Annotated in this window: 53 protein-coding genes and 5 pseudogenes (2 of these 58 cut by a window edge); 47 read left to right on the forward strand and 11 right to left on the reverse strand. The window is 34.8% G+C overall.

The features are described from left to right. The 3 genes and pseudogenes from J2S17_RS15020 to J2S17_RS15030 all read right to left on the reverse strand — a co-directional run. Positions 1-846, reverse strand: the 5' portion of a protein-coding gene (locus tag J2S17_RS15020; protein WP_307476322.1) for a GerAB/ArcD/ProY family transporter. It extends 210 nt beyond the left edge of the window; the window shows 846 of its 1,056 coding nt (coding positions 1-846); the start codon lies at positions 844-846; the stop codon falls past the left edge of the window. 20 nt (positions 847-866) lie between these two features. Then, a complete protein-coding gene (locus J2S17_RS15025) occupies positions 867-2,192 on the reverse strand; it encodes a spore germination protein (RefSeq protein ID WP_163187434.1) in 1,326 nt (441 codons plus the stop codon). 822 nt (positions 2,193-3,014) lie between these two features. Beyond that, positions 3,015-4,277 (reverse strand): annotated as a pseudogene (locus tag J2S17_RS15030) (IS110 family RNA-guided transposase). A 352-nt stretch (positions 4,278-4,629) separates the two neighbouring features. Here J2S17_RS15030 and J2S17_RS15035 point away from each other — a divergent pair. After that, positions 4,630-4,722: pseudogene (locus J2S17_RS15035) on the forward strand (recombinase family protein); the annotation flags it as partial. A 492-nt stretch (positions 4,723-5,214) separates the two neighbouring features. Here the strand turns inward: J2S17_RS15035 and J2S17_RS15040 are convergent. The 3 genes from J2S17_RS15040 to J2S17_RS15050 all read right to left on the reverse strand — a co-directional run bounded on the left by J2S17_RS15040 (position 5,215) and on the right by J2S17_RS15050 (position 8,433). Next, positions 5,215-6,135 carry a hypothetical protein gene (locus tag J2S17_RS15040; RefSeq protein ID WP_307476193.1) on the reverse strand — a complete coding sequence of 307 codons (921 nt, stop codon included), beginning with the start codon at positions 6,133-6,135 and terminating at the stop codon, positions 5,215-5,217. Between the two features lie 431 nt (positions 6,136-6,566). Beyond that, positions 6,567-8,012 (reverse strand): FtsZ/tubulin family protein, encoded by a 1,446-nt coding sequence (locus tag J2S17_RS15045; RefSeq protein WP_307476195.1) that lies wholly within the window; start codon positions 8,010-8,012, stop codon positions 6,567-6,569. Position 8,013: 1 nt separating this feature from the next. Further along, complete coding sequence (locus J2S17_RS15050) at positions 8,014-8,433, reverse strand: hypothetical protein (protein WP_307476196.1); 420 nt, start codon at positions 8,431-8,433, stop codon at positions 8,014-8,016. A gap of 1,068 nt (positions 8,434-9,501) precedes the next feature. On the opposite strand from J2S17_RS15050, the gene J2S17_RS15055 reads away from it, so the two are divergent. The 22 genes from J2S17_RS15055 to J2S17_RS15160 all read left to right on the forward strand — a co-directional run bounded on the left by J2S17_RS15055 (position 9,502) and on the right by J2S17_RS15160 (position 36,078). Then, positions 9,502-10,788, forward strand: coding sequence for a replication-relaxation family protein (locus tag J2S17_RS15055; RefSeq protein ID WP_307476198.1), 1,287 nt, complete (start codon positions 9,502-9,504; stop codon positions 10,786-10,788). After that, on the forward strand, positions 10,781-13,390 hold the full coding sequence (locus tag J2S17_RS15060; protein ID WP_307476200.1) for a type IV secretory system conjugative DNA transfer family protein: 2,610 nt from the start codon (positions 10,781-10,783) through the stop codon (positions 13,388-13,390). Before J2S17_RS15055 ends, J2S17_RS15060 begins: the two co-directional genes overlap by 8 nt. A gap of 182 nt (positions 13,391-13,572) precedes the next feature. Beyond that, the gene (locus J2S17_RS15065) at positions 13,573-14,463 is read left to right on the forward strand and encodes a 30S ribosomal protein S1 (protein ID WP_307476201.1); all 891 of its coding nucleotides are present in this window, start codon (positions 13,573-13,575) and stop codon (positions 14,461-14,463) included. Then, entirely contained in the window at positions 14,463-15,437 is a 975-nt protein-coding gene (locus J2S17_RS15070; protein WP_307476203.1) for a helix-turn-helix domain-containing protein, read from the forward strand. Before J2S17_RS15065 ends, J2S17_RS15070 begins: the two co-directional genes overlap by 1 nt. A gap of 289 nt (positions 15,438-15,726) precedes the next feature. Further along, positions 15,727-17,136, forward strand: a complete 1,410-nt coding sequence (locus tag J2S17_RS15075; RefSeq protein ID WP_307476206.1) for a hypothetical protein — start codon at positions 15,727-15,729, stop codon at positions 17,134-17,136. Positions 17,137-17,147: 11 nt separating this feature from the next. Beyond that, positions 17,148-18,086, forward strand: coding sequence for an SAF domain-containing protein (locus tag J2S17_RS15080; protein WP_307476208.1), 939 nt, complete (start codon positions 17,148-17,150; stop codon positions 18,084-18,086). A gap of 4 nt (positions 18,087-18,090) precedes the next feature. After that, entirely contained in the window at positions 18,091-18,780 is a 690-nt protein-coding gene (locus J2S17_RS15085) for a hypothetical protein (RefSeq protein WP_307476210.1), read from the forward strand. 2 nt (positions 18,781-18,782) lie between these two features. Continuing rightward, a complete protein-coding gene (locus J2S17_RS15090; protein ID WP_307476212.1) occupies positions 18,783-19,616 on the forward strand; it encodes a CpaE/TadZ family protein in 834 nt (277 codons plus the stop codon). A gap of 1 nt (position 19,617) precedes the next feature. After that, entirely contained in the window at positions 19,618-21,489 is a 1,872-nt protein-coding gene (locus J2S17_RS15095; RefSeq protein ID WP_307476214.1) for an ATPase, T2SS/T4P/T4SS family, read from the forward strand. Beyond that, positions 21,479-23,524, forward strand: a complete 2,046-nt coding sequence (locus tag J2S17_RS15100; RefSeq protein WP_307476216.1) for a hypothetical protein — start codon at positions 21,479-21,481, stop codon at positions 23,522-23,524. Before J2S17_RS15095 ends, J2S17_RS15100 begins: the two co-directional genes overlap by 11 nt. Before the next feature lie 24 nt (positions 23,525-23,548). Further along, positions 23,549-23,992, forward strand: coding sequence for a hypothetical protein (locus J2S17_RS15105; RefSeq protein ID WP_307476218.1), 444 nt, complete (start codon positions 23,549-23,551; stop codon positions 23,990-23,992). Positions 23,993-24,005: 13 nt separating this feature from the next. Further along, a complete protein-coding gene (locus tag J2S17_RS15110; protein WP_307476220.1) occupies positions 24,006-24,383 on the forward strand; it encodes a hypothetical protein in 378 nt (125 codons plus the stop codon). 17 nt (positions 24,384-24,400) lie between these two features. Then, the gene (locus J2S17_RS15115) at positions 24,401-24,955 is read left to right on the forward strand and encodes a hypothetical protein (RefSeq protein WP_307476221.1); all 555 of its coding nucleotides are present in this window, start codon (positions 24,401-24,403) and stop codon (positions 24,953-24,955) included. Continuing rightward, positions 24,942-25,934 (forward strand): hypothetical protein, encoded by a 993-nt coding sequence (locus tag J2S17_RS15120; protein ID WP_307476223.1) that lies wholly within the window; start codon positions 24,942-24,944, stop codon positions 25,932-25,934. Before J2S17_RS15115 ends, J2S17_RS15120 begins: the two co-directional genes overlap by 14 nt. 174 nt (positions 25,935-26,108) lie before the next feature. Continuing rightward, entirely contained in the window at positions 26,109-26,735 is a 627-nt protein-coding gene (locus J2S17_RS15125; protein WP_307476225.1) for a hypothetical protein, read from the forward strand. Between the two features lie 48 nt (positions 26,736-26,783). Then, positions 26,784-27,566, forward strand: a complete 783-nt coding sequence (locus J2S17_RS15130) for a hypothetical protein (RefSeq protein ID WP_307476227.1) — start codon at positions 26,784-26,786, stop codon at positions 27,564-27,566. Positions 27,567-27,589: 23 nt separating this feature from the next. Next, complete coding sequence (locus J2S17_RS15135; RefSeq protein ID WP_307476229.1) at positions 27,590-31,249, forward strand: DUF5704 domain-containing protein; 3,660 nt, start codon at positions 27,590-27,592, stop codon at positions 31,247-31,249. A 186-nt stretch (positions 31,250-31,435) separates the two neighbouring features. Further along, a complete protein-coding gene (locus J2S17_RS15140) occupies positions 31,436-31,801 on the forward strand; it encodes a hypothetical protein (RefSeq protein ID WP_307476231.1) in 366 nt (121 codons plus the stop codon). Positions 31,802-32,088: 287 nt separating this feature from the next. Next, positions 32,089-32,631, forward strand: coding sequence for a hypothetical protein (locus J2S17_RS15145; protein ID WP_307476233.1), 543 nt, complete (start codon positions 32,089-32,091; stop codon positions 32,629-32,631). Beyond that, positions 32,628-33,461, forward strand: a complete 834-nt coding sequence (locus J2S17_RS15150; RefSeq protein ID WP_307476235.1) for a hypothetical protein — start codon at positions 32,628-32,630, stop codon at positions 33,459-33,461. The genes J2S17_RS15145 and J2S17_RS15150 overlap by 4 nt, the downstream gene beginning before the upstream one ends. A 75-nt stretch (positions 33,462-33,536) precedes the next feature. Further along, the gene (locus J2S17_RS15155; RefSeq protein WP_307476236.1) at positions 33,537-34,094 is read left to right on the forward strand and encodes a hypothetical protein; all 558 of its coding nucleotides are present in this window, start codon (positions 33,537-33,539) and stop codon (positions 34,092-34,094) included. A gap of 148 nt (positions 34,095-34,242) precedes the next feature. Further along, on the forward strand, positions 34,243-36,078 hold the full coding sequence (locus J2S17_RS15160) for an LPD1 domain-containing protein (RefSeq protein ID WP_307476238.1): 1,836 nt from the start codon (positions 34,243-34,245) through the stop codon (positions 36,076-36,078). Between the two features lie 84 nt (positions 36,079-36,162). Here the strand turns inward: J2S17_RS15160 and J2S17_RS29090 are convergent. The 3 genes and pseudogenes from J2S17_RS29090 to J2S17_RS15170 all read right to left on the reverse strand — a co-directional run. Further along, positions 36,163-36,270: pseudogene (locus J2S17_RS29090) on the reverse strand (DUF8096 family protein); the annotation flags it as partial. A 99-nt stretch (positions 36,271-36,369) separates the two neighbouring features. Further along, positions 36,370-36,621, reverse strand: coding sequence for a hypothetical protein (locus J2S17_RS15165; RefSeq protein ID WP_307476240.1), 252 nt, complete (start codon positions 36,619-36,621; stop codon positions 36,370-36,372). A gap of 430 nt (positions 36,622-37,051) precedes the next feature. Continuing rightward, complete coding sequence (locus tag J2S17_RS15170; protein WP_307476242.1) at positions 37,052-37,186, reverse strand: hypothetical protein; 135 nt, start codon at positions 37,184-37,186, stop codon at positions 37,052-37,054. Between the two features lie 423 nt (positions 37,187-37,609). Here J2S17_RS15170 and J2S17_RS15175 point away from each other — a divergent pair, with 423 nt between their 5' ends. From J2S17_RS15175 to abrB, 24 genes and pseudogenes are all read left to right on the forward strand, one after another. Then, entirely contained in the window at positions 37,610-37,948 is a 339-nt protein-coding gene (locus J2S17_RS15175) for a DUF6018 family natural product bioysynthesis protein (RefSeq protein WP_307476244.1), read from the forward strand. Between the two features lie 18 nt (positions 37,949-37,966). Further along, positions 37,967-38,437, forward strand: coding sequence for a single-stranded DNA-binding protein (locus tag J2S17_RS15180; RefSeq protein ID WP_307476246.1), 471 nt, complete (start codon positions 37,967-37,969; stop codon positions 38,435-38,437). A 210-nt stretch (positions 38,438-38,647) separates the two neighbouring features. Continuing rightward, positions 38,648-39,046 (forward strand): DUF3846 domain-containing protein, encoded by a 399-nt coding sequence (locus J2S17_RS15185; protein WP_307476248.1) that lies wholly within the window; start codon positions 38,648-38,650, stop codon positions 39,044-39,046. Beyond that, the gene (locus tag J2S17_RS15190; protein WP_307476250.1) at positions 39,043-40,095 is read left to right on the forward strand and encodes a DUF6094 domain-containing protein; all 1,053 of its coding nucleotides are present in this window, start codon (positions 39,043-39,045) and stop codon (positions 40,093-40,095) included. Before J2S17_RS15185 ends, J2S17_RS15190 begins: the two co-directional genes overlap by 4 nt. A gap of 269 nt (positions 40,096-40,364) precedes the next feature. Further along, positions 40,365-40,769, forward strand: a complete 405-nt coding sequence (locus tag J2S17_RS15195; protein ID WP_307476252.1) for a hypothetical protein — start codon at positions 40,365-40,367, stop codon at positions 40,767-40,769. Between the two features lie 157 nt (positions 40,770-40,926). Then, positions 40,927-41,199: a hypothetical protein gene (locus J2S17_RS15200; protein ID WP_307476253.1), complete on the forward strand. Its 273-nt coding sequence runs from the start codon at positions 40,927-40,929 to the stop codon at positions 41,197-41,199. 363 nt (positions 41,200-41,562) lie between these two features. Then, positions 41,563-42,039 carry a hypothetical protein gene (locus J2S17_RS15205; RefSeq protein ID WP_307476255.1) on the forward strand — a complete coding sequence of 159 codons (477 nt, stop codon included), beginning with the start codon at positions 41,563-41,565 and terminating at the stop codon, positions 42,037-42,039. Positions 42,040-42,267: 228 nt separating this feature from the next. After that, positions 42,268-45,594, forward strand: coding sequence for a helicase-related protein (locus J2S17_RS15210; protein ID WP_307476257.1), 3,327 nt, complete (start codon positions 42,268-42,270; stop codon positions 45,592-45,594). Between the two features lie 23 nt (positions 45,595-45,617). Further along, on the forward strand, positions 45,618-46,298 hold the full coding sequence (locus J2S17_RS15215) for a hypothetical protein (protein WP_307476259.1): 681 nt from the start codon (positions 45,618-45,620) through the stop codon (positions 46,296-46,298). A 165-nt stretch (positions 46,299-46,463) separates the two neighbouring features. Beyond that, positions 46,464-47,144 carry a hypothetical protein gene (locus J2S17_RS15220; RefSeq protein ID WP_307476261.1) on the forward strand — a complete coding sequence of 227 codons (681 nt, stop codon included), beginning with the start codon at positions 46,464-46,466 and terminating at the stop codon, positions 47,142-47,144. A gap of 59 nt (positions 47,145-47,203) precedes the next feature. Then, complete coding sequence (locus tag J2S17_RS15225; protein WP_307476263.1) at positions 47,204-47,731, forward strand: hypothetical protein; 528 nt, start codon at positions 47,204-47,206, stop codon at positions 47,729-47,731. 133 nt (positions 47,732-47,864) lie between these two features. After that, positions 47,865-48,503 (forward strand): helix-turn-helix domain-containing protein, encoded by a 639-nt coding sequence (locus J2S17_RS15230; protein ID WP_307476265.1) that lies wholly within the window; start codon positions 47,865-47,867, stop codon positions 48,501-48,503. Between the two features lie 73 nt (positions 48,504-48,576). Further along, the gene (locus tag J2S17_RS15235) at positions 48,577-48,894 is read left to right on the forward strand and encodes a DUF2325 domain-containing protein (RefSeq protein WP_307476267.1); all 318 of its coding nucleotides are present in this window, start codon (positions 48,577-48,579) and stop codon (positions 48,892-48,894) included. Positions 48,895-49,004: 110 nt separating this feature from the next. Further along, positions 49,005-49,151, forward strand: coding sequence for a hypothetical protein (locus J2S17_RS15240; RefSeq protein ID WP_307476269.1), 147 nt, complete (start codon positions 49,005-49,007; stop codon positions 49,149-49,151). 16 nt (positions 49,152-49,167) lie between these two features. Next, complete coding sequence (locus J2S17_RS15245; protein WP_307476271.1) at positions 49,168-49,608, forward strand: metallophosphoesterase family protein; 441 nt, start codon at positions 49,168-49,170, stop codon at positions 49,606-49,608. A 13-nt stretch (positions 49,609-49,621) separates the two neighbouring features. Continuing rightward, positions 49,622-49,762: a hypothetical protein gene (locus J2S17_RS15250; protein ID WP_307476273.1), complete on the forward strand. Its 141-nt coding sequence runs from the start codon at positions 49,622-49,624 to the stop codon at positions 49,760-49,762. A 4-nt stretch (positions 49,763-49,766) separates the two neighbouring features. After that, positions 49,767-50,603, forward strand: a complete 837-nt coding sequence (locus tag J2S17_RS15255; RefSeq protein WP_307476275.1) for a hypothetical protein — start codon at positions 49,767-49,769, stop codon at positions 50,601-50,603. 76 nt (positions 50,604-50,679) lie between these two features. After that, the gene (locus tag J2S17_RS15260) at positions 50,680-51,033 is read left to right on the forward strand and encodes a hypothetical protein (protein ID WP_307476278.1); all 354 of its coding nucleotides are present in this window, start codon (positions 50,680-50,682) and stop codon (positions 51,031-51,033) included. Positions 51,034-51,093: 60 nt separating this feature from the next. Then, complete coding sequence (locus tag J2S17_RS15265; RefSeq protein WP_307476280.1) at positions 51,094-51,729, forward strand: WxL domain-containing protein; 636 nt, start codon at positions 51,094-51,096, stop codon at positions 51,727-51,729. Between the two features lie 65 nt (positions 51,730-51,794). Continuing rightward, positions 51,795-52,871 carry a DUF916 domain-containing protein gene (locus J2S17_RS15270; protein WP_307476282.1) on the forward strand — a complete coding sequence of 359 codons (1,077 nt, stop codon included), beginning with the start codon at positions 51,795-51,797 and terminating at the stop codon, positions 52,869-52,871. 21 nt (positions 52,872-52,892) lie between these two features. Beyond that, positions 52,893-55,289, forward strand: a complete 2,397-nt coding sequence (locus J2S17_RS15275) for a LamG-like jellyroll fold domain-containing protein (protein ID WP_307476284.1) — start codon at positions 52,893-52,895, stop codon at positions 55,287-55,289. Between the two features lie 200 nt (positions 55,290-55,489). Continuing rightward, the gene (locus tag J2S17_RS15280; RefSeq protein WP_307476286.1) at positions 55,490-55,729 is read left to right on the forward strand and encodes an NlpC/P60 family protein; all 240 of its coding nucleotides are present in this window, start codon (positions 55,490-55,492) and stop codon (positions 55,727-55,729) included. A gap of 74 nt (positions 55,730-55,803) precedes the next feature. Next, positions 55,804-56,268 (forward strand): annotated as a pseudogene (locus J2S17_RS29095) (YddI family membrane protein). Next, positions 56,265-56,378, forward strand: a pseudogene (abrB, locus tag J2S17_RS15295) (transition state genes transcriptional regulator AbrB); the annotation flags it as partial. The pseudogenes J2S17_RS29095 and abrB, both read left to right, overlap by 4 nt. Positions 56,379-56,806: 428 nt before the next feature. Here the strand turns inward: abrB and arfA are convergent. Then, positions 56,807-56,947, reverse strand: coding sequence for an alternative ribosome rescue factor ArfA (arfA, locus tag J2S17_RS15300; protein ID WP_307476291.1), 141 nt, complete (start codon positions 56,945-56,947; stop codon positions 56,807-56,809). A 292-nt stretch (positions 56,948-57,239) separates the two neighbouring features. Then, positions 57,240-57,671, reverse strand: the 3' portion of a protein-coding gene (locus J2S17_RS15305) for a hypothetical protein (protein ID WP_307476293.1). It continues 285 nt past the right edge of the window; the window shows 432 of its 717 coding nt (coding positions 286-717); its start codon lies beyond the right edge, outside the window; the stop codon is at positions 57,240-57,242.

The raw sequence follows: 57,671 nt of genomic DNA on the forward strand, positions 1-57,671 counted from the left end.
ATAGTTGATTATTCGAATTGCTTTCCACATTAAGAGAGAGAGATACAAAATAATAAAAGCAATAAGGCTTAAAAGAAAAAACATTGTAACTCGATCAAACATTAACCAATCAATATTTATAGAATCCACAATAAGTACAAAAGGAAGAAATGCTTTTGATGCAGTCGCTTGTCCCAAAGTAAGAATTGGAATGTATACTGAAAAGAGAAAGAAAGGAATAAGAAATATCGCAGACAAAATAACATATTTTCTTTCATAAGAGAAAAATGGTTGTACAAATCCAAGAAAGAGAAACCCACCGGCGAATGCAAAATAACTCTCGAAGTAAGCAGGCTTACTAATGAATCCTAAGTCTGTGTCAAAAGGTATGGCATATCTCCAATCAACATTCTGAAATGACATGATTAAGACAAACAATAATATTGGAAAAAATAATATAAATAATAAAAATGCAGTTCGTAAAATGGCTTCGATACCTTTAGATGAAATGTATGCAGAAACAGACAACAATAATAGTATAATTGTCCATAATGGGGTATGGGATAAAAATACCAAGGTTACGATTTCTGCGTATGCTCTGACCGTTATAATAATGGCCATGATTAGATAAAGTAAAACGGGAGCAAAAAATAAAAAAGTTACCCTTTTTTTGCTTTTCGAAAATATACTTAAAATATCCTTTTTTGGAAAAAAGCTGAGACCTTTCATATAAGTCAACAAACATACAAAATGTACAATAATCCCTATTAGAATTGGGAACCAATGGCCTTGTTCTGTACTAGCAATAATATCAGCTGGAAACATAAAAAAAATTAGTCCCAGATGACAAAGCACATACATTATCATAACATGTAGACTTCTTACCACTATTGTTCCTTCCTTCCTATATTTAAATAGAGATAGGACTTGCCAAAGGTAGTTAAACTTGCCAAATAAGAACTAATAAAAACTAGACCTACTACTAATCCTAAAACTCCAAATAGTGAAGAAAGAATTACATTAATATATTTAAATGATCTGATTGAAAGCGAGCTTTGAGCCCCCACAAGGGTTGAGTTAGCAATTGTTGTTGCTGCAAGAATGATGATTAAGAGATTGCTGACTAATTTAGCTTCTACAACTGCTTGTCCTAATATAATTCCTCCAACCATTGTAATTGTGGGACCTACTGATTTTGGAAGCCTTATGCTTGCTTCTAATATCAGTTCTAGAACAACCAACATGATTATAACTTCAACAAGTGCTGGATAAGGAACCCCTTCTCGACTTTGAGCTACAGAAAGTGCAAGCTCTATCTGTAACGCTTCCGGATTTACAGCAACAAGAGCAACATACATTCCTGGACTTATTAGAGCAATTAATGCACCAATTACTCGGAGGCAACTGATAGTTATCATAATGGGAAATGGAAAATTACGATCACTCTCAACAATAAACATATCCCAAAGGAGATTAGGCAGTATTAAAGCAAAAGGTAATTGATCAACTAATATAACAACTCTTCCCTTTTTAAGAAATTGTGATGCATGAAAAGGAAGTTCTGTCGTATTAAATTTTGAAACTGTATCCCAAGATGAAAACCCCAGCATTTTTGACATGCTTTGTAAGTTACTGATATCCATACTCTTATTCTTTTCAATAAGACTATTTATATTTTCAACAAGTTCTTTATCCACTAGACCATTAATAAATAGTAAAGAAATTTTTGTCTTCTGATTTTTCCCTGTTGTGAAGGAATGAACAAGAAGTTTATTTGAAGTAAGTTGTTTACGAAGGAGTCCAATATTTGTGTCAATATCTTCTGTGAAGGAGTTTGAAGGTCCTTGAATTACACTTTCATTTGATGGAACTTCAATTGAACGATTTAACCCCTTAGGAACAGGTTCGTAAATAATAAACTTTTTTGTATGTTCTATATATATAATAAGTTTACCTTCAAGGACTGATGTAATAGCCTTTTTTGTATCGTCTTCAAAAAGTTCACCCATTAAAATAAATATAGATTCTGATGTTTTCCCTTGAGAAATTAAACCCTCTGACTGTTTTTGAAGAATTGTTTTTGTTTTTGTCATATCTACTAAAGTAGATAGTCCTAGTAACAAAACTTCCTTTTTTAAAAGGTAATCACGTTTTATAAAAAAGTCATCATTACCCCCTAACGCTTTTTTAATATCTAAAACTATTTGTTCCATAACATTTTTCCTTTCATTTCCTATATGTTTAATTTGCACTTAATTTTATATAATTATTCAGGGGGAAAATTGATACTGGAACAATTTATATAACTTCTAAATGTTTAAGAAAATAAAAGGAAGTGAATGAACGCAAATTGGGAATACGAACTATTGTCCTTAGAAGAAAAAATTAAGATACAGAAATCTGGAAAAGTTGAAGTGTAGAAGTTTAGGATGAAGAGGAATACAATATTATTGTTTATAAACAGTTTGAAATAATTTTTATAATAAAAGTACATACCAGCTAAGTTACGGAATTTTTGAATAGCCACACAAATATCCCCATTTCAGGTGGGAACGAGGAATTTGTGTGAACAATCTTGATGATTGGGATTTGTTTTTATTAATAGCGCTATTCAACTAAACTCCCTCTATAAAAGAAGGGAAAACGCCGGATTACTCTTGTTTTCTTAGATTTTCATAGTTATTTACCTGTCGGTAAATGTCCTTATAGCTGGAGGATTCTCACTTGAAAGGATATATTTGGACTCTGAGAGAAAAAAGAGCTATAACCCATCAACCACCTTCTTACAACCATTGGTGGATGAGTAAAAATATGATTGCACTGGTGGATCTCCACATTTCTCATGGAGGTCAACCCTCCCATATCTCACAGAGTCTTCGCTCCAAAATTCCTTCGTCCAACCTTTCCATGAGGTGGATGTCAGTCATGCTGCCCGACAGGGTCCTTGCCCGAATTTTAGTTGTTTTACTGACTAATCCGTGCTTCAAATGTTTAAAACAATTAACCTACTAAATAATTTCAATCAAGAAAAGAAATTAAGCTGCTACCTGTAATACGTCCATATGAGGAATGTCCGATAACATGCGTTCTTCACTAAATTCGCACTGCTTTTTACCGATGGTAAATAAAATACGTATGAGCTTATTACATATTGCAATTCAATTAGAGATTGCATCTTCTTCAAAGGATTATTTGGACGCTTTGTAAAATACTCATGTAATGCTTTAAAAGCGGTATTTTTAGCGACCAAAGGCATTGCAACTCGAAAGAGGAGAGCTCTTAATGTCTTCCTACCTCTCTTGGTAATTTAGGTTTGTCCTTTATGCTTACCAGATGTATTTTCCTTAAGACTAAGCCCAGCTAGTTTGATAATCTGCCTTGGGTGGGAATAGTAACTTAGGTCTCCTACCTCTGAAAAAAAGCCTGCAACCGTGTCTTTCCCTATTCCCTTAATAGCCAACATTTGTTCAACACCTGGAATTTGTTCAAGAAGTTTATCTATGTTAGATTCCAGTTCTTCGAACTTTTCTTTTATTAGTTCATATTTGTCTATTAACGTGCGAAGGTCTAACTTAGCCATATCAGAACCTTCCCTAATACCAATTGAAGCAACTGCAATCTTCTTTAGTTCTTTTATTTTACTGAGTCCCACTGCACGTTTAACAGCTTTTCGAAGATGTACTAGTATCTCCTGTTCGGAGAGAGCTACTAACTCATGTGGCAATAAATTTAGTTTTAATAATTGTATAGCAGATTTACCTTCCCAATCCTTAAAAGACGGTAAGAAACTCTGGAAAATAGCGGTCTATCCAATTATGGACTTGCCCTTGAACTGCTTGAAGATCAACAGATAGAAGATCACGTATTTTTCTAGCCACACGAAGTTCTGCATATCTCCCGTCTTTGACCAACTGTGCGATAACTCTTGCATCCTTTACATCATTTTTAGTTGGAGAATTATCATCTAACTCTTTACTTTTCTTTACATGCAAAGGATTTACAACTACAAACTTGATATTTTTCGCCTTAAGGAAGTGAGCTAAATTCAGCCAATAGTGACCTGTCGGCTCCATTCCTACGATCACTTTTTCCATATTGTTTTGATTCATTAACTTTTTTATCCACTCTAAGAAACAGTTAAAACTAGAATCTGTATTTTCAAAGTATAAAGGTGCTGAAAATTCTAAACCTCTAAAGTCTTGGGCTCTTGCCACATGCTTGTATTTAGCAATATCAACACCTATAATTAATGTTTGAGAAGTAATTTGAGCAATCTTTTCATTTTGGTTATAATTCATTTGAATAGCCTCCTGGTATATGTGTTTGTTGTCCTTTTTGCCGCCAAGCTTTGGACATTCATATCATACCAAGGGGCTTTTTTATGTTCAAACCTCATATTTCTTCATTACAGGAATGCTGCCCGTTAGTGTAAGTACACCTTTTCACAATCTCCTATATCCATTTCCTCTATATAAAAAAATACCAAAAACGACCGTTTATGGTACCGATAAATATTTTAAAAAAAACAACCTGTTTCTATTAATTTATAGAACCAAAACTCATTCCCAAAATCAAAGTAACATTTTTAATATCTAATACCGTTTTTGGTGCTAATATAGGGTTATAAACTACTTTTGCAGGTGATGAATGATGATATTTGGTTATGCACGTGTAAGTACGGAGGAACAAAACTTAGATATGCAAGTTGATGCCCTTACAAGATTTGGAGCAGAAAAAATTTACTTATAGGGGTCCTACCGCAGTACCCCTATAAGTAAATTTTCAATAGCCCTTTTACGCTATTTTTTTTGCGTTTATAAAAGTATATATTTACAAACTCTTTAAACATTTCTATTAGGGGTACAGACACATGCCCACCAAGTTAATATATTTTATGTCCCCCAAAATGAAAAAACTAAGATGTTTCTAAGAAAAGAAACTTAGAATTTTCATTTTGGGGGTATTCATTCTTCTTAGCTTGATGGCTATGTGGTGGTACCCCTCAATAGATTAAACCCTATTGATACAGGGATTGATAGCTTACCGTTGTAAATCCGCGTAATCCTGAAGATACCCCATACTGGGCGCACAAAAAAAAACACTCATTAATTGAGTGTTTTTAGAAAAACTTTACTGCAATATATACGATTGTATTTAATGCAGCAAGTATAATCAAACCCATACCTGTTTTAGTGACATGTCTATAAGTCAGCATATCAATTCTCCCCCAATATATTAATCAGATGAATAATCACTGTCTATCACATTCATATTCGTTGGACTGTCTAATTTGGATTGATAGTTGTTAACTTGAACTATTTTCTTATTGATGTCTTCAATCGATTCCAATAAAGATATCTTCTTATCTTGAAGCTCGCCCTTTTCATTTACCAATCTATCTAATCGACTCTCAAAAGCCCTAATCTTTGATTCTACCTCAGATACTTGAACTGGATCTGGTTCAGTTGAAGAACTACCTCCAAAAAGTTTGGAAAAAAAGGATTTGTTGGGTTGTGTGGGTTGGGTTAAAGACTGTGAAAGGTTCTTGTATATTCCCAGGTTCATTTCAATATCCTCAATTCTGCCAACTAGTCCTCCCATTTTTTGTTCCCATAAATGTAAATCCGATTCAGCTAGTTTTTTTTGAACTTCAAGCATGTTTTTAGTAGCAAAGGCCCTAATACGATGATCGATAATTTCTTTAGTTAGGGACTGTAAATCTTCATCACTTTTATTTTTCGTTTTCTTAGTTACTTTAGATTTTTGATTATTATCCGTATATTCAGGTCTTGTACCTATAATACTAGCAATATCTAATGGCATCATTCCATTGTCTGCTAGCAAAAGGATCATTTTAAACTGAAAAAGAGACTTATAAGTATAACGATAATAACCTCTTTCTCCTTTTCTAAAGATGTCTATGTAATCTGTAAAATCATTTCTATTTAAATAGTTCAATAATGTTTGTTCTTTTCCAGGAATATCTAAAAGTTCAGCCGCTTTTTTTGTAGCATATGTAGAATCAAATGAAACTTGTTGATATAGAGTGCAGCTAGCAAATAAGGAATCTAACAAACCTCTATTATTTACTTCCGTAAAAAGAGGATCATGTTGGAAAATCTCTTTAAAGCGCTCTATTTTAGCATTTTCATCCATGTTACTCACCTCTTTCAACCTTGTAATTACAAGGTCAATAACCTTTATCTATACTATACTGCAATTGGTAATAGTTGTACAAGCATAATGTTATTGGATGATTGACTTTGATTGACTTAAAACACGCAAAAATAAAATTGAGTGATTGAGTCTGATTAAGACAAACTAAAATTATTGTTACTAATCATTAATAGACCAATATATTTAAAATTATTGATTTTTATTGGAATTAATATAATTAATTATTATTAAATATTAATAGTAATTGGTTTGTTATTAATATTTATTCATCACTATTTTAGATTATTGGGCTATTCGATAGGTATTGGGTGATTGATTGTGATTGAGTGTAATCTTTTACTGACAGTTAGAATAATATACATAAAAAAGCTCATACCGTAATGGGGTACGAGCTTTCAATAGAAATAGTATTAAAACTTAATGTTACTTAAGTCAAGATCACTTAGATCAAATTCTTTATTTTTCTCTTTAATAGTATCGGTTTTCTCTTCTTCAATACCGAGTTCAGCTAAATCAATATCAAAAGCAATATCATCATCAATATCCTCAATCTCAATTTGTTCAATATTGGATTGTGAAAACTTTATTTCTTTTTGTTTTTGTTGGTATTCTTCAAATTCATTAACAAGACCCTTCGATAATCTTTCTGGAAGGCCACTAGTTTTATAAAGGGAATAAACACTTACTGAATGATCATTCTTTCCTTCTAAATAGCCTGAAAATATGGAACCGGTCATAGCAAATTCAGGGTTATCCACGATTTCAACTCTAGCATCATCAATGAAAGAACTGCCATATCCATCGTTTCTATCTAAAATAGCTAGTAAACCTAAATGGTGAACCTTTGCGTATTCAATATTTCCAGATTCATTTTTTTGGACTATTTCTATTGGGCTATGAAGGGAGCTGCCGTCAATAGAAGAAACTAGCATATCCTTAATCACATTTCCGTTCGATACTTCCTTCATTGGTTTACTATTTCGATTTAATACTAAGCAACCGTTACCCTCTAAGACTGCTCGTCTAAAGTCCTGTGAATCAAATGTAACTTCTGTACCGCCGCCAGTAGTAGCAGTATTCCATTCATGTAAGACAGAGCAAATTTCATTATTTGCAAAGTCTCTATAATTATCAATGTCGCCAATCCTATTTTGAGGCGTTTGCTTGAGTTTATCATAGAAAAATTGATTATCAGGGAAGGTTACAAATGATATACCTTTAGTACGGTCATTAGCCAGCTTCCAAATCCTTTGAGAAAAGTCATTTACTTGTCTCAAAACATCAGGGCCATCAGCTCTTAAAGGAAGGGTGGCAATTATTCCGATTTTTACACTTTTCTCTTCAGCTAATAGAACAGCTTGCTTATTATAATGATTCTTGTTCTTTATATATTCTTCTTTTGACACTTTTTCAATAATTTTCTTTAATATTTGTGTAATCAAAGGTTTATTGTAATGATCATAGAATTCCTCAATAGCTTTAACAATAGTAGAGGTACCAGTACCTCCACCTAAACCTGCACAAAATAGGACCAAATCATCTTCAATACGCACTTGTTTCGTAATAAAGTCTTTAAGCTTTTCTTTAGCATTCTCATTTTCTTCTAATATCTGCATAGCTTTCTGTGGATTTTTCCCTAATCCACCCAACTCTAATGATGCGGTATTATTTGCTTGAATATGTTTAAGTCCTTTTAAATCACCGTCATTGCTATTGAGCGCAAGACAGTTATATATTGATTTACCGTTCTCGTCTTTATATGATGCAAAATTATCCGCGATACGAGAGCCAGCTTGTCCAAAACCTACTACAGTCATATTGATTGCTGACTTATTTTTAATAAATGATTTTGTCATATTAATTCCTCTCCTTAAGCTGCATTCTGTTATAGACTTCTTTAATTACCTGGGCACCACGTACAGTAATGAAATAATACTTGTACGGAGTTTTTGCTTTGTAAGACAGAAGAGACATCGAGAACAGTCTGTCTACTATTCTAGAAGCTTGCTGTCTACTCATATTGGTAGGGTGTTTCTCGAAAGTAAAACCTTTACCTTTTTTAACTTTTACTCTTCTATCTACTTGGATATTCTCTACTAGGTCATTAATTGTGACTCCAGCACTTTCTCTGCTGCTCTTATATAAATTATGTATGTCTATAAAGTACTTCATTACAATGAGATTATCTGGATCATCTTGAATAATATCTGCAAATATACTGATTATATCAGGTGCTAGTAAGACATCAGCATAATCGTACTGAAACTCATCTGCCATATTACCATCCTTTCATAATTTTTCCTTAGTCGCTATTTATGTTAACTTAAATTAGTGACTATATCAATATTTAAGTGTTTTATTTTTATTAACACCATCGTAAACGCTGATGTATCAGTGTATTTATATAGTCACTATATTAAGTGTCTACAGAATATAATTATGATATTGTCACAGTCTAATAGTTGTTTATTTTGATATTTTTTTCACAACTTAGCAAAAATGGTTAATGAATAATTTGAAATCAATTACTTCTTATAAATTTAAACCTTATAGTGTCATCATTTAGTCACTACGAAAAACCCTATATATAATAAGGTATTTATAGCATATTTGTATCAACCGAAATATAACAGTGTCTATTTATAGTCACTATAAAAAAGAGAATACTATTGCTTCTATAACTTATGTGTATTGAGTTATCACATCACTCGAAAATCAATAATTCCCCATCAACGAATTGAAACTTTAAAGTTATTCATAATTATTGGCTATTATTTAGTTGATTTGATTCGAATCTATAAAACTTAATGTTCTATTGGTTGATTGAGTTTGATTGGAATAAAGGTGAATGTATTTTAATAAATGTTTTTATGATGGACAAATAGATTTTAATATATTGACAGAGATTTGATATTTATAAGTGAGTTCTGATTTAGATTGATTTGATATTTCTTTCACAAGAATACCAACGCTAGATTCATATATTTCAGAAGGTATAAACCATATGAACCTTAACTATATGTATCGGTTAATGTATTTAAACCCTTGATTTACAACGTATAATGCTTCCTTTACAACCGCCACTATAATGTAGTTTGGGAACTCCCATTCTTAGGTTTATCCAATAAATATTAATAGATCTGCAATACAGCAAATAACAATATACTATTGAGACCTATTATTATGTATTTCTAAATATTAATAGCTTATTAATATTCACTTTGCTATACTTGTTCTGAATTTAATTTGCTTGCAAACAGGTAAACCCTGTCCATTGGAGATGTACAGTTCTATTTAGAACTATATCTTTTGGACAGGGTTTTTTTTTGCAGAAAGGAAGGGGTTATGTCTCATAACAAAGACACAACAATCGTGAAACTTGGTAAACCCAAAAGAAGGGTGGAGTTATCAGTAACAGAGTTAACATTGTTTAAAGAATTGAGCAACCATAGAATTTTAAGTGCTCAAGATATTCATGAGTTCTACAATACTTTCAACAGTACAAAAAGATCAAAATCTAGTATTTCTAACCGCTTAAAAAGATTGGTTGAGACTGGCTTGTTAAATAAGGTGGTTGTCCCAGGTGACGTTAACAGCAAATTCCCCCAGTACTTCTATAAGCTCACCCTAAGAGGTATGAATGTATTAGTTGAGATTAACTATCTTACTGATGAGCAATTAGCAACTCTAAATCCAGCAATTACAAGAGCAAAGCCACCAAAGCTACATAATCATTCTGTTTCAAGAATTGTTAACCGCATAAGAATCCAAGGATATCAGCAGGGTTTTCATTTTCATCATTTCAGGGGAACAGAAGATCAACCACAACAACAAGATGACAAAGTGGTGGCAGATTGGGTCTTTAAGAGAACCAACAAGGTCATCTATCTTGAGGTTGATTCAGGATATCAAAGGCAGCCAATTATTGAGAATAAGATACTCAGATATTTAAAGGTTGCTAGAGGAATGACAGAATCATTTTCTGTAGTATTTTCAACCATTGATGGAACCATCTTGCCACACAGTAAAGAATATGATCGTTCAAAAAGGGTGGCATCACTAAAAGAAATGGTACCACCAGTGCAAGATTGGCCAGACAATTTCTCTGTATATATTGCTACAGCAGAAAGAACAACAGAATTAATGCTAAGGCTGCTGCAAGGTATCGATCCTGCACCCAGAGAATTTAGAGAAATCATTCTGAGTGAATGGTTTATTCAATGGGTTAACTTCGCAAATGATTATACAATTAAGGAATTAGATAAAGAATTCTTCTATCTAGACAGTAAAAGAATAAAGGAACTGGAAGTAGATAGTATCATACAGTTAGAACGCGGGGACCACTACAGAAACATTGGAGTCATTTTCGCAGAGGAGGGATCCGCTCATTCTTATCAGCGTATCCGCTTCAACCATACTAAAACAATTGGTGTAACAAGAAGAGGTCACCCGCTCCATGAGTTGATAATTGTATATCCTGATAAGGATGCTGCACAAAGAGATATACATGGTACTCATTGGCCGAATGCCTGGTTCACTCACATGGATGTTTGGAAAGATAGTAAAAGTGCCAATCCAAACTTCCATAGGAATCTTTCTGCTATAAGGAAGGAGGTAGAGAAGTTTGAATGAGAAGCCAGATTGGAAGATGAGATTGCCAAAAATTATGATTAGTATTTTGGTCTTGATAATGTTATATTTTACAGTTCGTAACTGGTTGAAGGTTGCATCACTCATTATGTCTCAGCATAAGAAAGATGAAATCTTTTATTTGTCCTCCATCATGGGAGAAACTTATAACATTCATTTGCTGACCATTGTAAGCTTAACAGCCATCTCAGTTATTACCTGGTTACTTAGTACAAGAGTAAAACTATTCTCTACTAAATACATGAAGCTTGGGACATTTATATTATCCATTTTCAACGTTGTTGGGAGTTTATTGTTGTATGGAATGAATACCGTCAAAAAGAATGTCATTCCATTTTTTGAAGCACGTTTAACTAATATCATAGAAACAAGTGGATTTTTTGAATCCATTGTATTTGAGCACACAGATGCTTTTTATATGATGGTCCTTTTAATTCCGCTAATATGTATGATGTTCATTATTTTATTTGTATTAACCAAATATATTCAATTTGAGAAAGAGCTAAAAGAGTCGTTCTTTGAATATGAATGGAGCGGCAAATGGCAACAGAAGTTTGCTCGCTTAGAACTTGAAGAAGTCTATCCAGATGTTGAGCTTGGTCCTAACTCAATAACAGGTGAGATGGTTATTTTACCCGGTAAAGACCGTACATTAAATACAGCAATGGTAGGTAGTATAGGAACAGGTAAGACAGCTGCCGTTGCTAAACCACTGCTTAACCAAGACTTGCACCATATGACTCGTTTTATCAATCATTATGCTGATATCTTTATGAAGAAGAATTATCAATCTGAGGAGGTTTCGGGAAGATACTTGAATGGTATCTCTGTTATCGAACCATCCAATGAATTATGTAAGGATATTCATAAGCTGGCTAAAGCACATGGTATCCCAGATGAAGCCATTACCTATATCGATCCGCTCAATCCAGACACTCCTTCACTTAACCCAATGAAGGGACCAGTAGATAAAGTAGCGGAAGTATTTGCGCAAGTAATCGCTGGGCTGAGTGATTCAAATGATGGAGGAAATTTCTTCTTCGAACAAGCACAGAGAAATCATTTCAAACATTATATTTACTTATTAAAATTGCATGATCCAGATTCAGATGTATCATTCGATATGCTGCTTGATATGTATAATAACCCTCAAGAAGTGAGAAAAATGCATCTTAAGTTGAAGGATACTATACCGAAAGATATTTCCCAAATTGATGATAGAGATATTTATAACCATTGGAAAATCGTTCAAGGAATTGATGAATGGTTCGATTTGAACTTGATACCACTTAGGAGTAGACAAGGTATTCCGGAGCGAGATGATAGGGGAGAAGTGATTTTTGAGGATGGATTAGCAAGTGATGTAAAAGGACTTCGCAACATCCTTAATGACATCGGTAACAACATATACATTCGGAGAGTCCTATTCGGAAAAAGTGACTTTGATTTCGATCGACATTTTGAATTGGGCGGCATTTTACTTGTGAATACTGCTAAAGGAGAGCTGGTTAATCTAGCACGCGTATTAGGTAAGATTGTACTCATGAACCTTCAAAACGCGACTTTCCGAAGAGAACCTAAAGTATCTCCCTATCACCATATTTTAGTGGATGAGGCCCCTGATTACCTTTATCATGCCTTTAGGGAATTTCCAGTGCAATCAAGGAAGTATAAAGTTATCCTTACAACTTTGAAACAAACTATCGCACAATTGGCAGACCAATTCGGGGAACACTATATGACAACTATCCTAGGGGGAATGAGGAACCGCTTGGTATACGGTGATGTTCCACCATATGATGCGAAATTCTTCTCTGAAATGTTTGGTGAGAAAAAAGTATATGAAGAAGGCCAAAATGAAATGTCTGTCTCTCCATTACAGGAAGATCCCATGTCTAGATCTGGCTCATCATTTGCTCGGAAGAAGGAGCAAACTATGTCAACAAGCGATATTATGTTCCAAGATGCATTCCAATGCGCCGTTAAAATAGTTGTTAACAATAAACCGATGCCAGTTGTTCAGATTAAAGCCAATTTTGTACCTGATGAAGAGTTTGAACAAGCGGTTGTCACAGTTGAAGAAGATAAGTTAAAGGTTTGGTTACAGGAAAGAGAATTCTATAACCAAAAGGAAAATGATGACAGCAAGGTTGAACAAATTAAAAGCATAGAAGCTACAGAAATCGAAAATAGACAGCTCTATGAATCTGAAAAGCAGAGTGCTATTGGCTTAGATAGTGCTAGCTTAGAAAAAGTATTATCTGTTAAGGGTGAACCTAGACCAAGGGATACAGTCAACTATAAAACTACTCCCACTCATGTGGATCAGCAAACGATGATTCCAGCTGCAGCTGTGATTGATCAATCACAATTTACTAATCAACCTAGTCCGACTAATGTAAAGGAGTCGGCCGAGAATGTAATCGTATTAGACAAAGTAAATGCTAGTTCAAAAGCACAGGCAGATCATGCAGAAGAGTATAAGCCAAGCGAGATTACTCAGGATATTGAGGACTTCGCAGACTCTCTATTGAAGGATAGCAACGACTCGCTGTTTGAAGACATTGATTATTCAGATAGGTAAAATTTTCTTGCATTCACAACATACTATTTGTACAATGTAATTACTTTAATGAAAAATTAAATATAACCATATAGGGCGCACCCCTCGCAAGCTAACTCTTGAGTTAGCTGTGAGGGGTGCTTTTTTTGGTTATCGGAGTGACAACTGTCCTCTAATTCAAATAATGAAAGGCGTGTAGAAAATTGGTTCAAAAGAAATCATGGGATGATTATGAGACATTAGAAGCGTTAGCTGAAAGTCATAGGAATCGTGAAGTTGTTGATGGAGTTATCCGTACCATTCAACATATGACAATGCCTGTAGTAAAGTCAGACGGAAGCAAAGAAGTCTTCGAAGGTGATGTACTTGTCATTCAATTACAAGGTGGTATCACAGGGTATTGTGCCGTAACTGAATTTAGGGAGAGAGAGTTTAAATCTCATACTCGATTCGTAGGGACGGTTCAAAAGTTCATCATTACTGAATTAAACCTTGACCATCAAATTGCTCTATTATCAGAGAAGCAGGCAGCCGCTCGGTTAAGAGATACTTTTTGGTCAGAACTTATCGAAATGTCTGAAGACGATAGCTTAAATGACGAAGTATTTGATGCTGTGGTATCTGGTTACAACCAGGAGAAAGGCATTATCTATGTTCGCTTGAATGGGCAAGATGCCTATATGTTTAGAAAAGATTGGTCCTGGTATGAAAGAGATGTTGTAGATGCACAAAACGGTGAGACCATTCAAGTTAAGGTGAAAAGATTTAATCCTGAAGATCAGGTATTACAGGTATCACGAAAATTGGCTCTAGCGGATCCCCATGAATACCTCTCTACTCTGAAAGTCGGTCAAATCATTGCCGGTAAAGTCAGTAACATACATGCGGTACATGGCATCTTTGTTATTGTCGAAGATAAAGTGGAATTGAAAGCTAGTAAAGTCAATCAGCTGGAAAAGCCAGACGTAGGAGATATTGTTACTTGTCGCGTCCGCTCTATTAATCTTGAGAAAAGACAAGGTAAAGTAATAATCATTGATTATCCACGAGGGAAGCGAAAAAGAAAAGACTTTGGTTCATTCCTTTTTGAATAATGTTTAATACTCAAGAAGTGCTCACCTCCGCTATACAGCTGTTCCCTAGAATGGATAAAACCATTTCATTTTGGGATCATCCTAATTTCAAAACGCACGTGGCGCTTCCCGACGATTACTTTGCCATTACACGGGTTGAACAAGGATTAGAGATGATACAACAAGGTCGGTTAAATGAAGAAAGTTTAACTGTACTTAAAGTTGTGGGTGATGCAATATGTGCAAATGAAAACCAATTACGCAGATACCTTGTTAGAAAAATGTCTTATTCCAAAGCAAGTGAGCATTTGAAGAAATTGCGGAAATATGGATTCGTTGAGCGACATAAATGCAGACTTGCTTTCATCGAAGAAGATGGGGAAGAGTTTATCAAGCCACCCGCTCCCTTTACACTAGGTATAGGTGGGTATAAGCTCCTAAACCATCTTTATCCCGGATCAAGATTCATAAAAAATGATTTTTGGCATGAGCAGCCGCTGGCTATCCAGCGTTATGTCGCTATGAATGAGCTTAGGGTAAATACTGTTGAAGCAAAGGTTTTAAGAGGATGGGAATGGAATCCATATATAGGAGGTAGCCCAAAATATCTAAAACCTTTTGGTGTAGCCCAAATAGAGAGTCCTAAGGGGGATATGCAGCTGGTACTAGACCGCCCGCAAATGGCACAGGACTTTACTGGGTATCTCAAGAACAAAATGGAGCTGTATCGCTATTTGTTCGAAAGAGATCAGGGGATCAGAATAGATGGATTCTCGAAACCGGAGTATCAATTTGTCTGTTTATATGTCTCTTCGCTCAGCATGGCCAAGTTCATTCATGAGGAAATTAGGCTTCACACTTATCCGTTTACTGTTTGGATTTTGATAGATGAGTATATTGATAAGGACGAGGGAATGCACAAATCATTCTTTCGGGCCGATGAGCCGGAGTTAAAAAGAATGAAAATGTCATTTTTTGAAAAAGCTCAAAGTTGACTTAATATTCTTGTTCCAGTACATTGACAAAGTTTTTATCTAATGGTAATTTTAATGCAACATCCTTTCTCAAGGGCTTTTGATTTTTCGGAAGTTTTTGAGGAAGCCCAAAGAGAGTTGTCGGAAAACAACTTTCTTTGGTCCTAATACATATAAAGCACAATGGGAATACCCCACGTGTAATGATTACAGCTTTCAAGAGCTGAAGTCATTACACGTGGGGTTTTTTGTTTGGAAAAGAAAGGTTGTGTATCGTATGCGGGTCCTTCTCGCAATCGGAGAGTCAAACATGTCTGCTATCATACGGCACCACCTGGTTAATAACGGGTTCGATGTATTGGACAGAGAGGTTCATCATCGTAATTTTCTACAAGAATTAATTGAGTATGAAAAACCCTCTATCATGATCCTGCACGATAGTTTTTTAGAAAGTGAATTAGAGAATTCCAAAGACAAGGAAAAAGAGATTTTAAGGTTAATAGAGCATTGGCGAATTCAATTTGAGGATGGACTACGTGTTGTTTATGTCTGTGAGCGGGAGCGGAGTGATCCACACCTTGGAGCACTGGTTGCGAGAAATGTATTAGATATCTTTCATCAACAAAGAATCCCTATCGACATCTTTATTAAACAATTGCTGGAGCCACCCAAATACTCAAATGTCGCAAAGATTAAAATAACGGACCTTGATATCACTGATATTGATTTCCAAGAGGATTCAGAATTTCCTCCTAAAGCGGATAAAGTGAAGATATATGAGGATGAGGTAGAAACAGCAAAAAATGAGAAAAAGGATTCTTCTTCTGAAGAGATAGTAGAAGATACCATTTCAAAAGAAGTTGAGGTAACGGAACCTCTCAAGAGGAAAAAAACAACCAAGACAAAAAAAGAGAAGCCACTAAGTAATCCTCAACAGAACTTCATACCCAATGTGCTATCACTCTTACAGGATGAGAAGTTTTTAAGTAAGTTCCCAGTACGGGAGAAAACAATCATCCAAGATCGAATTGTAGGCTCTATTTTCATCAGCATAGTTGGTACAGAGAGAAATGTGGGCAGTACACACTTGAGTTTACTATTAGCCAATCATTTGAATGAAAAGAAATTAAAAGTGGCTGTACTTGAAGCCAATCACTCAAATGACCTATTTGCCATCGAATACGCCTACGAAGGAGGAAGGGGATATTACTCTACATCCAATACATTCTCCATCCGCGGAATCGACCACTACAAATCTATTAAATACCTAGATATATCCGAGCTCATTAATAAATATGACTTCATCATCCTGGATATAGGCGATGCTGAACATAGTAATTACTTTGAAGAGTTTTACCGTTCACATGTTCAGATTGTTACCGCTCATGGCAGTGAATGGAAAAAGGGTAAGATCCAAGAGTTTATTAGTAAACACCCTACTATCAATAAGGATAATGTCATCCTTGCTACACCTTTTACTGATAACTTAACCTCCAAAGAACTTGAAAAAGAATTCGATATGAAAGCTTACTCTATACCCGCTAACAGTGACCCATATACAAGTAGCAGAGAATTGATAAAGGTACTAGACCAAATACTTGCTTCATATATACCAGCCGATAAAAAGGAAAAGAATACGTTATCTAATAAGTTCATTTATTTAGGAGGAGGCATTTTCCTTTTGCTGCTGATGTTAATGGTTATGAATCTATTTAAATAAGGGGAGAAATCATGAAGATTAGACAAAGGACAAAAAATCTACTTTTCGCAGGGGGTATTGGAGCCCTGGTTGTAGCAGTCATCGCTGTTATTCTTATTCTTTTCCTATACAGCAGCTGGAAAAAAGACGAGACAGAGAAAATCCAAAGGTATCAGAACGAAATATCTGAACTGCAAAAATGGGCTACAGATCAAGTAACTGGATACGTGTTAAAAGAGGATACGGAAGCTGGGACTAAGATTACTGAAGACATGCTTGAACAAGTCCTGCTCCCACCTCAATCGGCAGCCAATGATGTTTTGGATATTGGACAGGCTGCTGGGAGAACCGCAAAGGTAGATATGAAAAGTGGAATGGTTATGACTGCCAGTATTTTAGCAGAGCAGGCTCTTACACCTAATGATTTACGAGAAGCTGAATATAACTTCATGCTCCTTCCATCCAAAATTAAGAAAGATGATTATGTGGATGTTCGTATCCAATTCCCTAACGGTAACGATTATGTACTTTTCTCTAAAAAGAAAGTGAGCAATGTGGAAGGGACAAACGTGTGGCTTGAAATGGATGAAGAAGAAATCCTTACTATGTCTTCCGCTATGGTAGATGCCTATTATGAAAATGCCGTGATTTACTCACTAGCTTATGTAGAGCCTGAATTACAAAGAGCTTCAGTTGTTACTTATCCAGTTAAACAGAATGTATTAGATCTTATCCTAGAATCACCAAACGTAGTGGATATCGCAAGAGAAGAGTTAAAGGCCAGGGGCCGTAATGTTCTTGAATCAGGTCTTCAAAAGCTTACAGAAGAACAAAGACTAAAGTTCCAAGATATCTCAAACAAGAAGCAAGTCGAAAATGGAAATAAAGCACCAAAGGAATCTGAGGAGAAAGAAGATACAGATAATCAAGAACCAGAGGATGTCTTTACAGAAAGTATAGATGGGGAGTGATTGAATGAAGAAAATACTATTCCTCGGTAATAAAGATAAAAGCGATTTAGTTCTATATACCGCTCTAATCATGGAGAAGTCAGGATACAAGCCATTAATTGTAGATACTAGTTTTGATAATAAATATTTTCATGCTTATGCAGAATGTGATGACAAACAGACCTATTATGACTTCTTTGGAGTGGACATCGCTGCAGCCAGCTCACCAAAATTGTTAGAGTCAGTTACAGGGAAATCAGAAAATGAGCTAAACGATTATGATTTCATCTTAGTAGACATCGAATCCACCGCTTCTATTAGTAAATGGAGCGGATTTGAACATCGTTACTATATTGGAAACCAAAAGAAAGTCACACTTAAACGGGATTCAGCATTGTTGATGCAGTTCATCGAAAAATATCCAGATGAGAAAGAGTTTCAAAAAGTATTGTTCTCCGTCTATCCAGACCTGGACGAAGATTATCTTGATGAATTAATCAAATACAAAGTTAAGTGGATCCCTGACACCTACGATATTCCATACGATGAATTTAACATCGTTAATAAAATCAATATGCAGTTCAATATGAAACCTATGTTCAAAAAGGTTTCTACTGATTATAAGAATGTACTAGCTGCTATTTATACAGACTTAACAGGTCATCATGAAAAAGATATGAAGCATGCACTAAATCAGCTGAAAAGGAGCAAATAATAATGAGCATTATTAGTTTTTGGGGTCCGATACAAGGACAAGTATCTACTACATCTAACTTAATTGCTGCATCTTTGATTCTCGCTCTTGATAAAGAAAATAAAAAAACCATCATTACCCAAACCGAATGGTCAAAATCAACGTTGGAATATGCATTCTTAAAAGAAGAAAACGAAAATGACATATTTACTTTCTCGGATAGCGGAATAGATGCCCTGGAGAGAATGGCCAAAAGTCATCGCCTAACTTCAGAAAAGCTTATGGACTACACCAAAGCTATTTTAAGAAATAGATTAGATCTTCTGACCGGTTCAACTAAAACAAATAAAGAAATGTTTGAAGGTATGAGCGGTATATTGGAAATGGTTCTTTCCTTATCAAAAGATTGTTATGACTACACTTTAGTCGACTTACCTCGCGGCTCAGCAAACAGCATGACCAAAAAAACCTTACAGAATTCAGATTTGATTGTAGTCAACCTTAATCAGAACATTCATGTGTTAGAGAGTTTCTTTAAGAAGAAAGACAATCTCGAGATTTTAGAGGGTAAACCTTACATTATTGTTTTATCACAATATGATCCTGAGTCCCGCTTCTCGGTTAAAAACATACAAAGACGATACAAAATCAAACAACCTATATATACAATTCCCTATAATACAGACTTTAGGGACACAATGAACCAACAGAATGTAACAGAGTTTTTCTTGAGAGCCAAGAATTTTAAAAAGGGCCATCAAAATTTTTACTTTATCAGTGAAATTAGACGTCTAGCCGCAGGTATAGACCGCGCTCTAAATACTTCACACAAAGATTTACTTAGAGAGGTTTTGTAACATGTCGCTCACTCTAAACCTTGCTTTAATCTTGATTATCCTACTCATATGCATCATCTATTTGTGGATAAAGATAGTTGAGAGAAAAGATAAGCGGCTACAAAAAGATGATGAAGAGGCCGAATCACATGATTATCAATTTGCTAATATCCTAGAGCATGTCATACAGACGATAAATCAACTAACTATTTCTAATCTGCTCGATCACGGTTTATCAGAAGATGAGTACTGGAGAAGAAAAAGAAAGCAAGATGAATTATTAGCTGCTCTGAAGACTTGTAACACAGGAAATATATCAGATAAAAATTATGTAAAGAACTTCATTTCCGACTTATTACTCAAAACTTATAGCGTAAATAACGACAACATTAATTATGCTATTTCTTTTGATCATGCACAGGCCCTCAGTATTCGAGACAAGTTCGATATTCTCTTACATGCTTATGAGACACAATACGGTAATCAAGCTCTTAGAAGGATGATTGAGAAATATCAATTAGATGAAAAGAAAAGAATAGATGGAGAAGAACGCTATATCATAACTGAGGAAGAGATAGATTCTATTTTTCAGAAAGAGTATAACTCAAGCCTGCTTTCATTTGATGATAAATTAGCTATCTTAACTCAGAAAATCTTTGCTCACTACAAAGGCTTCGGAGTCATCGATCAAATAAGAGATATGAATATTGATGGTGTTTCTGGTGGTGTATCGGGTTTACCAAGAAAAATGGGCGATTTAGATGATGTGATGAACATCATAGACAAAATGAAAAGTACACCGCTGAATGTTGATTCCATTTGGATTATGTTTCGTGGTAAGTCCATTAACCTTTCGTTTTTATCATTTGGTACAGCTGCAGAGCTGAAGCGAGTTGTTCAAACCGCTTATAAATATAATACTCCTGGTCAATTATCAGAATCACGACCATACATCGTTAATGACATGGAGGATGGCTCAAGGGTAGTAGTAGTTCGACCTCCATTTGCTGAATCATGGGCTTTCTTTATCAGGAAATTTGATATCCCAAACGCAAAATTAGAAACCCTATTTAATGGTGAAAACGTGGATGTGGTTATTGAATTATTGAAGTACTTGATGGCTGGCTGCCAAATCACAGGTATCACCGGTGCCCAAGGATCAGGTAAAACAACATTACTTATGGCCTTAATCAAGTATATTGATCCCACACAGAATTTGCGTATTCAAGAAATGGCTTTCGAACTTCATGCCCGAAAAATTTACCCTGGAAGGAATATATTATCATTTCAGGAGACTTCACATGTTAGCGGGCAAGAAGGGCTTGATTTACAAAAGAAAACAGATGGGTCAGTGAACATACTTGGAGAGGTTGCGACGGACGCTGTAGCGGCGTGGATGATTCAGATGTCTCAAGTTGCTTCACTATTTACAGTCTTTACTCACCATGCCAAGACATTCCCACTGCTGATTGACTCTTTGCGAAACTCCTTATTGAAAGTTGGCATGTTTAACAATGAAAAGATTGCTGAACAACAGGTAGTAAACGTCTTGAATTTTAATATTCACCTAGATAATCGCAATATAGAAAGAATTACTGAATGTATCCCAGTTGATAGTCGCTTTAACTATCCTACTGAGTGGAGGCATATGAATTCCTCTGAAGATAAAATGACAGCATTTATGGAAACAATGACGGAATATTTTACGCGCCAAACGGATCCAGTGCAATACGAAGAAAGAAATATCATTGAATACAGAAATGGTAAATATATAGCAGTCAACCCTATCTCTGACAAAGCAGCAGCTAATATGATGAAACACTTTAATGATGAACAAGCCAAAGCTTTTATAGAGTTTATAGGGGAAAATTGGAGGGAAGGTAATGTTGCCTGAGATTATACTCGCAGCCTCCCTCCTGGGTTTCTTTTTCTTATTAATCGTATTTAAGTGGCTTGGGATAAGAGAAAGAAAAAAAGGAAATACGGTTGCATCAAAATTATTACCAAAAGAAAAAAAGTTTCATAAAAAATACTCAGCGTTCTTCCAAAGATCTTACTCAAAACTTAGCAAAGTGCCATTATTACAAGGTTATATTAAAAGAATTAGATTCCGCATTGAAATCGTTAATCAGTATGACGAATATCAACTTCGAAGAGAAACAATGAAAATCGTCTTTGCTTCACTGGCTATATCTACTTTTGTCATTCTCGTGTTTGCAGCCTTCAATCCAAATATATTGTTTATTTTTATCATATTACTTGCAGTAATTTTCATTAATGGTATTGTGATCGATTTATTTATTAATCGCCTTGAAGACCGCTTACTCAGACAGTTTAAAGACTTCATAGAAGATGTTAGGCATTACTACAACCAAACGAAGATGATTGATGAAGCTGTATATTCAGCAACACAGCTAACAGGACCTGAAGCCAAGATTCAAGGACTCAGAATCCAGAATATTCTTACCTCAGATGATCCAGAGGCTGCGTTACAAAAATATGAATCAGTAGCACCAAACCGCTTCTTAAAAATATTCGCTAGTATTGCTGTATTTGTACAAGAGAGCGGAGACATAGTTAACGAAAAAGGTTCAGTCTTTCTAAATGGCCTTGCTGTACTTACGAAAGAAACAAACTATGAAATTCTACGCAGAGATAAGTTAAGTTACGTCCTTAAAGGACTTAGTGTAATTGCTGTTATGCCAATCATGTTTATCTATCCACTACGACACTGGGTAACTACTTTCTTCCCAGCATTAGAAGCTTTCTATGAAAGCCGTACAGGTATCTTTATACATATGTCACTCTATTTCATCATCCTGGCTTCATTCTTACTGATTAGAAAGCTTAGAGAGATACAGGAGCCTCGTTATATCAGTACCTCTAAGAAATTGAGATGGGAAGAAAAAATATATAAAAATCGATTGATAAAAAAACTTATAGATTCCATCAAACCAGGAAGAAATCAAAAGGAATACTTTAGGCTTACACTGCTATTAAAACAAGCCAACTCTTCCTTAACCATGGAATGGCTTTATATTCATAGATTACTTGCTGGGTTAATAACAGCAGCCATTGTTTTAAGCTTTTTTATCTTCAGCCACTATTCAACGATTCAAAACGTTCTATACTCACCGACCTACAATTACGCATTTGGACAAGTATCAGATGAGGATAGATCGGAAGCCATGTTAGTGACTGAATTTGATAGAGAAATATATATGAACTTTAAGGAGGTGAAGGAGAAAAACCATGAAAAGATTCTGAATTTTTTAAGTGAAGAACATGGTATGGATAAAAATGCGAGAGCAACCATTCTTATAGCCGATAGGATTGTTGACAAATTAGAAACAATTGACAACTCTTATCTTAAATGGTGGGAAGTACTGGTTAGCATCTTAATCGCAATTATAGCTTACCGAGTTCCTGTCTGGATTCTAAACTTCCAAGTCTTCTTTCGCAAAAAGGATATGGAAGACGAGGTCAATCAATTCTACACCATTATCGGGATTGTTTCCCAATTTAAAAATGTTTCTGTAGAAATCATTTTATTATGGATGGCCAAGACCGCTGTTACTTTCAAAGATCCAATCAATACTTGTTTGCTCAATTACGATAGTGGGCAAGGGGAGGCACTTGATAAGTTGAAAGAAGAGGTGAGTTTCACACCATTCGGAAGACTTGTAGACAGGCTAAAGCTCTCATTGAGTAAAATCTCAATCAAAGAAGCTTTCGACGATCTTGAGCTAGAGAAAGAATACTTCCTTGAAAAACGCAACCAGCATAATGAAGCCGTTATTAATGACAAAGCATGGTGGGGGTCAATTATTGGTTTTGCACCTACCTGGGCATTACTTTTACTCTACTTGATATTTCCTTTATGTTATATCGCAATTACAGAGACAAACAAAATGTTTCAAAGCCTATAAACCATATAATAAGGAGTGTTTTACATGACAGCCGCACAAAAAGCTATTATTTTCGGAGCAAGTATCTTGCTCACAATTGGGTTAATTTCATTATTCTTACTTACTTATTCACCAGCTGCAAGTGCAAGTAAAGAAGCATCAAACGAATTCGCGGGGTTACAAACAGAGCTTTCAGAACAATCATTTTTAGTCTATGACCACTCAAAAGTAAGTGGCTCTCAAGTAATTAATGCAATTAGAAAATTTGAAGGAAAAGAAATTGGGATCAAAGTTGAAACTGGTAAATCTGATACATCTTGGTATAATTACAGCTTCACGGAAGATTTCTTAGGTAAAGCTACAGGAAATTCTGAAAACATTATTAACGAAACTAGCCCTGCTTATATTAATCCAAGCGGCAATTTCAACGCTAAAGTTGTGAGGGACTCTAATAGAGTGATTAGAGCAATTGAGTTTATTCAAGAGTAAAGGGTGATTACTTATGGCAGTCCGCCAGCTAATCATTTATGTATCAACTGCGTTCATCTTTTTGAGCGCAGTTACCTTTTCTGTTACCTCATTTAATATTGTTGAAAAGAACTATGACTTGATTAACCAGCTCGAAAAAGAAAAAGGGATACATGAAAACGTAAAGATTCCTAACAAGCCAGTGATTAATGGGTATGAGATCGTGCAGCAAATCTATACCATCTATAAACTTGAATACCCCATTGTAGTAAACGGACACAGATTTACTCCTGACTTCGATATCACAGAAGTAGATATTTCTCTTTATATAGATATGAATGAAGAGTATGAGCTCACCATTGACAGAGACTCCAGCGGTAATATCCATGAAATTAGTTACATTAATACATAAAAAGAGGGGGAAAAAGCATGGTTAATCCTTTATCGAAAGTTTTTTCGTTTTTCATATTAATAGGCTGCTTGTTCATTGTCCCTCTCTTTTTTAGTTTTATTAAAGCGGATGACTTAGCTGAAATTAATGCACAAAATGTGGTAACCAAATTTGTAGATTCAGTCAGGAATAAGGGATACATTTCCCCAAGTATGTACAATGATTTTGTTTATGATTTAGAAAGCACAGGCTACCTCTTTGATATAGAACTCAGCCATGAAAAGAAAACGTTTCATCCAGTTTATGAAGATCCAGCTGATTCTGGCACCTTTAAGGGAGATTATATAGTTGATTACGATAACTATTACTCGAAACAGATCAACAAAGTACTTTTCCCTGATAATTCTCTTCCTATTGAAAGTGAGTCACGTGTATATAAACTGATGGTTGGTGATTATTTTAAAGTAACAGTGCAAAATATGAACCGGACAAAAGCTACCATTGTACATGACTTCCTTACCTTTGGGAATACGGGAAATCCTACAGTGATTCACATCCCATATGGAGGGATGGTCCATAATGAAGATTACTAACTGGACCATTATTTTCGTTATTGTACTGATACCTTTGATGTTTAATCTACATTTGAAAGATACTCAGACCTCAAAGGCTCAAAATCTATCCATGCATTATAATAACGTCCTCACCTCCGCTGTTATGGATGCCTCTGCATCATTATTAGAAAATGTGGAGCAAGAATTTGAAAGCGGGTATGCGTCAGCGAAGTACACCAGCGCGAATAAGGACGCTGCCATTGATACCTTTCTAAAAACACTATCCCTAAACTTTGCTCCCGGAAACGATCAAGTGAGCAGAGATGTGATTAAATCATATATTCCTCTCATTCTATTAGTCGATTATAGAGGTTACTATGTATATTCCTGGGATGACTTTATCAATGAAAAAGGGGAAGTAGAGTCAGATTTAGTCCCTCGTCCCTTCAAGCCTTATGTGTACCATGATAATAAAGGAAACATATTGTCATTTACTTTAGATGATTATGTCATTGCCTTTGATAAGGTAGCCAACAAATGGGAGGAAGGATACCGAGAAGAAATTAAAGATAGCCTAAACATTCCTTTATTGCAAGACGATGAACTATTTGAGAATATTCGACGAACTACTATACTAAATGCGATACAAGATGATGCTCAATACTATATCAATCATCATAATACGTATGCTGCACGTTTAGGAATTACTTATACTTTCACTTTACCTATTCTAAGCAAAGAAGATTGGCAAAATACAATAGATGATATTGGACTATTATCTTTTATACAAGGTGTCCCTCTAGTCGGTGGAGGAACCTATAATAATTACGCTCTAAGTACCAGTAAGATAGCAAAAGCAAATAGATACATTGCAACGGAAGTTGATGGATCTAAGTTTTATTATCTTGAGAGCTGTGATTTTAATTACCCTGCGAAGGAATTGTTTACTTCTCCTAAGGAAGCAGCAAAGAAAGGCTACAAGCCTTTGTCCTGCTTCAACAAAGTAGAAGGTAAATAGCATTGTCTTCAACCATTACTTTTTTACTATTATTCAAATGATTTTATAGTTAAATAAAACTATAATTTTTCCATTTTATTATAATAATAGCTACTAAAGTTATCTATTATTTGGTATAATATAGGTAATAGATAACAAAGTTATCTCTTTATATGTTTTAGAGAGGGGATGTAAATGGGGAATTTAAACGAGTGGTTACAAGCTACTTTTATTTTTGAAGAGTGGAGTCAACATCTTGGTCAGCCTAAAAAATTTGAAGTACCACTTAGTGGTATTGGCGCCTTTAAGGTTTATAAGAACTTTAAAGTGTTTTTCGAAGAAAAAGAAGCTGGCGCCATCTATTATAACGGTAGGCTCCTTGACTTAAAAAGACTCACACAAATCATGAATCAAACATCTAATGAAGAATTTCTTTACGTTGAATTGAACTTCCAATGTACTTCAAAGGGATTCATCAAATTCACACAAGTAATTACATCTGAAGGTGAACTTGTTGAATTTATCAATGAGGTTCTGAAACACATTCAGCTCAAATCAATACCGACCCATAATCAACTAATAGAAACAAAGGGAATTGCCAGATGGAACTATGTACCTCCTCTCGTAGGATTAAAAGAGTTTGCGGAAGTAATTGGCTGGGATAAAGCCCGGTTAAGTACAAAGTACGCTCGACAACGGGAAGGTAAAAAAGTACGCCCTCCATTGCCAGTACCCATCCAAGTATTGGCATCTTCACCAATTTGGACCTTAGAACAGGCCCAAAATTACAGAATAAAACTGATAAGGTTTGGGTATAAGTGAAAGAATTTTTTAGTAGTTCATCAAATTAAAAATAAAGGGGATTTACATATGAAGAAGGCTATTGCAATTTTAGTATCATTATTTTTCATAACTTCAACAACTTCTGTATTTGCAAATGATCAAGTAACTTACGGTGAGTGCTCCATGACTATTACTTCGGATAATGTTGGGTATGGAAATGCTGTTGGTGCAACAAATGAATGCAAAGGACATATCGTGGGATATTATGGTGACGGAAAATTTCTATTATCTGGTGTATATACTGGAACAGTAAATTATAGTGGACAAGTATTTACTATTTCACAACCTTTTTCAAAAAATACTCATGAACGTTTAACAGTATATACTGTCATGAAAGAAAAACCTAAGCCACAGCCTAAACCGGAACCTAAGCCACAACCTACTAAACCAGAACCTAAGCCACACCCTAAAACAGATAGTAACAATAACGTGACAACTGGTAATAGTTCCAAACCAAATGTTCAGTCTACAACTACAAACAGTAATAAAACAACTGAACAAAAAGATACAACTGTAGCACAAGCAAAAACAGAAGATACAAAGGAAAAAGAAATAGAGGAAAATAAATCTTCAGATGATGCAGAAAACAAAGAGGAAAAAGAAATAGAAAAAGCCGAAGAAGAAGACAAAAAGGAAGATGACGAAGTTAAAGAAGTAGCTTCGGTGGTTAATAAGGAAAGAGATACCGAGAAAAATATGGTCGGCATTATATCTGCCACAGCTGCAGGGTTAGTTTTACTGGGTGGAGGAGCTTTCCTATTCTTTAATCCAACCGGTAGAGCAAAATTATTATCAATATTTAAAAAATAATATGATATCTAGGAGGAAAAGTATTGGAAATTCCTAAAAAATATATAAAACTATGGCTTTTAATTATGGGTTTGGCATTTATATGTTTTGTACTATTTACTTTTCCTCTTGTTAGTTTTGCTGATGAAGTTGATTCACCTTACAATGTAGAACCTTCTGTAAGAAATGCTTGGAATAACGGAACAGTTAAATATGGCAGTAAAGATCATTCATGGACTAGTGGTACCAGGCTTGTCTATGATATCTACTATGCTAAATATGCTGAAAATGGGTGGCAGATAGTAGACAGGACATTCGAAAAAGGAAATGAAAAATTTCTTTCAATGCATGGATGGGCAGTGTTATCCGGTTACAAAAGACACTCTCCAACAAATCACACAACACATATTGCTTTAAGAAAAGTAAAAGGGGATAAAGATTTAAACACCACAAAAATATATCGAACTGATGGACTAGAAAGAAATGCTACCAAGGATTTGGAATACAATAGTCAAACAAGTGATCCTACACAACTTTGGAACGAATGTACAGCGAACGCGACAAATAGAATTAATACTGATTGTAATATGAGATACGAGCAGGTCAATTTTAGGATATCTCTCCCTTTGGAAGAGCTTTTTCCAGACCCTTATGAAGAAGTAGAATACGAATTATATCTAATTAAAAGAGTAGACTCACAGATTGTCTATAGTCCGCTTATTACTCCTTTCGAATTTAACAATCATAAGTTTAAGGATGGAACAATTTCATTTAGCAGTGGTGTAGATGCTAGAAATTTAAGAATGAATTCTTCAGGAGTAATCCGTAGAACCTATCCTAAACAAACAGCGGCAGAAGCACCTAACATCTACTTTACTCAAAACAGAACATATAAAAATATAGATATGAACGAAGATGATACTGCAATCTGGTATGGAGTAACTACACCGGAAGATGGAAATGGAAAACGCTGGGCAAATACTACATACTGGACGTTTGAAGGTAAAGAGGCGAACTTATCATACACCCCACCACCTTATAAAGCATCTATCAATATCACAGGAAACAGTAATTCATGTGTAAATGAGAAGGTACCTTTAAAAGCTCGTGTGGTTACTGGAGATGGTAAGACTTTAAATCTATCATCGGACTCTAAACTAACATGGGCATCTAGTAAAACGGATGTAGCGAGTGTTAACAGCAAAGGAGAGATAACCGCTAAGAAAGCCGGAACGACGGTGATTACCGCTAAATACGTTGATAACGCTACAAAGACCAATGTTTCAGTAAACTTTAATTTCTCTGTCTCTGGGGGCTGTAGCTCTGAGCCACCAGATTTACCCAACTCCTGTCCATATGACATATCCAATCCGTCGAATGGCCAATCCTTGAATTCAGAAAAGATGAAGCCAACACCTACTGGAAAAATCTCAGCAAAAGGTGAATTCGATTTATTACAAGGAATCCCAACTTCTGAATTTCTAAAGGTTGATTCTTTGACTGATGAATATCTTTATAATCAAAAATTCCAACAAAAGACTGGAAAAGTTTCATTTAAAGTTGATATCGTCCAAGGGTATGAGCTTAAATGGACAGAAACGATAGAAGTTAACGATCAGTACGGTAATCCTACTACGATAACCGAAAATAGATCGCGTATCGCTTATGTTCAAAAAAATTACCCAATAGAACGAGCCTATACTTATTGGCAAATTGAAGCTTTAGAGATATTTAAATTGACTAACAGCCAATTTAAAAACTATGCATTGCCAGACGAATTAGTAAAAGTACCTTACGATAAAAACGTTGATGCAGATTCAAAACATTCTTCTGATGTTAAGATGCATGTTACTCCAGCAGACTGCAAGCCTGAAGAATTAAAAATAAAGACTATCAATGCAGGGAATTCAGAACCAACTATACCTGATGAAGATTTAAAGCCAGCTGCTGAAAAGAATGTTGGAAAAAATAAGGTTAAGAATGACAAAGTTACTTTCCAAGGTGTTACAGTCATGAATGATGCAACTGTGGATGAAATTGGACCAACACCAGCTTCAATCCCTAACCCAAGAATGGTTGCCTTAGAAAAAGATGAATTACAAATCAGCAATACAAAATTAAATAGAGATAAGGCTCAAAGTACTGGTTTAGTTCTATACGATGAAATCTTGAATGTGAATGCCCAGGGAGGAGAAAAAGAATTCCCAATGCAGCTAAATCATGTGACTGTACATACTCCTGTCGTCATTTACTCGGAAGTTTCAGATGATAAAACACACAATCAAAGAACTAAGCCTGATAATAGTAGAAAAGCTGTTATATTGGATCGTCCATTTACTATTCAAATGCCAACCTATGGTGCACATTTAAACATACCTGGTTACGGCACAAGAGACTATGCGAAGTATACAAATAAAAAAGAGGTAAGATTTCCTTTTGATGTTTACCGCTCAAGTAATGGAGCTAAAACAACATTTATTCCTGCAAATACTTGGGTAGACATTCCTGTAAGTGAGACAGAGACCGCTTTCTACCTACCTGTTTGGGTGAACGAAGGAAATTATGAAGTCCTATATCGAACAATAGCAATCAATTCACCAGCTTCAAATTTCACAACTGAAGGAAACGCAAATAGAAATTTACAGAACCATGTAGCAACTGACATCGTACCTGTAAATGTCATCGGCCGATTATATGATTTCAGAATAAGTGACATTGCGGACTTTGCTTGGGAATCTGTATTTAGAAGCCGAAAAAATGACCCTAGGCATACTGGCAACTATTATTGGGTCGGTGATAAAGGAATTGATGGAGCTATGAGAGGGAATTCTGCTCCTTATATGTTGCCGATTATGCCAGGTAAAAATCCTTACTTTTCTAATGTTAGTGTTAAAACTGGTTACCATTTCAAGTTTGATTTAAAAACTAAAGGTAATATGTTTAGTGAAGGGGACGGCATTCGAATTACTCCAACTTTCTTCTTTATAGATAAGAGTGGGAAAAATCGAACAGAAGTTGATTTATACTATTCAACTAAGGATAAACCATTTATAAAAGTTGGTAGCGCAGAAGATACTTTAAAACGAACTGTTACTCTGGATGATCGTTTGAGAAATGTACCACAAAGTTCTATCATTCAGACCGCTGACTTTGCATTTGACAACTACTCGAATGTTAACACAACGGTAAAAAATCGTTTTATTCAGCAGTATCTAAAAGAAGCAAAACAAGAAACGTGGATAGGCTCACTCGACTGGATGGTGCTGCCATATAAACTGAAAACACATATCGGACCAACCGATATATCTAACAGCTCATCAGTAAGCTCTCTAAGGGCTTCAGCTTCTATCCAACAATGGCATGGTGAATATAGTTTACCAGCTGATGTCAAAGTGGTTAAGAAAGGAATAGATCTTGCTGAATATGGACGCAAGAATCGCATTACCAGTCATTCGCCTATCTATTTATCTGATGGATATATTGTAGTGAATTTCAACATAGAAACTATAAGAAATCAAGATTTAAGCAACCCACATTTACAATATATAAATGCTCCGCTTCGTAATCAATGGCGCAGCGAGGGATATAGTAAAAAAGTTAATGATAGCGAAAATAACCAATTTGATTTATTGGATGGAGATGTTGTGTTTTATCATGCAGATCAGTCTTCTCATGATGATTTTATTTCAAATGTGACTCGATGAAATGACGAAAGCGTCTACTGATGTAGGCGTTTTTGTTATAATTCATGTAAACTGATTCTTCTACTTTTTTGAATTACGTTGCATAATAAAACTTACTATTATATTATAAAAATCAAATAAATGATTTGTAATAAATGGAATTATTAAGAGGTATCAATTATAAGTAAAGGAAGGGATGTGGATTCGTTGACTGAAAGGCGAATCTTTAATAAATATGCTAAAAAGGGGGAAATTTCTCGTGAATACATCTTTTCTTGTTCAAAGATGATCGACAACGATGAAGCCGAACCTTTATTAGTTTTATTTGCCTGTCTTACAAAGAGATTTAAGCAGAACCTTGGCGAAACCACACGCGAAAAAGTGATTGCAATTGAATCGGTAATGTTAGAAACGCCTGTATCTAAGATGCCTCCATATGCTGATGATATACCAGAAGGCAGCATTTTTGTACAACTATCTAAAGAAGAGTTTGAAAGGTTAGTTAATATTGCTAAAGAGGATCCTAAAACAAGCTATCTATATACTTATCGGCTAGATGAAACAATAACTTGATAGTAATCTTAAAATTATGTATAATAATTACATACTTGATTTTTTTAACTTATTTGCGATCATTCAGACGGATCTGCAGTAGTAATAAACGATAGCCTTTGGGCAATGTTTGTAAACAACTTTCTTAGTTGTAAACCAATCATGCCCAAAGGCTTTTTTATTTGCGAAAAATCAAGTAAAAAGCTACGGGAAAGGATGTTGAAAGATGTATTTAACTAAAAGGAGAGACTGTATCTATTGTAGTAACTTGGTGTTTGTAGCTAATTTGGGGAAAGAGGGTATGAAACATGTTTAAAGTTACCTTTTTTCTAAAAATGGATATTGAAGAATTAATCAATCATTTATCACCCAAAGGAATTATTTTAAACATCAAGAACCAATTGACTTGGAAAAACGATGATGAAGAATTCATTATCGAACCAATGTCTGTCAGAGGAAGAGAAGCACAAGGCTATCGCGCCTACTTTACTAGTAATCCTGAATCTGGACAATACTTGATCGATCATTTTTTAGGTATCTTTCCTCTAAGTATTAGCGGGATAGAATATAAAATGACAAGTAGCCATTCACAGAAAAACTTAATAAAAATTGCTGAAGATTATGGACTTTATCACGGGAGTTTGTACGGGCTTTTTGAACGTCGGAAAGTTAGAGTTGGTATCTTGCCAAGTAGTGAAATAAACGTGCAGCTAAGAAATAAAAAGTTCCATTTATCAAATTTAGCAAATGATCTGAGGGAGATTGAAACGGTTGCTTATGGATTTAAGCGACATGATTTCACTCCCTTTTCTTTTTCTAAATATCCTCAGGAGGAACTTTTACTATCATGACTAAGAAACTTAGTGTATCAGAGGCCAGCTTCATCAACCTTATAGAGTCTGGAAAATATAAAGAACTTAAACAAACTGAGATTTTCATATCTCAAGCAAAAGAACACCTAAGAAGTTCACTAAATGAATGGGAAGGGAAAAGGCATGCTTTCCCTAATCTTAATATGGTTGCAAAATTTGTACCTCAAAAAAAATGGGAAACAAACCACGCATCCTTGATTGAAGATCTATTCTGTTATGTAAAACCAGAGTACATCTTCCCGTTAATCTCATTTAACAAGAAAGCAACTGATGAACAAAGCTACATAGATATCAAGCCGTTTATTGAGGAACCCACTTTTTTTGTAAAGTCTACTTTAAATAAAGTTGGTAAAAAGAGCTTAATGACAAATGACTACTTATTTGGTGGCCAGTCTATAGAAGAGCTAATTACAGAAATAAGAGACAGCTCCATTCAATACAGGAGCCTAAAGGAAGCATATGAGGAGTTTAAACGGTCTGCTGAAAGCTGTTCAGTGCTTAATTCTAAAAAGAAGGTTCCTACTCCTTTTGGCAGTGTCTCATTGATTAAAAAACAAGCAGATTGGTCTTCAGAGAAGGTATATAAAAACCTAGGAGAAGGCTACCTTATTAATTTCGGCAAGGTAAACTTGGCATTACTAGATGAATACATGATGAGCGGATTGATACCAAAGCATATAGTGTCACCGCATAGGCAAATAACTGATATCACACTCAAGTTTGTTGTGATGCAATTAGACACTGAGGAAAAAATAATGAATATCCATCAAAAGAAGATAAGAAGATTAAGCTTACAGCGCTATGCCTAAAAAAGTAGTAAATAAAACTACTTTATTAGGTGAGCGAATTGCTTATTAAGCATCGAACTCAAGGAGGAAGAGACAATGCAAGATAATAAAAACCTAACATCTATCAAATTGATGAATAACCTTTTGAAACAAGCTACAGAACTAAAGGAAGAGGCAATGAGAAAAAATATCAAAAGTAAGGATCAACTAATGAAAGAAGCCTCGGAGTTAATTCATCAATACTTTCGAAGTTTCCAAGTTGAGTTTGAACATGATTTCCTTCAAGTAGAATTGGATAGAGATTATTATATTCAATTTATGAAACACCGCGAAAAAGGGTCATTATTCGCTAAAGATATTTGCATCAACAACCAGTACATCTCCACACTTGTAAGAAAAAAGGACAAAACTAAGTATAGTATTCTACCTGAGCATGCTAAAAAATATATTGATAGAGTGTACATCAGAAGTTTAGAGGAAGAACAGCTATTATATCTAATCAGATACTTCAAACTGATAAAGAAGAAAGTCGAAGAGGCTGCATCAACAATGATTCATAATATGATTCAAGCGAATGCTGATGAGTTAAAAAAAGATTCGGAATGTCTAGAAATGCTAGTTGAGTTTGTTAAGCCAAAGACAAACAATCTATAAAGCGTAAAGCAAACTCATCGAACTTTGTAGCTGGAAGAAATAAAAGAAAAACAAATTTGTCAAGAGAGATTAGAAACAACAATAAATATGAAGATCGGATGCTGAGTAATAACTCTGGCATCCCTTTTCAATAAGGAGAGCATTTAACATGGAACAGCAAATGTCATTATTTAATCAAACTGGTGTGAATATTAATGATATCCGTACGGAAAAACAAAAATCGCGTAGCATTGCTTATGACTGTGGCGAAAAAATCGGAAACAGCAGAAAGGATATGGCCGCCTTAAAGAGAGCATTTGAAGAAATTCAAAGTAAAAACTCATTAGCTAATTTAGAACTTTATAGTCCAACCTTAGCTGCAGAAATGGTAAATAAGAAAAACATGTTCCACTCATTTTCTTTGGAAAAAGAGAAGGGAAACGGTGTTCATCCAGGAGTAGCAAAAGCTAAACAATTACTCATACAAAGAATAGATAGTGATCCTGACGATACTATAGCTGCGAGAGAAACATTCTTAAATGCTGCTAACTATGTAAAAGAGGCATTTAACGATATATACACCTTCAATGAGCTGTTAAGCTTAATAAATTTAGTGTATGATCATCTACTTAACGAGAGGAAGAAACCTGAATTTTATCATAGACAAATTAAACAGCTGCAAAATGAACTAATGCAATTAGAATCAACGGATGATAAAAAGAAAAAGTTGCTAAGCGATTTGAGTAATTTTGAAAAGACTCTTGTTGCAATAAAAACCTCAAAATCATTACAACTAAGTATATTAGGTAAGAAATTCTACAATTTCTTTATGAAAAGAAGCAGTCAAGAAACTACAATGAAAAAAATAGCTGCAATTGAATCCTGGGACGAATTAATCAAAAAGAAGCAAGGAAGATTAATTGCCACAAGGAAAAAAGCATGGTCACGTATTCTCCCTGAAAGGCCGGATAGAAAAGGTGGAGCACAGAGTGTGATTGAAAGGCCTGAAGACTTAATATCCTTCTTTAAGTTCAGAGGCGTAGAATTCGGTCACTATGTCGATGACCATAAGGGCAATGAGCATCTTCTGCGTTCATCTGAAGCCATGATGGACCTAGCTGAAATACTTGGTATAGAATATCAAGCTACTTCTTTGAACGGTACTCTCGGCATCGGATATGGCTCTCGTGGAAGCGGGAATGCATTAGCACATTATGAACCCGTTGCAAAGGTAATTAATATGACCAAAGAAAAAGGCTGCTTAGGCGTGTTTGCTCACGAATATTTCCATGCACTAGATAATTATATCTTTGATAAGAGTCATAATTTCCAAAATGGGAAGATTGGTTTTGCATCAGAGCCTGACACTCTCGGCAGCCATATAGATCCGCTGGTTCAGATTATATTTTACGAGTTGATTGATACTATAAAATCGGGTAGAAGTACGGCTTATATTCAAAATAAAAATACTTCAAATTCAAAAGGGAAAGCATCTTCGATAGTAAAAAGTATTTACCTCAAGCATAGCGGGGAACTGTTTGAATGTATGGATGAATTTATTCAAACTGAAAACAAGAAGATGGAAGACAGCATAAAGTTCTTTTCTTATTACAACTATGCAGATGAAAAAAATAAAAAGAAATTGAAAGTGAGGAAAGAAAAGAATATTAATAGTTTTGCACAAGCATTAGCATGGTTACATGAAGCTGAAACAGGCATTAGAATTGAATATATTCCATATCCATCTAATTACTCTACTTACTTCAGTACAGCTCTTAAAATGGATAGTAAGCAAAAGAAGTTTGCTAGCAATGTAGAACTAACCGCTAGGGCCTTTGAAGCTTACATACAAGACACTTTAACTAGCAACGGTAGGAGAAGTGATTACTTAGTGGCGGGCACCAGAGATCCTATAGCTTATCCAATGGATGAAGAGAGACTAAAGATTAACAAAAAGTTTGATACACTAATTAGTTATTTGAAAAATTGTGATATTATCAATTAATTGATTTGGAATAGTAAAACTAAACCCTGGAATTCTATATAAAGATGCCAGGGTTTTTTAATGTGAAATAAAAATAACTGAATATCAAATCAGCTTTTTTATCCCACAGTTTCGACACTCTCTAAGAAATTCTCCTCTTCCTACCTTGCTCTTAAAATGAGCACTGTTACAATTGTCGCAACGCCCACTAATGAATATGGATAATAAAGTTGTTCAAAAAATAATATTGATATTTAAAAAGTTTAATAAAATCGTTTAAAACTCCTACTGCGATTCTTTAATTAAGGTAATCTAAAAACAATTAAATCGAAGTCGAGGTTTTAATAACAGGATTTTATTTAATTTCTCTAAGTCATTTTCTTCAAGACTATCAGATACGAATTTTCTCTTTAGGTAGTACAAATCATTAATAACTTCATTTTCTTGAATAGATATTTTTTTCAACAATTTATCAATCTTTGTTACTATAATTTTCTTCTGTTCAATGGATAAATTTGTTTTGGTTACTGGAGTAATATCCCTTATTTTACGGTTTCCTAACATTTTAGACCTCCAATTATTAATAATATTCAATTTGGTAGCATAATAATATAGATTCTTAAATGCAAAATTAAACAACTTATTACTACACAACTAACGATATCTGGATATTCAAGGATGTTATAAATCTTGTCGATATTGATTTCTTTTTTTCCATATTAATCACCTTTTTATATTAATAACAAATCAGAAATATACAAAACCATATATAATAATTTTTTTGGTGAAGGAGTAAATATAAACAAGTTCGCCAATAAGATCCACTTATAAAACATTCATTTTTGGTTCTTTGTTTTGTACCAACTGTTCGTACTGATATATAAATTATTGGCGGTAAAACAATAAGAGTCAAGAAGTATCATATCAATTCTTAACAATAGATGTGCTATAATGTTAGAGGTAACTGAATGTTCGGGTGGGAGGTTACTTCCCTTTATGCTCCATGTTGGAGACGGAGGGAGGTGACCGCAATGGACGTACTATTGGATTTACTACTAACTCTTGCTAAGGCAGTGATAACACAAGTCGTTGCCCTTCTTTTCAGCAAGATATCACGTAAAAAATCCAAAAAGAAAACCACCCGTAAGACTCGCCAGTCGGGGTGGTTCTCTAAGAGAAATAAATCTTAGTTAAGTAACCTCTCGCTCGGGCGATAAGTTACTAGGCAGGATGTTAGCGCATCCTGTCTTTTCTTAGTTATATCCACATTATATCATACTTATGACAAAAATAAAGAAAGCAGCAACCCTCAGCTACGCAAAACAAAGAGAAATATCTTTCTTACAAATGAAAATAATGGTATAATCAAATCAACTTATTTTTCTTTTATTTATTTGCAATTCTTTATGAATTCGCGGTGTAACGATTAAATTACAGCCCTTGGGCATGTTTGTTAAACGAATGATTATTCGTTCTTATCAAGCTGCCCAAGGGCTTTTTGTCGTTCTCATATGAGAAATAAGCAAAAACTTTTGGGAAAGGGTGTTTATTTATGAGTCATTTTGCAAATTTAACTATTGCAGTAGATTCAACATTAGATCATATCAATAGCGAGGTAATTGGAAATGGAGATTGTAGTCGGTTTTTCCGTATGGAGATTCTTACACCAGACGGAAAGAGACGTTATTACAGTCTAAAGGCATCTTCTAAACATCTTGCATTTAAAGAGGCGAGTAAGATTATTGATTCCATGATTTCATCATTTAAAGATGAAAGAATCATGTGGAGATTAACCGGTACAGAGTGGACAATTGGATCCAGTTATGTAAAAAAAGAAAAAAAATCCTTAGCGAAAAAAGTATTTAACTACTTTTTTGACCTTGAAAACTAAAAGGAGCGTGTTGAATTCATGAATACTACAATAATTACTGGAAGATTAACTAAAGATCCTGAACTTCGATATACATCAAGTAATAAAGCGGTAACTTCAATTTCTATAGCTGTGAGTAGAGGTTATAAAAACCAGCAGGGAGAAGTAGAAACCGATTTTTTTAATGTGGTTATCTGGGAGCAACAAGCCAAGAATGTTGTTAACTACTTAAATAAAGGTAGTCGAGTAGCAATAGAAGGGCGATTACAAAACCGCTCCTATGAAAGCGATGGTAGGAAGGTTTACATTACAGAAATTCATGCTAAGAGCATTGAGTTTTTAGATAGTAAAAATGAGAATCCTAGGGAAAAAACTGATCTACCAAACAATAGGCCCACTAAACAAAATAATCAAGGGTATGATAATTCTAATTATGGTAATCAAGGATTTAACAACCAAGATCCATTTGCAAGTGGCCAAGATATATCAGACGATGATCTTCCCTTCTAAAGAATGTAAATGTGTAAATCAAATTATTGTTTTAAATAAACAATAGAGTTTTATTACTTTTAGAGAGCATCCAATTAACCTGGATGCTCTTTTAAAGTTCCTAGAATAATAGTGCAAAAAACCAAAAATCCCCTCATAAAAACAAGGGATTTACGTTAATTTTTGTTTACATCCACTAATACACTACAAAAGAAAAGTGAGGAATTTATGATGAAAACTAAATCAGCTGTAGTAAATGTTTTATTAAAAAAAGAGAATGATTTTAGATGGCATGCTAATAGTGTGTACTCATTAAGAGATAAGCAAGAATTAATTGGAGGTGGATTATTAGATCGAGTATCCCTTCCACACAATATAGACTTATGGGTGAACGACGAAATGACAAGTGAACACGGGCTAAACTTGATTATTTTATGGGACAATAAACCAGATTATCATCAATATATATTCGGTCCTGTATTACTTTCTGGTGTTGATGAAAACGGAGAGACAGTTTCATTAACCGTTTTTCAAAGGAAGTGGATTGCTAAACAATTACGAATTGGCAATTTAACAAACGGCCAGAGAATCACTGTAATTGATGTGAATGTGGGAGGTGCTATAGTATGAGTCATTTAGGTAATAAAATAAAGGCTGGGTACTATAGGACGCCGGATTTACAAGGAGAATATCTTAAAAAGCTTCTACACTTTACAGGAGATACACCCATATTTGACCCAACATGTGGTGAAGGTTTTATCTTAAATTATTTGGCCACTGGGCATGAACCTCGTAATATCAAAAGTTACGGTGTAGAGCTTGATAGAGGAAGAGCTGCATCCGCTGCAAAGATTATCGACCGTCTGGTCCAAGCACCAATAGAAAGCATGGTTATATCACATAATGTTTTTGGCTTACTTCTACTTAATCCGCCATATGATAATACGATTGTAGGTATTGGGAAAGAAGGAACTGAAAGAAAAGAATTCATTGAATTAGCTAGAAACACTAAGTACTTAATCCCTGGAGGTTTAATGATATATATCATTCCTTCCTATCGTTTTGCGGATAAACATATCTCTAGATTTCTCGCTACCCAATTTGAAGAAGTAGGTGTGGCAAAATTTTCGGATGAGGATTATGAGGATTATAAACAATGTATTTTCATTGGCAGAAAGAAAGTTGGTAAAAAAAAGAAATATAATAAAATCATGCATGAATTTCTATTAAGCATGGAATCAGAGGATTTTATTAAGACCAATGTCTCTTCTATCAAACAATTTATTGGCCAAAAACAATGGGAAGTACCAGAAGCAGACGTGGAAGTACCTACTTTTTATTCTAAAATTGAGAATAAAAGAGATTTCATCCTATCAATAAAGGAAAACAAGGGCTTTCTTGCCTTTAAAGAACGCACTAAACCAAAACAACTTGAAATAGGTGGGGATCCTATTATTAATATTGCACAAGGACAGATGGCATTATTATTAGCATCTGGTGCTGTTAATGGAGTACTCGGAGAAGGAGAACATTTACATGCAGTACAGGGCGTAGAAACAGTTTCTAATGTAGAAACAACCGAGTCTACAGATGACATGATCATCACAAAAACAAGAACAAAGAGGGATATATCAATTAAAATTATATTACCTACTGGTAAAGTCAAAAAGCTTGTATAGAAGTTCTGCAGGTATAATATACAAACTAAATCAGAGTAATTACTTTTAAACTAATATCTAGTAAGACTATTTTTCATTCTAGAATTTTAATTGTATAACTTTCTATATATTTTTTTTGCTAATTCATTTTCGAATTATGCGATAAGAATAATAAAACCGCCTTTGGGCTGTTATTTTCCCCATGGATTTTCTATGGTCTGAATAATCTGTTCAAAGGCTTTTTTTGTGTATTCATAATCAATGGCCCAAGGGAAAGGATGTTAACTAACATGAAAAAAGAGGTAGATTATTTAAAAGAAATTGTTAAGTACAATGAATCAGAAACTAAAAAGAATGGGATGTTCATAGCTTTTGAATTCAATGGAGTCATGGTGACTAATCCATTTTACGATGAAACTATGAGATATGAAGTTAAGCCGTCAGATTATTATGGTCAGAAAAATATAGACTCTATGATAACTGAGTTTACCAATCTTGGGACTTATCCTAAGTACTCTGACGAAAAAATGAAGCAATTCATTGAACAAGATATTTTAGTCAAATCTTTTTACAATGAACTAATTAAGAAGTATGGTCATTCACCCAAGGATGCAATGCAAATTATTTATAATTACTATGTAATTACTGATCCAATCATGCTGAGTATCTATGAGGATATACCTAAGAAGAAATAGCTTAATCTTGTCATAACAAGATAATAATGGTATATTTGTATAAGAATTGCTACACTATGGTGTTAGCGGGTTAAGAACATAAAGCTCTTTGGAGTATAACGCACCCTGTGTGTTAATACCCCAAAGAGCTTTTTTTATTTGAAAGGAGAAAGAGAATATGGAGAAAGCTGCTACTTTTTATTTAGAGTATCTTCACATCGGTTATTATGAATTTGGTTTCTCTACTGTTGATCAATTGCTCATTGAAATTACAGTTATTGATCATCAGTTATCATTCGTTCGCACACTTGGATTTTGTGAATCAATGGATGAGGCTGAAAATCTCTTGGAAAAAGCCATACGAAACGGGTTCAATGAAAAAGGAGTAGTTTTTAATGCTATTCCCAATTTTGAGCTTATAAGATGTAAGGAACTCGTAGGGCAATACTAGTTTTTTACCCATTACTGGTTTATAATTAACCTATACTTTCTTCTTTCTTTTTTATTGCGACAATTAATTTTGTCTGCGGGGATGACTAAATTTACGCCTTTGGGTGTGCATTGTTTTACTGTAGTGTAACTACAACTAAACAATCCATCCAAGGGCTTTTTTGCGTTCTCAGAAAAATTGAAAGTAAAATTACTCTTGGGAAAGGATGTATTATTGTATGAAGAAAAGTAAGGGGTTTAACAAAGGTTATAAAAAGAAGACAGCAGCCGAGAAAAAACAAGAGGTGGATAACTTACTCAAGAAGCTTGACGAAGGAGTAAAAACCTCAAGTTAAATCCTGACAAGTATCGAGCAATTCTTGAGATGGAAGCCTTGCTTCCTAAATACTCGTTTAATAACATCTTATTGGCCCGCTTTCAAAACCCAGAAGCGACGTTCATTGCACCGCTAAAAAGATGGAATGAGCTTGGTAGAATTGTAAACGATAAAGCTATCTTTATTCTAACTCCTGTTTTTAAAAACATTGAAAATACAGAAACAGGTGAAGTAGAAAGAAAGGTAGTCAAGTATTACAGAGTCCCTGTATATGATTATTCCAGTACTAAGGGAAAAGAGCTTCCCATCGAAAGAATAAGACTCAAACTCGAGGGCGAATCCGAAGAAGCAATTCAGATTTTTAATGCAGCAAAGCTGATCGCTGAGAGTAATAATTGTTCAGTCAGTGTAGAACGAGTACCTGGTGCAGCCAATGGCTATTTTTTTGATAATGGTCTAATTCAAAAAATTGTAATCGACCGTGATCTATCTATTAACCATAGAGCCAAAACCATAATAGTGTAGAAGAAATTCTATTACAAAACGAGAGCACAGAGGAAGAAGAGAAACAAGAGATGAAACACATAGAAATTGCCTGATTTCAATTTGAACATCAGCAAGATACAAAAAAAGAAAGTAGCAGCTATAACATACGTATAGCAGCGGCATAAAGAGTTAATCAATCCATGAGATATTCACCTTATAAAAGGTGAATAAAGGGGTTGTTTTTTTATTTTGAGAGGAGTTTTTACTATGTTTACAACAGAGACAAATGAGCAACCAAAAATGTTTCAAGTATTTTCGAACTTAGCCTGGCATGAAGTATTTTGTTATGCGTTGGCATACGAGAAAAAAGAGCGGAATGAAGATAAATTACTTCTCTCCATAATAAGTGGTTCTGATTCTGCTTTGCAGTCTATCAAAGGGACGATTGATTTAGGTTCTCGCGGTATTAATTTTGGTTACGGTGATAAAGGGTTAACTGGATATAAATTCACTTCTGAGAAATCCTTATATTCTGAAAAGGGCCATTATGAGAGGTTCCCGATGACGTTGAATCAAAACAGAAAAGCTCTAGCAATTGTTCATGATGATCTTTTAAATAATAACAAGTATGTCCTATCCTTTGATGGAAACGTTGCCGGAGAAATAGCGACTTTACTTGGTGGTGTTAATTTCGGATTACACATTCTGCCTGAATGGGAAGACATCGTTTTTAAAGAGTTAATTATAGAGAATCATTTAATCAAACATAATCTCTATTTTGATCGAGAGCTTTTCCCTGAGGAATTAAGTCTTTACTCAATTCAATTAACTGAGGAACAAGCAGATGCATTTATTGAAAATCTTCTTAAAGAAGGAAAAATAAAATTTCCGCGAGAAGGCAGTGGAGATAAAGTTGATCAGATATCTGATTTAACTTCCTATCTAATGGATTATAACGATGCAATGGTGAAGAGCTTATCTGAATCTGTTAAGCCACTCCATAACCCACTTAACGATGAGGCACTAGAATACTTTAAAGGGTATCCAACTACTCTATTCCCTGTACAATCACATGTAGCTAGCGCAGTTGTTAAAAAGTTGAGGACTAATAAATCAGTTATTATCCAAGGAGAAATGTCAACTGGGAAGAGTAAAGTAATGACTGCAATCGCAGATGGATATCAGCAATCGTTAAAAGGCAATAAAGGGTATCATGTTTGTTTAATGTGTCCACCTTCCTTAACTAAGAAATGGCCAGAGGAAATAAAATCTTTAATACCTAATGCCAATGTAATAGTAATCAAAGAAAGTGCCGCGCTGATACGGTATCACGCTGAATGGATGCGTTCGGGTAGGACGAAACCAACTGTTCCAACCTTTTTCATTATTTCATTTACAACGATGCGCAACGATGCCCGAATAGTCCCTGCAGTTACCCATACTTATAAAGGAACTGCTCAACAAGGTCTATCAGAAGACCAGGATATCTATAAAAACGGATTTTATTGTCCTTCTTGTGGTCACGCGCATCAAACCATAGAGAAAAAAATGTTGGTCCTTGATGAAGATGGCAACGAAGTACAGAAGAAAATTTCTCATAATATGACTGCATTTGAATTTGGGGATACCAGAAGAATAGCGAACAGTTCAAAAGCAGCCAATGCCTTTTGTTCTGAATGTGATGAAAGTCTATGGACAAGAAAAGTACCCACTCGTTTTAAATCCATAAAAGAATGGTTCGCATATGAAAACAAGTTGCTTTATGCCATTAAGAAGAATGACCTTAAATTGTATGAACATGTGAAAAGCAAACAACCCAATTTTGTTAAATCTGTTGGGATGCCTAAAAGAATAGCAACAATTGAGTATATAAGGAGAAAGATGAAGAACTTTTTCGATATATCAATCATCGACGAAATTCACGAGCTGCGCGGTGGAATGACTGCTCAAGGTCATGCATTAGGATCCCTAGTGGCAGCTTCAAAGAAGGTTATCGGAGGTACTGGAACTCTCTTTGGAGGAAGGGCTCTAGATATCTACTATCTACTTTGGCGTTGCTTTTCCCAAGACATGATTGCTGCTGGATTTAGTTTTGAGGATTCAAATAGATTCAATGAAGAATTCGGTAACATTGAAGAAACAACCTATCAAAAGAAGAGTGGAGCCAAGGAATATTCAAATACTAATTCACGCGGCGGAGATTGTAGAACAACTAGAAAGATTCTACCCGGTATCTCACCTTTTATATACGGAAAGTTTCTAATCCAGAATACTGTAAATATCAGACTAATGGACGTTTGGCCAGATCCAGTTGAATTGGTGGACACGCCAACGATCTTTGTCCCTATAGAGGGTGAGCTTGAAAATAATTACAAAAACATGGTTAATTCATTCGAGCATGCCATAAATAACTGGGAAGACGGAAATAAGCTCTATCTCAAGCTAACAGACTATGGAGTTAGTTATCCTGATAATCCTTTTACTTTCCCAGATGCAATAGCAAAGAATGAAAATGGAACAAAAGAATTAATTTGGAAAGCTGCTCATATTGAACAAGAGGTTACCCTGCCAAAAGAAAAGAAGCTTCAAGAAATAATTGAGGGAGAAATTTCAGAAGGAAGAAAATCCATTGTTTATGTCAGAGACACAGGTTCTTCAGTATCAGAACGAGATATAAGGCCGCGTTTGAAGAAGAAGTTAGAAGAAATCGGTGCCAAGGTTTGCATACTGAGCACAAATACCACTTCAACTAATACTAGAAGTGAATGGTTAAAGAAAAAAATTGATGATGAAGATTTTGATGTCTGTATAGTTAGCCAGGAGCTGGTCAAAGTAGGCCTAGATTTACTATGTACACCTACCTTAGTCTATTATCAATTCTCTTGGTCACTTTTTACTCTTAATCAAAGCTCACGCCGTTCTTTTCGAATAGGTCAAGATAAAGAATGCAGGTTGTACTACCTGTCTTATGAGCGTACGTACCAAGAGCAAATGGCTCAAATTGTAGCATTAAAGAACAAAGCTGCAGCCGCTATAAATGGAGAAGTATCGTCTGATGGATTATCCGCTATGTTAGGGGATGATGGTGATCTTCAAACCTTATTGATTCAGAGTGTGAAAAATGGAGGAGAAGTGCTTACCGGATCAGCAGAGGATTGGATAAATCAAACATCTGATCGTGCCCGAGAAATACTAAATAGCATCGGCCAGAAGAAAAAGAGCAAGACTTTATCTATTTCGGAGCAACTTGAGTCATGGATAGAAAGTGAAATTCAAGGAGAAACAACCAAACTTGCAATGCTAAGAGATAAAGAGTTGATTTTGGATAATATCAAGACTGGAAAAGTATTAGGTTTTGAAATCCATAAAAACAAACTTCAAATTGATTTACTCGAGGCATTTGGATTCGATCGTAATTTCGTCTCAGATGGGGCTATTTTGTATCACATATCTCGACCACAACAAGCGGTAAAACAAATAGCAATTAATAGCTCACATGTAAAAATAATAACGATTACACCTGAAGTTAAGAAAAGTAAAACGGGTAAGAGGTCAATTGCGGAAAATCAGCTAGCTTTTGATTTATTCGCTTAATAAAAACTAACTGGAGGTTAATGATGTTAATACTGATTGAACAAGTAAATATTCATTTATTCTTTATATTAACGGTTGTTTTAGATTGCTATTTTTATTGGTTGGTACAAATGAATCTATTGAATTCTAACGATGTAAGTATAAAAAAAGAAATTCCATTGTGGGGATTACCAATAATAGAAGATCTAGCTACTGAAGACGTTTCTTTCACTTATCAACTATCTGAGCCAAGTGAAAATGAAACTATATTTTTTAATGAATTATCAAATGAAGTTTTTAGTGAGGCAGCCGCCACAAGTTGTAGGCAGCTGGACCCTCTTGAATGTCCTGCTCATGAAGAAGATGAGATTTTGAGTATGGATTCCTGGGAGGAGAAACCAGCTACGGTCAATGTAGATAAACATTTGTCTATAAATGCAACGACACGCATTTCCGATGAGGTTTTGGGTTTGCAAAAGTGGGTTGTGGAGATTGTAGGTGAAGAACAAGGATATTTACATGTTTCTGACGGTACTTCAAGAGTATGGGTACATGCCGGAGCTTACGAATCTATCAATAAAGGTGATATTCTGTCTCTTACTGTAGATTGCCAGGAGAATAATATTCTAGTGTTAGACATAGAAATTCTACAAACTATATCAACAGATTTTATTATTATTGATGAAGAATACTATGCTTCTGAAGACTTCATTCAGATTGCATAAATAAAGATAATAGGAGCCAACATTTGTTGGTTCCTATTCATCTTTAATATAAAACATAAAAAACCACAGATTAATTATAGTTCTTTAATACTATTTTATTGGTATTTCATTGAAACATTTTTGGGTAATAAGTATTATATATGTATATACAAGGAGGAAAGTTAAATGAATGAAATTGAAATAAGCTCTGAACAGTTTCCATTATTTTTTTCTGTAGTCAAAAATAAAGGCATTTGGTTTAAAAACATAGAAATTGAGTATCGTCCCAATAAAAAAATGTTATTGATTCGTTTTGAAGGTACAAAATCAATGAAACTAACAACTAAGTATCTCGACCAAATTAAAGAACAATTATTAATCACTCATGAAAAAATAATTAAACCATTAATATCTAACTATAAGCAAAATTTCATTACTCAAATATCAGTAAATAGATATGGAGTATTTTCTTTTACAGATTTCACCATCAAGTTAAATGTTAAATGTAATGACGGCATTGGGGTCCTAGATACATTTAAAACACCTTTAAAGGTCCTTCTACCTTTTTCTTTATATATAACTAATATTATCGCAAATGGAATTCGTAATAAAATGTCTTATATTGATGCTTTCATTTCAATATCTTTAGATGAATTGACTGAAATTATTACTGATCCTATTGTGGCTCCAAGAGCAAAAAAGCAGTGGCTAGAAACCTCCCACATGATGTACTCGGCCGCTAAAGAAGAGTATCAATATAGGATTAACATTCCTTGTATTGATGGTGAATTGTATTGGGATAATACGGTTGAAACAATACAATTAACATTTAATAATAGTGAAATGCGTATGTTGCTTGACCTATGAAATACAAAATAACCTCACTCTTCTTCTTATTTAGTCTTTTATTACTAGTAATTCCTAGTATGACGACATTAGCCAAACCGTTACCTTTCATGCCGGATAAAGAAGATTTAGAAATAAAACCTACATCATCTAAAACCCTTTTTGGCGGAGTTATGGAGAGCCTCGGGAGTTTAGTTTCTCCACTATATTCATGGGGAATTACCATAATAACGATTATTTTCTTAGCTGGAGTAGTTGCAATGATTATGTCCATTCTTTTTAGAAATGGGCAATGGCAAAAATATGGTCAAAGCACTATATACATATCGTTTATTGTCCTACTTATTTTAAGAGGCTTGCCTATATTGATTTTATCCATGCAATCTTCACAAGATGTAGATGCTTTACTAAACAGCGCGATAACAATGTTAAGTTACTCGGCATTATATCTTGGACTGATAAGTATTGCCGTAAGCTTATTGTTCAGACTAGGTTATAAACTTATAGAACATCCTGACTTTCATAGATGGTCCAAAAATCTAGTTAGTGTTTCATTGTTAATGATGGCTTTTGCTGTATTAGTACCCTATGTTTTCCCATTACTATAAAGGATTTTCTGTTAATTGCATTTATGATATAATGATTACAAATTGAATCTAACTCTATCAGGGACACCCCTTCAGAGCATGTACCATTACATGCTTTGAAGGGGTGTCTTTTTTTTTAGAAAGGAACAAAAATATGAAAACATTGATGATTAGTTATCATTTCGACCAAATGTATCGTATGAGAACGCTCTTAGAATTATCAAACCCAAACTTGTCCATTACTCTATCAAAAACAGCCATTGGTGATGCTCCTCTGCAGTTAAAACTAAAGCACTGGGATCTTGTCATTGCTTTAACACCACTGCCGGCAACAGACTATATCAATGAAATAATTCAGATTTGTATAAAAGAGAATATAAAAACACTATGTCTAGTTGATAAGAAATCCCCAATGGATATCAATAAATTAATTATTAATGGAGTCCGCGGAATCATTGGTTACGATGCTCCATTTGAGGTGCTAAAAAATGCTATTAAATATTTGGAAAACGACTGCTATTACTACGATCCAAAATTAATTAATCATCTAAATCTAGGTTCTCAATTTACTACAGGTTCAAAAGAAGTAGAGTTGCCAAACTTATCGTATGATCAGTGGAACATCTTATCATACGCAGCTGATGGATACACTCTTAGTGAAATTTTAATCAAAGTACCCATTCAAGAAGACAGGTTGAAAATTGAAAAGGAACATATTCTAAGGAACTTTGAAGTGAAAACTTTAACAGGAGCGGTAGCAAAAGCTCTAAAACATGGTTGGCTTGTTTGTTAAAAAAACCTTTTATTGCCTATTATAAAATAATGTTATATTATAAAAGATAATAAAATGTTAAAGGGGTAATAAAATGAAAAAACCAGTATTAGCAATTATCGGTGGGAATAATGAATCAACTTATAAAAAAATAGGACAGAAGATGGGCTGCCAGGTTTTATTCCATGTAGGAAAAAAGCGAAATGGGGCTCCTAAGCTAGAATTCAAGCCACTAGTGAAAAAAGCTGACATTGTCATCGTCCTGAAGGACTGCTGCGGACACGAAGCAATGAATGTAATCAAAGAACTATGTAAAGAAACAGGTAAAACAGTGGTGTTCCCAGATGGATATGGAGCAAGCGGTCCTATAAAGATGGGATTAGCTGCACTGACTAACAAAATCGCTAGTTGAATATAGGTTATGAAACATCTGCCATATGTAAGGAGGGGCGTCAATATGGAGACTCATGGTGGAAATATATTTAAAGGTTTAATGTGGGGATCATTTTTTAGTTCCATCCTATGGATCTCATTATTTGGGTGGATCAAAATCATTTTCTAAAAGGAATTAAAGGAGATATAGAAATGAAAATACTTGCCTTTGCAGATACACGTACTTCATTGGTTTTACCAGAAAGTAATCCTGATTTTGGTTTTTTTATTAGGTGACACCCCCTCTAAAATAGTGTCAAAAGTAAATCGAAAATATTCTTGTCCTAAGTTAGGCGTATTCGGAAACCACTGTCACCCTAGTAACTTTGATGATACTGAAGTAATGAACATTCATGAAAATATTGTAAGAATTAAAGGGCTAACTATTGCAGGGTTCGGTGGTGCTCCAAAATATAAGGATAAATTGTTTGGGCAACATACCGAGGAGGAAGCCGCTGCTTTTGTGACACAGATTTATCAGCAAAATATAGACATCTTAATTACTCACTCGAATCCGGCCTATGAAAATATGACATTAGATCATGCGCACAGAGGATTTACTTCATTCAATACTTTAATCAATAACAATAAAATTAATCACCTTTTTCATGGCCACCTTCATGACCCATTTACCAAAAATATAAACGAAATAACTATACACTCAGTTTACCCATTCATTGAAACTGAAATCTAAAGGAGAGATTAAAATGAAAAAGGCTATTTTATCTAAGAAAAAAGTATGTGAACAAATAAAGTTTCAAAGATCAGTCATTCGCGATGAGTATTTAAAGCCAGATAGACCTATGAATATTTCTCAATATCCAACTGCTGACACGAAGGGGAAATGAGTAAATGCACTCCGCTCTATTACCAAACGGCAAATTAGTAACAGCCAATGACTACGCATACGATATCTATGGAACGCGAATTTTCTGTATGGACCAATCGTGTAGCGTACCGGTTATATTTATTCCTCCATCTAAAGAAAAATCAGGATACTTCAAGACCAGTGGTAAGGGATTATCAGTCCATAATCCAGATTGCGGATTCTTCCAAACCCTATCTTTTCAAAATACTGTTGCTAAAGTCCAAGAATATCAGAAGGCCATTCAAAGCAGCAGTAGTCCAAATGAAATAACTGTTAGGATGAACCTTAATTCACTGGATCCTGACTATTCACCTCGCGTCTTAGAAAAAGAAGAAAAAGAACATAAAAAGGAAGAAACAATAAAAATCAAAAAAGATAATAACACGCCTCAATCTATCTCATCATTGAAATCAATCAAGAAGCTTTTTACATCAACAGAACCAGATATTCTAGCAAGTATTTTAGTTTCTATAAAAGGTTTAAAGATTCCTATTTCAGAGTTGATAAGACCTTGTTTAGATGCACATAACGCCCTTTGGTCGGACAGCTTGAATCAGAGTATCCCATACTTTGTTCATGGGAAAGTAGAAAAGGTAATTAGAAGAGAAAAGGTTTGGTATATAAACCTTTCAACCGAAGAGGATGTATATTTCTCACTAGTCATCTTCGAGCCATATTTCAAGTATTTCGATTTGAAAGATTCAGAGCTCTTGAACAAGGAAATCTTAGCTTACGGTTTGTTGAAGAAGAATAACTATACAAAGGATAGACAATCTACAGAGATGATTATAAAAACTCAGAAATATATAGAATTCCTTTAACCAATTTATCGAAAACTATCGATTCCGAGTAGTAATGCAGCTGTAAAAAATTGTGAAACAACGAGGAGAGAAAGAAATGAAGAACCAAATGCGGAAAGATTTTATAGACCGCCAATTCACTCATGCTAACTCATTCACACTAAGGATGCTTCAACCATCTTTAGATAGGGTATCTACCTTTTTGACTGAAGAGACCAATGTCAGGTTTATTACTTTTGTCAGTGAAGAACATATTAGTGCTTATTTCAGACATCATCATAATCAAAATTTCAACATTCTAAGTTTTTCCGAAGTTATTAAGGATTTAAAAAATCTAAAGTTTTTCCTAACTAACTTTACTTCTAGCTCCAGGATTATGCATTTGGATTTTTCTGTGAGCAGCATTCAAAGCTGGATTGAACCACCTAAGGAGGTGACGCTTGTCAATTAACTAGTAGAATTAAAGTTTTTAAATAAAGTAGAAATCTATCTTAATAGGAGTGATTAATTAATGAAACTAAACAAAAAATTAGGCGCCGCTGTATTGAGCATTGGACTTGTATCATCTGTATTTTTCGGAAGCTCAGCATTCGCTGCTCCTACCGGCGACACCCATGTAATTCAAAAAATTAATGCAGGAACCAGAGATGTATCTGTTACCACTTCAACAACATTTAACGATATTACCCTAAATGGAGAAATACAAAAAACAAATGCAGATCCTGGTGTATTAACATTTGTTGATGCAAGTGGTACTGGTGAAGGCTATCGAATTAATGCTTCATCTACTCAATTTAAAACAGTTGCGCCTCCAGGGGGATATGCTGCGCAAACTTCAGCGAAAACTTTACCAAAAGGCTCATTATTATTAAAGAATAACGGAGCAGACATCTCTACAGTTGGTGGATCTACTTCACAATTACCTACTTGGCATGGTGGGTCATGGGTACTTGATACAGATAGTGAAGTTACTATTATGAAGGCAAATAAAGATCAAGGGATGGGTAAATACAGCATTGACTTTGGCAGCGATAACCTAGAACTAACATTGAATCCATCTACTACTTATGTAGATAAAATAAATTATCAAGGCGTATCAACACCATATGAAACAACTATTACCTACACCATTGTTAGTGGACCTTAATTATAATGAATTGAGAGGTATGTGCGAATGCATCTACCTCTCAATAAGAAAGTGGTGAACCTTGATTGCGTAATATTCTTAAGATGTTATTGATCAGCAGTCTATGTTTTACATTTGCATCTAATGCAAAAGCTGAATCGACCAAACCTACCGAAGCAAATACACAAAATATACCTTATGAAATAAAGCTTCATTTACCTAAAAATCAGGTAGAAGGAATAAAAAGTTTTTTTGATATCAATGTAAAACCTGGAACGACACAGACTTTCGAAGTTTCTATTCAAAATCTCTCTCCTGAAGATATTAAGATTGGAATAGAGTCAGCCAATGCGATTAACTCACCACGTGGTGGTATTGTTTACAAGAAAGAAAAAGGCGATCAGTATTCTTTTCTAACTGATGATTCATTTTACATGGATGAACATATTAACGTGGCCAATGAGATAGTAATCGGTCCCCATCAATCAAAGAAAATACCAGTGGTTGTAAATATCCCTGATAGTAGAGAAAAGGGTACATTGCTTGGCGGTATTATTTTTAAAGACCTCACTGAAAGAGAACGAAATGTCTCAAAGGAATCTGGCCAATTATCGTTAAAGGGAAAAATCGAGCTAGCTCAGGCACTTGGAATAAAAATGAATTTATCCAGTAGTGCTGAAACCATCCCTTTGGATGTAAATAATGCAAGCAATCGTGTAATCCCTAGTGGAGCATTTATCGAATTTGAGTTAGAAAATTCAAATGCTGACATAGTCGAAGATATTTCCTTTTCATATAAAGTAATTGATAAGAAAGAAAATATGATTTTTAAAGGCGAAATACCAGAGTTTAATGTAGCACCAAAAGCAAAAGTATCGATGGAGATTCCTTGGACAGGGGAAACGTATCAGCCAGGAGAATATAAGTTGATATTGCAGCCATCGTTTGAAGACCAGCCATTTATCAGCGACTTCTCTATAAATAGAGAAGATGTAAAGACCTATGCTGCCGAAACCGGTCAAAAAGTATATGTACCCATCTTGAATTTACCTGTCTATGCTTGGTTTATTTTTGTCGTACTTTTACTAATAGGTCTGTACTTATCGTATAAATATGGAAAAAAGAAAACAACAAATAAAGACAATTCCATAGATGCAACCTAAATAATACAAAAGGGGGTGAACATGATAAAAAAGGTTATTTTCACTCTGCTGTGCACGATTCTAGTTATTAATTCAATCCACGTAACTAATTATGTTCATGCTGATTCATTTGGAAAAAAAACAGTTTTATTTCCTACCAGTCCATCCATCCATCAATCTCAAACTATCTCTATACCAAACTTAGTAAAGGTTGATAGTGTTACAGTAGATAATGGTGAAGTTGACTTTGATGTTAACGGTGAAGATATAAATATCAAAGTTTCAAATGGTGAAGCTATTCCAATTCAAACTGGTGGGGATTATATACCTGAAGAGACTAAATATGTAACAGAACAAACAAGTGAGAATTACAGCCATGAAGGATTTACAGGGAAATTAAATCAATACGTCTATAGCGGTTCTTACACACCAGCAGACACCAAATTTGTAACTGGACAATCTTCACCAAACTACAACAAAGATGGTTACTCTGGTACGCTTGAAGGATATGTTGTCAGTGGACAATATTCACCTTCTGATACCAAATATGTATCCGGTGAATATAGTTCTTACTATAATAAAGATGGTTACTCCGGTTACCTTAACAGCTACGTTGTAAGTGGATATTATACCCCTAGCGATTCCAAGAATCATAGTACATCACAATACGGTAGTTGTACTGATGGATTTCAGTGGTGGGCCACTAACGGTGGAGCAGGTGGCTGGATGGATTCAAGGGTAGGAGCATGGTGGAATGGCAGCAGTAGCATCTATCATAATGATGGGACCTATAGCGGATGGTTGTCCCAGTATCACATGACTGAATGTGATGCTCCATATCCTTCTTACACTGGTTCCATCGGAGATATCGCTTATACTCAAGGTTATGCCACAGCATATTTTAGTGGAACCATCACTCGACCAGCTGTAGATACCCGAGAATGGCGTTATGAAGGCAATGTTACAAAACCAGCAAGTGATACTCGGGTTTGGAATTACAAAGGTAATGTAACCAAGCCAGCCGTTGATACGCGAGTTTATAGGTACCAGGGGGATGTAACTAAGCCTGCTGTTGATACTAGGACATACGAAGACCATTACGAATATGAAGTGACAATTAAATACAAGGATTGGGTACCAAATCCTAACCCAATAACAGCTGAAGGATTAGGTTTAGATGGAACTTCTCAATATTTTCAGATTAAAGATGCAGACCAGTATCACCTGCCGATTAATTTAACTTGGGGGATCTTGTTTAAGCCTAAGAGCTTAACAAATCAAACCATCGTTTCCAATGGTGATATTTCATTAAGTATCACAGAGGGATTGCTACAAGGCGTAATAAATATCAACGGAACAAAGGTAAAAGTCGATTTCGATGCTAACTACTTATTTTTAGACGTCTGGACATTCATAGGTATGACTTATGATGGCAGTGACGTTAAACTTTACTTCAATGAGGTCTTAGTAGATTCTAAGCCGGCTGAAGGCAGCGTATCTTACTCAGGTAATAATATCTCAGTGGGTGGAGAAAAGAATTTCCTTTATGGAGACATCAAAGAGTTTCATATTTGGGACAAGGCCCTTAATGGCCAAGAGATAGCTGCAGCTTCAGCTAAGCAATACAATAGCAATGGAGTAGGTGCCTGGATTTTCAATAACTATACTACAAGTCTCTCATATGACAAGTCTAATTTTAACAACCATGCAAATGGGAAAGGATTCTCTCCTCAAACGGTGATTCAATCATCAGATATTGATGATCTTGGCATAAATCTTAGCTGGGATAGCATCGGAAATGTGACTAGTTATGAACTTTTGAGAAACGGAACAGCAATCTATGAGGGACCTAAAAACACTTTTTACGATGACGCTCTTATTTCTGATACAGAATATGCATATACGATTATTCCTAAGGGAGCAGATGGAATCAGTGTAGCAGCCTCAGGGACTTTTAAAACAGAATTGGGATCATTATCTATTTTATCTAACCCAGTAGAGGTTGATATGTTACCTATCAACTTGAATGGAGAAACCCAAAAAAGTACTGGTTCATTTAAGGAAAAAATAATTATTAAGGATACCAGAAAAGATCGCAATGGATGGGAACTCAAAATTTATGGAATGAACTTTCAAAGTGTCGATAAAACAAGAAGCTTCCCTGGCGGTATTTTAAAGATTAAACCAATAGCGGGTATCAAACAAATCAGAGGTTTGAAGCAGGCGTTACCGAGTATTGTACAGAGTTCTCAGACTGTTGATAACGGGCCAATAACTGTTGCCAGTGGTGATTCTAGTATCACAGGTTATGGTATATATGAAATTACTTTGCCGGATAATGCCTTGGAACTATCAGTTAATCCAGCCTTTGCATATGTTGATTCAAATCGAAAAACATTAGACTATAGCACCTCCTTAAATTGGAGTCTTATTGAATAGTAAATAAATTTATAAAAATTAAAATAACGACCTTGCTTAAAAAGCAGGGTTTTTATTTTTCAAGATGATTAATATTGTAGCTTTGAAATAAAGTTGAACTGTTTATAAAAAAGAAAAACCGGAATTTCCTATCTCTATAAAGAAGGGATTTCGGTTTTTGTCATTTTGTTGAAGAGCGAAAATTTATAGTAGGAATCGACATGTACGGAACGCCTCAATCTCAATACAACAAAAAAGTTCCAGTTCCTGAAGATCAAATTAAACCAGGCGATTTAGTTTTTTTCTCTACTTATAAGCCAGGAGCTTCCCACGTTGGCATGTATGTGTTTGATGAAAATTTATTAATGCGAATGGCAGCAACGGTCTTCTTATATTTCCATTCAAGATTGAAAAAACTTATATCCCTTCTTAGGTTTCAGAAGAATTCAGTAATGGGGTGAAATCAATGGAACCAAACCAAAAGAAAAATTACATCTTATTGATGATTGGATTCATTGCAGCGGTCATAATTGTGATGTATGTTTTCAGTTTACGATCACAACTGCAGGACGTCAGAGCTAATCAGAAGAATTATGAAGAAGAGATCGAATCTTTATCCTCTATTCAGAATACAGACGCATTAAATACAAGCCGTGAGTTCCTTGAAGCGTTTTTCACATATGAATCCACTGCTGAACGATATAATAAAATCGAACCATTGATGACCGACTAAGGGTTTAAAGCAACCCATCCTTCAGGAGCTAAAGTGCCAGAATCAGAAGAATCGGTAAAGTCATCAATGGTAGGACTGAAGACCTTTGAATATGAGTTTAAGCTCACTACGAAATTTAACAATTTTGCTAATACTGAAACGGTTATTGTCAAAACGTCGCTTATTTATGTAAAAGAGCAAGGATGGAAGATTCATGATGTTGAGTTTGTAGGAGAATTAACAGGACGAAAAATAATAATGATATTAAGGGGAGATACAAAATTATGAAAGGCACAGGGATTGTTCGTAAGGTTGATGAATTAGGAAGAATCGTTATACCAAAGGAGTTAAGAAGAACACTAGATATTAATGAGAAAGATTCACTAGAAATCTTTGTAAAACTTTTACACCTCATATGTACACCAATCCTATTTTATTTTAATATCAGTAACTTTAGTTTAACCAGAGCAAATGAAATTATGTAAGCACATTTTGAACAGATTAGAAGTTGAATAAGGGAATCAAAATTATTTATAAATCCTTCATAATTCGGGAATAATAGTCAAAAAAAGGAGAAAGAAATGAATGATTGACAAAGTAATCAAATTGGTTCCTATATGGTTTTTTTACAGTATATTCGTCAATTTCCAATCTTTGTGGGGCACTAATGGCTTTACATATTATGTTTTCTCCACTTCCAGATCCGTAAAATGCTGCTGTGTGGTTTTAATAAAAATAATGTATACATTGAGCGGAGTACAACAAAAGAACAACTATTAAAGAACTTTAAAATTGTCCGAAAGATAGACAAGTAAAAAGAACATCCTTATTCAATGGGAATGCTCTTTTTTCTAGTATAGGAACCTTTTCCTTTTTTGTTCTTAATAACACGAGTGGAAGGATCAAAGGACCACTGCATCCTACTGTTAGTCAATTCACCGATTGTTTTCTTTTTGATTTTAGTCATAATAAAACCTTCTTTCATTATAATTAGAAATGAAAAAGACAGCCGGGGTGGCTGCCTTTCTCTATGTGTGAGGGAGGAAATTAAAATGTCTAACGTTAAGTAAGATAGGTTTAATCAAGTTTGGATTCACGGGGAGTTGTGAAGGAAAACTGTGAGGTAACTTACATTTATAATAAAACCTTTTGATTGATTAAATGCAAACTTTAATTGTAATGTTTTAAATTAGCATAGTATATTAATGTAATATAAAAGGTTACCACCACATAACATAGCAGTAACCTTTTATATTACATTAATATTTTTTACCCATACGAGTAGTGTGAGAAACCGATTTAATTAGTTTTGTTCTTTTGCTATCTTTATAGACTCTCATAACAAATTTGTTATTATAGTAACCATTTAGAGGACTATAATATGTATCAAAAGTATAATAATATTTACTTTGTTGGGAAGCCGAAAAAATAGAAGCAGCAAGTACTGATATAATTTTTGCAGTTAATACAACACCCATGAGAGCCCCTGAACCAGTTGGTAACAATAAGATTATCCCAGTAATAGCCAATACTGTAAATAGTTTTACATTAAAACTATTTTTATAAGATTTTACATGTTTCCAATTATAGTTACTGAACGTTTCAAACTGAGAACTTAGCTCTTCATCAGAACTATATTCAGTGTCAGAACCTCCTAGCTCGTCAGCAGCTTCCTTCATTTCTACAAAAAG

This window comes from Cytobacillus purgationiresistens, assembly GCF_030813235.1.
Classification (GTDB): domain Bacteria; phylum Bacillota; class Bacilli; order Bacillales; family Cytobacillaceae; genus Cytobacillus; species Cytobacillus purgationiresistens.

Coding starts and splice junctions, on each gene's coding strand:
- J2S17_RS15025 (WP_163187434.1), bottom strand. CDS start 2,192: ATGGAACAAATAGTTTTAGATATTAAAAAAGCGTTAGGGGGTAATGAT.
- J2S17_RS15040 (WP_307476193.1), bottom strand. CDS start 6,135: ATGGATGAAAATGCTAAAATAGAGCGCTTTAAAGAGATTTTCCAACAT.
- J2S17_RS15045 (WP_307476195.1), bottom strand. CDS start 8,012: ATGACAAAATCATTTATTAAAAATAAGTCAGCAATCAATATGACTGTA.
- J2S17_RS15050 (WP_307476196.1), bottom strand. CDS start 8,433: ATGGCAGATGAGTTTCAGTACGATTATGCTGATGTCTTACTAGCACCT.
- J2S17_RS15055 (WP_307476198.1), top strand. CDS start 9,502: ATGTCTCATAACAAAGACACAACAATCGTGAAACTTGGTAAACCCAAA.
- J2S17_RS15070 (WP_307476203.1), top strand. CDS start 14,463: ATGTTTAATACTCAAGAAGTGCTCACCTCCGCTATACAGCTGTTCCCT.
- J2S17_RS15075 (WP_307476206.1), top strand. CDS start 15,727: ATGTCTGCTATCATACGGCACCACCTGGTTAATAACGGGTTCGATGTA.
- J2S17_RS15080 (WP_307476208.1), top strand. CDS start 17,148: ATGAAGATTAGACAAAGGACAAAAAATCTACTTTTCGCAGGGGGTATT.
- J2S17_RS15085 (WP_307476210.1), top strand. CDS start 18,091: ATGAAGAAAATACTATTCCTCGGTAATAAAGATAAAAGCGATTTAGTT.
- J2S17_RS15090 (WP_307476212.1), top strand. CDS start 18,783: ATGAGCATTATTAGTTTTTGGGGTCCGATACAAGGACAAGTATCTACT.
- J2S17_RS15095 (WP_307476214.1), top strand. CDS start 19,618: ATGTCGCTCACTCTAAACCTTGCTTTAATCTTGATTATCCTACTCATA.
- J2S17_RS15100 (WP_307476216.1), top strand. CDS start 21,479: ATGTTGCCTGAGATTATACTCGCAGCCTCCCTCCTGGGTTTCTTTTTC.
- J2S17_RS15105 (WP_307476218.1), top strand. CDS start 23,549: ATGACAGCCGCACAAAAAGCTATTATTTTCGGAGCAAGTATCTTGCTC.
- J2S17_RS15110 (WP_307476220.1), top strand. CDS start 24,006: ATGGCAGTCCGCCAGCTAATCATTTATGTATCAACTGCGTTCATCTTT.
- J2S17_RS15115 (WP_307476221.1), top strand. CDS start 24,401: ATGGTTAATCCTTTATCGAAAGTTTTTTCGTTTTTCATATTAATAGGC.
- J2S17_RS15120 (WP_307476223.1), top strand. CDS start 24,942: ATGAAGATTACTAACTGGACCATTATTTTCGTTATTGTACTGATACCT.
- J2S17_RS15125 (WP_307476225.1), top strand. CDS start 26,109: ATGGGGAATTTAAACGAGTGGTTACAAGCTACTTTTATTTTTGAAGAG.
- J2S17_RS15130 (WP_307476227.1), top strand. CDS start 26,784: ATGAAGAAGGCTATTGCAATTTTAGTATCATTATTTTTCATAACTTCA.
- J2S17_RS15145 (WP_307476233.1), top strand. CDS start 32,089: ATGTTTAAAGTTACCTTTTTTCTAAAAATGGATATTGAAGAATTAATC.
- J2S17_RS15150 (WP_307476235.1), top strand. CDS start 32,628: ATGACTAAGAAACTTAGTGTATCAGAGGCCAGCTTCATCAACCTTATA.
- J2S17_RS15155 (WP_307476236.1), top strand. CDS start 33,537: ATGCAAGATAATAAAAACCTAACATCTATCAAATTGATGAATAACCTT.
- J2S17_RS15160 (WP_307476238.1), top strand. CDS start 34,243: ATGGAACAGCAAATGTCATTATTTAATCAAACTGGTGTGAATATTAAT.
- J2S17_RS15165 (WP_307476240.1), bottom strand. CDS start 36,621: ATGTTAGGAAACCGTAAAATAAGGGATATTACTCCAGTAACCAAAACA.
- J2S17_RS15175 (WP_307476244.1), top strand. CDS start 37,610: ATGAGTCATTTTGCAAATTTAACTATTGCAGTAGATTCAACATTAGAT.
- J2S17_RS15180 (WP_307476246.1), top strand. CDS start 37,967: ATGAATACTACAATAATTACTGGAAGATTAACTAAAGATCCTGAACTT.
- J2S17_RS15185 (WP_307476248.1), top strand. CDS start 38,648: ATGAAAACTAAATCAGCTGTAGTAAATGTTTTATTAAAAAAAGAGAAT.
- J2S17_RS15190 (WP_307476250.1), top strand. CDS start 39,043: ATGAGTCATTTAGGTAATAAAATAAAGGCTGGGTACTATAGGACGCCG.
- J2S17_RS15195 (WP_307476252.1), top strand. CDS start 40,365: ATGAAAAAAGAGGTAGATTATTTAAAAGAAATTGTTAAGTACAATGAA.
- J2S17_RS15200 (WP_307476253.1), top strand. CDS start 40,927: ATGGAGAAAGCTGCTACTTTTTATTTAGAGTATCTTCACATCGGTTAT.
- J2S17_RS15205 (WP_307476255.1), top strand. CDS start 41,563: ATGGAAGCCTTGCTTCCTAAATACTCGTTTAATAACATCTTATTGGCC.
- J2S17_RS15210 (WP_307476257.1), top strand. CDS start 42,268: ATGTTTACAACAGAGACAAATGAGCAACCAAAAATGTTTCAAGTATTT.
- J2S17_RS15215 (WP_307476259.1), top strand. CDS start 45,618: ATGTTAATACTGATTGAACAAGTAAATATTCATTTATTCTTTATATTA.
- J2S17_RS15220 (WP_307476261.1), top strand. CDS start 46,464: ATGAATGAAATTGAAATAAGCTCTGAACAGTTTCCATTATTTTTTTCT.
- J2S17_RS15225 (WP_307476263.1), top strand. CDS start 47,204: ATGACGACATTAGCCAAACCGTTACCTTTCATGCCGGATAAAGAAGAT.
- J2S17_RS15230 (WP_307476265.1), top strand. CDS start 47,865: ATGAAAACATTGATGATTAGTTATCATTTCGACCAAATGTATCGTATG.
- J2S17_RS15235 (WP_307476267.1), top strand. CDS start 48,577: ATGAAAAAACCAGTATTAGCAATTATCGGTGGGAATAATGAATCAACT.
- J2S17_RS15240 (WP_307476269.1), top strand. CDS start 49,005: ATGGATCTCATTATTTGGGTGGATCAAAATCATTTTCTAAAAGGAATT.
- J2S17_RS15250 (WP_307476273.1), top strand. CDS start 49,622: ATGAAAAAGGCTATTTTATCTAAGAAAAAAGTATGTGAACAAATAAAG.
- J2S17_RS15255 (WP_307476275.1), top strand. CDS start 49,767: ATGCACTCCGCTCTATTACCAAACGGCAAATTAGTAACAGCCAATGAC.
- J2S17_RS15260 (WP_307476278.1), top strand. CDS start 50,680: ATGAAGAACCAAATGCGGAAAGATTTTATAGACCGCCAATTCACTCAT.
- J2S17_RS15265 (WP_307476280.1), top strand. CDS start 51,094: ATGAAACTAAACAAAAAATTAGGCGCCGCTGTATTGAGCATTGGACTT.
- J2S17_RS15275 (WP_307476284.1), top strand. CDS start 52,893: ATGATAAAAAAGGTTATTTTCACTCTGCTGTGCACGATTCTAGTTATT.
- J2S17_RS15280 (WP_307476286.1), top strand. CDS start 55,490: ATGTACGGAACGCCTCAATCTCAATACAACAAAAAAGTTCCAGTTCCT.
- arfA (WP_307476291.1), bottom strand. CDS start 56,947: ATGACTAAAATCAAAAAGAAAACAATCGGTGAATTGACTAACAGTAGG.